This is a genomic window from Actinacidiphila sp. bgisy160, assembly GCF_057707815.1.
In genome coordinates this window covers 1-40,857 of record NZ_JBYIQW010000063.1, presented here as the reverse complement: position 1 = coordinate 40,857, position 40,857 = coordinate 1, and the positions used below count along the sequence as shown (strand labels likewise).

General features: G+C 73.6%; 42 protein-coding genes and 1 pseudogene. 22 read left to right on the top strand and 21 right to left on the bottom strand.

The features are described 5' to 3' along the window. The 3 genes from AC3EUJ_RS32275 to AC3EUJ_RS32265 form a co-directional block, all read right to left on the bottom strand. Nucleotides 1-4,470: FtsK/SpoIIIE domain-containing protein (locus AC3EUJ_RS32275; protein ID WP_431967676.1), on the bottom strand; the 4,470-nt coding region annotated here is incomplete at its 3' end. A gap of 19 nt (nucleotides 4,471-4,489) precedes the next feature. Next, nucleotides 4,490-5,647 carry a hypothetical protein gene (locus AC3EUJ_RS32270; RefSeq protein ID WP_431967674.1) on the bottom strand — a complete coding sequence of 386 codons (1,158 nt, stop codon included), beginning with the start codon at nucleotides 5,645-5,647 and terminating at the stop codon, nucleotides 4,490-4,492. Beyond that, nucleotides 5,644-6,237: a sigma-70 family RNA polymerase sigma factor gene (locus tag AC3EUJ_RS32265; protein ID WP_431967672.1), complete on the bottom strand. Its 594-nt coding sequence runs from the start codon at nucleotides 6,235-6,237 to the stop codon at nucleotides 5,644-5,646. Before AC3EUJ_RS32265 ends, AC3EUJ_RS32270 begins: the two co-directional genes overlap by 4 nt. Nucleotides 6,238-6,409: 172 nt before the next feature. Between AC3EUJ_RS32265 and AC3EUJ_RS32260 the strand changes: the two genes are divergently transcribed. Next, entirely contained in the window at nucleotides 6,410-7,372 is a 963-nt protein-coding gene (locus AC3EUJ_RS32260) for a ricin-type beta-trefoil lectin domain protein (protein ID WP_431967670.1), read from the top strand. 83 nt (nucleotides 7,373-7,455) lie between these two features. Here AC3EUJ_RS32260 and AC3EUJ_RS32255 read toward each other — a convergent pair whose 3' ends face one another. Both AC3EUJ_RS32255 and AC3EUJ_RS32250 read right to left on the bottom strand, forming a co-directional pair. Beyond that, the gene (locus tag AC3EUJ_RS32255) at nucleotides 7,456-8,397 is read right to left on the bottom strand and encodes an SIS domain-containing protein (protein ID WP_431967668.1); all 942 of its coding nucleotides are present in this window, start codon (nucleotides 8,395-8,397) and stop codon (nucleotides 7,456-7,458) included. A 170-nt stretch (nucleotides 8,398-8,567) separates the two neighbouring features. Next, the gene (locus AC3EUJ_RS32250) at nucleotides 8,568-9,356 is read right to left on the bottom strand and encodes a DeoR/GlpR family DNA-binding transcription regulator (protein WP_431967666.1); all 789 of its coding nucleotides are present in this window, start codon (nucleotides 9,354-9,356) and stop codon (nucleotides 8,568-8,570) included. Between the two features lie 129 nt (nucleotides 9,357-9,485). On the opposite strand from AC3EUJ_RS32250, the gene AC3EUJ_RS32245 reads away from it, so the two are divergent. Further along, nucleotides 9,486-10,319, top strand: coding sequence for a class II fructose-bisphosphate aldolase (locus AC3EUJ_RS32245; protein ID WP_431967664.1), 834 nt, complete (start codon nucleotides 9,486-9,488; stop codon nucleotides 10,317-10,319). Between the two features lie 18 nt (nucleotides 10,320-10,337). Here AC3EUJ_RS32245 and AC3EUJ_RS32240 read toward each other — a convergent pair whose 3' ends face one another. Further along, nucleotides 10,338-11,096 (bottom strand): hypothetical protein, encoded by a 759-nt coding sequence (locus tag AC3EUJ_RS32240; protein WP_431967662.1) that lies wholly within the window; start codon nucleotides 11,094-11,096, stop codon nucleotides 10,338-10,340. A 187-nt stretch (nucleotides 11,097-11,283) separates the two neighbouring features. Between AC3EUJ_RS32240 and AC3EUJ_RS32235 the strand changes: the two genes are divergently transcribed. Next, nucleotides 11,284-12,558, top strand: coding sequence for an MFS transporter (locus AC3EUJ_RS32235; RefSeq protein WP_431967660.1), 1,275 nt, complete (start codon nucleotides 11,284-11,286; stop codon nucleotides 12,556-12,558). A gap of 69 nt (nucleotides 12,559-12,627) precedes the next feature. Here the strand turns inward: AC3EUJ_RS32235 and AC3EUJ_RS32230 are convergent. The 4 genes and pseudogenes from AC3EUJ_RS32230 to AC3EUJ_RS32215 form a co-directional block, all read right to left on the bottom strand. Further along, nucleotides 12,628-12,861 (bottom strand): annotated as a pseudogene (locus AC3EUJ_RS32230) (dihydrofolate reductase family protein); the annotation flags it as partial. Nucleotides 12,862-13,003: 142 nt separating this feature from the next. Continuing rightward, a complete protein-coding gene (locus AC3EUJ_RS32225) occupies nucleotides 13,004-14,500 on the bottom strand; it encodes an IMP dehydrogenase (RefSeq protein ID WP_431967658.1) in 1,497 nt (498 codons plus the stop codon). A gap of 389 nt (nucleotides 14,501-14,889) precedes the next feature. Next, nucleotides 14,890-15,603 (bottom strand): SDR family NAD(P)-dependent oxidoreductase, encoded by a 714-nt coding sequence (locus tag AC3EUJ_RS32220; RefSeq protein ID WP_431967656.1) that lies wholly within the window; start codon nucleotides 15,601-15,603, stop codon nucleotides 14,890-14,892. A 100-nt stretch (nucleotides 15,604-15,703) separates the two neighbouring features. Further along, nucleotides 15,704-16,618, bottom strand: coding sequence for a LysR family transcriptional regulator (locus tag AC3EUJ_RS32215; protein WP_431967654.1), 915 nt, complete (start codon nucleotides 16,616-16,618; stop codon nucleotides 15,704-15,706). A 204-nt stretch (nucleotides 16,619-16,822) separates the two neighbouring features. Here AC3EUJ_RS32215 and AC3EUJ_RS32210 point away from each other — a divergent pair, with 204 nt between their 5' ends. Further along, nucleotides 16,823-17,443, top strand: coding sequence for a TetR/AcrR family transcriptional regulator (locus AC3EUJ_RS32210; RefSeq protein ID WP_431967652.1), 621 nt, complete (start codon nucleotides 16,823-16,825; stop codon nucleotides 17,441-17,443). A gap of 78 nt (nucleotides 17,444-17,521) precedes the next feature. On the opposite strand, the gene AC3EUJ_RS32205 is transcribed toward AC3EUJ_RS32210, so the two are convergent. The 4 genes from AC3EUJ_RS32205 to AC3EUJ_RS32190 form a co-directional block, all read right to left on the bottom strand. Continuing rightward, nucleotides 17,522-17,965 carry a VOC family protein gene (locus AC3EUJ_RS32205; RefSeq protein ID WP_431967650.1) on the bottom strand — a complete coding sequence of 148 codons (444 nt, stop codon included), beginning with the start codon at nucleotides 17,963-17,965 and terminating at the stop codon, nucleotides 17,522-17,524. 140 nt (nucleotides 17,966-18,105) lie between these two features. Continuing rightward, nucleotides 18,106-18,891, bottom strand: a complete 786-nt coding sequence (locus AC3EUJ_RS32200; RefSeq protein ID WP_431967648.1) for an alpha/beta fold hydrolase — start codon at nucleotides 18,889-18,891, stop codon at nucleotides 18,106-18,108. A 447-nt stretch (nucleotides 18,892-19,338) separates the two neighbouring features. Then, a complete protein-coding gene (locus AC3EUJ_RS32195; RefSeq protein ID WP_431967646.1) occupies nucleotides 19,339-19,746 on the bottom strand; it encodes a cupin domain-containing protein in 408 nt (135 codons plus the stop codon). 243 nt (nucleotides 19,747-19,989) lie between these two features. Next, nucleotides 19,990-20,208 carry a GNAT family protein gene (locus tag AC3EUJ_RS32190; RefSeq protein ID WP_431967644.1) on the bottom strand — a complete coding sequence of 73 codons (219 nt, stop codon included), beginning with the start codon at nucleotides 20,206-20,208 and terminating at the stop codon, nucleotides 19,990-19,992. A 276-nt stretch (nucleotides 20,209-20,484) separates the two neighbouring features. Here AC3EUJ_RS32190 and AC3EUJ_RS32185 point away from each other — a divergent pair, with 276 nt between their 5' ends. From AC3EUJ_RS32185 to AC3EUJ_RS32170, 4 genes are all read left to right on the top strand, one after another. Then, a complete protein-coding gene (locus tag AC3EUJ_RS32185) occupies nucleotides 20,485-20,886 on the top strand; it encodes a hypothetical protein (protein ID WP_431967642.1) in 402 nt (133 codons plus the stop codon). A gap of 104 nt (nucleotides 20,887-20,990) precedes the next feature. Then, nucleotides 20,991-21,641 (top strand): thioredoxin-like domain-containing protein, encoded by a 651-nt coding sequence (locus AC3EUJ_RS32180; RefSeq protein ID WP_431967640.1) that lies wholly within the window; start codon nucleotides 20,991-20,993, stop codon nucleotides 21,639-21,641. Next, nucleotides 21,638-22,276: a DUF305 domain-containing protein gene (locus tag AC3EUJ_RS32175; protein ID WP_431967638.1), complete on the top strand. Its 639-nt coding sequence runs from the start codon at nucleotides 21,638-21,640 to the stop codon at nucleotides 22,274-22,276. Before AC3EUJ_RS32180 ends, AC3EUJ_RS32175 begins: the two co-directional genes overlap by 4 nt. A 213-nt stretch (nucleotides 22,277-22,489) precedes the next feature. Continuing rightward, a complete protein-coding gene (locus AC3EUJ_RS32170; RefSeq protein WP_431967636.1) occupies nucleotides 22,490-23,512 on the top strand; it encodes a cation diffusion facilitator family transporter in 1,023 nt (340 codons plus the stop codon). 206 nt (nucleotides 23,513-23,718) lie between these two features. Here the strand turns inward: AC3EUJ_RS32170 and AC3EUJ_RS32165 are convergent, their stop codons facing one another. Both AC3EUJ_RS32165 and AC3EUJ_RS32160 read right to left on the bottom strand, forming a co-directional pair. Beyond that, nucleotides 23,719-24,738 carry a helix-turn-helix transcriptional regulator gene (locus AC3EUJ_RS32165; protein WP_431967634.1) on the bottom strand — a complete coding sequence of 340 codons (1,020 nt, stop codon included), beginning with the start codon at nucleotides 24,736-24,738 and terminating at the stop codon, nucleotides 23,719-23,721. A gap of 128 nt (nucleotides 24,739-24,866) precedes the next feature. Next, nucleotides 24,867-27,779, bottom strand: a complete 2,913-nt coding sequence (locus tag AC3EUJ_RS32160; protein WP_431967632.1) for a M4 family metallopeptidase — start codon at nucleotides 27,777-27,779, stop codon at nucleotides 24,867-24,869. 687 nt (nucleotides 27,780-28,466) lie between these two features. Between AC3EUJ_RS32160 and AC3EUJ_RS32155 the strand changes: the two genes are divergently transcribed. From AC3EUJ_RS32155 to AC3EUJ_RS32145, 3 genes are read left to right on the top strand one after another with little or no spacing between them, the layout of a single operon-like run. Next, entirely contained in the window at nucleotides 28,467-30,092 is a 1,626-nt protein-coding gene (locus AC3EUJ_RS32155) for a SulP family inorganic anion transporter (protein ID WP_431967683.1), read from the top strand. Next, nucleotides 30,089-30,535 (top strand): pyridoxamine 5'-phosphate oxidase family protein, encoded by a 447-nt coding sequence (locus tag AC3EUJ_RS32150; RefSeq protein WP_431967630.1) that lies wholly within the window; start codon nucleotides 30,089-30,091, stop codon nucleotides 30,533-30,535. The genes AC3EUJ_RS32155 and AC3EUJ_RS32150 overlap by 4 nt, the downstream gene beginning before the upstream one ends. Before the next feature lie 11 nt (nucleotides 30,536-30,546). Beyond that, nucleotides 30,547-30,957 carry an ATP-binding protein gene (locus tag AC3EUJ_RS32145; RefSeq protein ID WP_431967628.1) on the top strand — a complete coding sequence of 137 codons (411 nt, stop codon included), beginning with the start codon at nucleotides 30,547-30,549 and terminating at the stop codon, nucleotides 30,955-30,957. Between the two features lie 13 nt (nucleotides 30,958-30,970). On the opposite strand, the gene AC3EUJ_RS32140 is transcribed toward AC3EUJ_RS32145, so the two are convergent. Then, nucleotides 30,971-31,126, bottom strand: coding sequence for a DUF6126 family protein (locus tag AC3EUJ_RS32140; RefSeq protein WP_431967626.1), 156 nt, complete (start codon nucleotides 31,124-31,126; stop codon nucleotides 30,971-30,973). Further along, the gene (locus tag AC3EUJ_RS32135; RefSeq protein WP_431967681.1) at nucleotides 31,123-31,497 is read right to left on the bottom strand and encodes an ArsR/SmtB family transcription factor; all 375 of its coding nucleotides are present in this window, start codon (nucleotides 31,495-31,497) and stop codon (nucleotides 31,123-31,125) included. Before AC3EUJ_RS32135 ends, AC3EUJ_RS32140 begins: the two co-directional genes overlap by 4 nt. A 138-nt stretch (nucleotides 31,498-31,635) precedes the next feature. Here AC3EUJ_RS32135 and AC3EUJ_RS32130 point away from each other — a divergent pair, with 138 nt between their 5' ends. The 8 genes from AC3EUJ_RS32130 (at nucleotide 31,636) to AC3EUJ_RS32095 (ending at nucleotide 38,344) form a co-directional block, all read left to right on the top strand. Further along, a complete protein-coding gene (locus tag AC3EUJ_RS32130; protein ID WP_431967624.1) occupies nucleotides 31,636-32,145 on the top strand; it encodes a DinB family protein in 510 nt (169 codons plus the stop codon). A gap of 79 nt (nucleotides 32,146-32,224) precedes the next feature. Continuing rightward, nucleotides 32,225-32,503, top strand: coding sequence for a LysR substrate-binding domain-containing protein (locus AC3EUJ_RS32125; RefSeq protein ID WP_431967622.1), 279 nt, complete (start codon nucleotides 32,225-32,227; stop codon nucleotides 32,501-32,503). A gap of 6 nt (nucleotides 32,504-32,509) precedes the next feature. Further along, nucleotides 32,510-33,292, top strand: a complete 783-nt coding sequence (locus AC3EUJ_RS32120) for a DUF427 domain-containing protein (RefSeq protein ID WP_431967620.1) — start codon at nucleotides 32,510-32,512, stop codon at nucleotides 33,290-33,292. A gap of 70 nt (nucleotides 33,293-33,362) precedes the next feature. Beyond that, nucleotides 33,363-33,875: a molybdenum cofactor biosysynthesis protein gene (locus AC3EUJ_RS32115; protein WP_431967618.1), complete on the top strand. Its 513-nt coding sequence runs from the start codon at nucleotides 33,363-33,365 to the stop codon at nucleotides 33,873-33,875. Between the two features lie 68 nt (nucleotides 33,876-33,943). Continuing rightward, the gene (locus AC3EUJ_RS32110) at nucleotides 33,944-34,930 is read left to right on the top strand and encodes an endonuclease/exonuclease/phosphatase family protein (protein ID WP_431967616.1); all 987 of its coding nucleotides are present in this window, start codon (nucleotides 33,944-33,946) and stop codon (nucleotides 34,928-34,930) included. A 411-nt stretch (nucleotides 34,931-35,341) separates the two neighbouring features. Next, nucleotides 35,342-36,226 (top strand): hypothetical protein, encoded by an 885-nt coding sequence (locus tag AC3EUJ_RS32105; RefSeq protein ID WP_431967614.1) that lies wholly within the window; start codon nucleotides 35,342-35,344, stop codon nucleotides 36,224-36,226. 166 nt (nucleotides 36,227-36,392) lie between these two features. Beyond that, the gene (locus AC3EUJ_RS32100) at nucleotides 36,393-37,982 is read left to right on the top strand and encodes an alpha/beta hydrolase (RefSeq protein ID WP_431967679.1); all 1,590 of its coding nucleotides are present in this window, start codon (nucleotides 36,393-36,395) and stop codon (nucleotides 37,980-37,982) included. A gap of 212 nt (nucleotides 37,983-38,194) precedes the next feature. Continuing rightward, entirely contained in the window at nucleotides 38,195-38,344 is a 150-nt protein-coding gene (locus tag AC3EUJ_RS32095) for a hypothetical protein (RefSeq protein WP_431967612.1), read from the top strand. An 11-nt stretch (nucleotides 38,345-38,355) separates the two neighbouring features. Here the strand turns inward: AC3EUJ_RS32095 and AC3EUJ_RS32090 are convergent, their stop codons facing one another. Both AC3EUJ_RS32090 and AC3EUJ_RS32085 read right to left on the bottom strand, forming a co-directional pair. Continuing rightward, complete coding sequence (locus AC3EUJ_RS32090; RefSeq protein WP_431967610.1) at nucleotides 38,356-38,571, bottom strand: hypothetical protein; 216 nt, start codon at nucleotides 38,569-38,571, stop codon at nucleotides 38,356-38,358. Between the two features lie 167 nt (nucleotides 38,572-38,738). Next, complete coding sequence (locus AC3EUJ_RS32085; RefSeq protein WP_431967608.1) at nucleotides 38,739-38,861, bottom strand: hypothetical protein; 123 nt, start codon at nucleotides 38,859-38,861, stop codon at nucleotides 38,739-38,741. 360 nt (nucleotides 38,862-39,221) lie between these two features. Here AC3EUJ_RS32085 and AC3EUJ_RS32080 point away from each other — a divergent pair, with 360 nt between their 5' ends. Both AC3EUJ_RS32080 and AC3EUJ_RS32075 read left to right on the top strand, forming a co-directional pair. After that, nucleotides 39,222-39,437, top strand: a complete 216-nt coding sequence (locus AC3EUJ_RS32080; protein ID WP_431967607.1) for a hypothetical protein — start codon at nucleotides 39,222-39,224, stop codon at nucleotides 39,435-39,437. 21 nt (nucleotides 39,438-39,458) lie between these two features. Next, the gene (locus AC3EUJ_RS32075; RefSeq protein ID WP_431967605.1) at nucleotides 39,459-39,905 is read left to right on the top strand and encodes a winged helix-turn-helix transcriptional regulator; all 447 of its coding nucleotides are present in this window, start codon (nucleotides 39,459-39,461) and stop codon (nucleotides 39,903-39,905) included. Between the two features lie 261 nt (nucleotides 39,906-40,166). On the opposite strand, the gene AC3EUJ_RS32070 is transcribed toward AC3EUJ_RS32075, so the two are convergent. Further along, on the bottom strand, nucleotides 40,167-40,574 hold the full coding sequence (locus AC3EUJ_RS32070) for a DUF4186 domain-containing protein (protein WP_431967603.1): 408 nt from the start codon (nucleotides 40,572-40,574) through the stop codon (nucleotides 40,167-40,169). Between the two features lie 116 nt (nucleotides 40,575-40,690). On the opposite strand from AC3EUJ_RS32070, the gene AC3EUJ_RS32065 reads away from it, so the two are divergent. Continuing rightward, nucleotides 40,691-40,857 (top strand): hydrophobic protein (locus AC3EUJ_RS32065; RefSeq protein WP_406261659.1); only part of this gene is annotated, 167 nt, incomplete at its 3' end.

The following is a 40,857-nucleotide window of genomic DNA, read 5'->3' as shown; positions in this document are numbered from 1 at the left end:
CACCTGCAGCGCCATCACCTCGCTGCCCGGTCCGGCGGTCCAGCCGCGGCCCGCGTGGGGTGCCACCCGTGTGACGGCGTGCGGGAGCCGTACGCCGATCAGATCGCCCTCGGTGATGCTCTTCGGCCCCAGCAGCAGTCCGCGGCGGGCCTTGCGGGCGCTGGACATCCAGCCGCTCATGCCGCCCTGGACGCCGTCGGCGGTCGCGGCGTAGACGAGGCCGAGACCCTGGTCACGGCCGGACACCGTGATCTCCTTGAGGAGTTTGTCGGCGCCCGACATCGTCAGCAGGTCGGCGTCGTCGACCATGACCACCCGCGGTCCGGGCAGCGCGGCGAGCGCCGAGCGCACCGCCTCCTCGGTCGGTTCGGTGTCGGTGATCACCCGGACCGTCGTGTGCCGGCTGAGTCCGCGCAGCGGGGACTCGCGCGGCGTGAGGACGACCAGTGAGGTGCCGCCGGCAAGCAGCGAGACCGCCAGCGAGGCCAGGGTGTTGCTGCGCCCGGACCCGGTGGGGCCGATGACCCCGAACACCGCGGACGCACCCGCGAGGTCCACGCCGACCGGTTCGCCCTCGTCGCCGCCGATGCCGAGCAGGCCCCACAGGGGCCGCCGCTGCTCGGCGGGCACCTTGTCGTAGACGTCGGCGAACTCCGCCGACCGCGGCAGCGAGGACACCTTGAAGGGCCGCCGTGCCTGCGGCACCCGTGCGTCGCGCTTGAGGGCGGCGGCGCCGATCTTCCGGAGCGCCTCGACCTGCTCGGTGCCGCCGTCCGGGGCGAGCAGCGCGACCTGGGTCTCGGTACCGGTCAGGACGTGCCATCCGCGGCCGGGCGGGATGTCCGCCGGCAGCTTGCCCGGCTTCATGCCGATCGCCTGGACGTCGGAGCGGTCGCCGGGCCGCAGCAGCAGCCGGTGGTCGTTGTGGGCCGCCATGCGGCCGCCCAGCAGCGAGCGTTCGGAGGTGCCGATGAAGTGGATGCCGGCGCCGGCGCCTTCGCGTACCAGGCGGACCATGTCCTGGTACATGTGGCTGTACTCGTGCTCGTCGAGCATGGCCGACAGGGCGTCCCAGCCGTCGACCAGCAGCAGGATGTGCGCGGGGCGTTCGGCCTTCGGGAGCAGCTTGCGCAGTTCGTCGATGCCGGTGGCGTTGTGCTGCTGCGCCAGTTCCTGGCGGTTGACGAGTTCCTGGTTGAGGCGGCGCAGCAGCCGCTCCAGTCGCTCGGTGTCGTGCCGGGGGACGACGGCGCCGCAGTGCGGGAGCGTGGTGAGCGCGGCCAGGCCGCCGCCGGCCGCGTCGATGCCGTAGAAGTGCACGTCGGCGGTGCTCTGGTAGCGGGCGGCGGAGCCGGCCAGGGTGCGCAGCACCTGGGTGCGGCCGGACCGGGGCGCACCGATGACGTACAGGTGGCCGAAGTTGCTGAGGTCCGCGGCGGCCACGTGACGCCGCTGCAGCTGCGGGACGTCCTCCAGGGCGTACGGGATGAGCAGGCGTCCCTCGCGGACGGGGTTCATCGCGTCGAGGTCGTCGAGCAGGATCCGGCGCTCCAGCGCGGGCAGCCAGGGGCTGGGCTGCGGGGTGTAGTCCTGAAGCTGGTCCACGGCCCCGCGGATCTCGTCCACCAGGACCTGCAGGTCGGTGGGGGCGGGCGCCTGGGCGCTCTGGGTGAGGACGACTTCGGACTCGGCCGGCGCCGCGGCCCGCCCGAGTGCGTCCCAGGACAGCTCCGCCGCGACGACGGGCTTACGGGCGCCGCTGTCGGCCTCGGTCTCCTCGGCGGACTTCGGACGCGGCCGCTCGGCGCCCACCCAGGCGGTCTGGAAGGGCTCTGCGGACTTCGGGCCGCGCCGCACCAGGGCGCGGCCGGGAGTGGTGGCGGAGATGTCGACGGCGTCGTTGACGTCGATGACGTCCTGGCTCTCGGACTGGTCGGTGACCCGCAGTGCGATCCGGAGGTTGGTGTTGGCGCGGATGTCGGCGGTCACCACACCGGCCGGGCGCTGGGTGGCCAGGATCAGGTGGATGCCGAGCGACCGTCCGCGCTGGGCGATGCTGATGAGCCCGGGCACGAAGTCGGGCACCTCGCGCACCAGGGTGGCGAACTCGTCGATGACCAGCAGCAGCCGCGGAAGCGGCGCGAGCGTCGGGTCGGCGGCGCGTTTGGCCTGGTACTCGGGGAGGTCTTTGGCGTCCGCGGCGGCCAGGACGTGCTCACGGCGCATCAGCTCGGCGCCCAACGACTCCAGGGCGCGTTCGACCAGGTGGGCGTCGAGGTCGGTGACCATGCCGAGGGTGTGCGGCAGGTTCGCGCACTCCTTGAAGGCGCTACCGCCCTTGTAGTCGACGAGGACGAAGGTCAGTTCGTCCGGCCGGTTGGCGGCGGCCAGGGAGGCGACGAAGGTCTGCAGCAGTTCGGACTTGCCGGAGCCGGTGGTGCCGGCCACCAGTCCGTGCGGGCCGTCCTGGACCAGGTCGAGGGAGAACGGGCCCTCGAAGCCGCTGCCGAGCACGAAGGTGGTGGCGGAGGGCCGGGTCTGCCAGCCCGCCAGGATCTTCTCGGCGCTGGGCGGCTCCTGCTTCAGCAGGTCCAGCAGCTTCACACGCTGCGGCAGTCCCGCGTCGTGCTCGGGACTGACGTCGCGCACCGGTGCCACGGCGCGGGCGACTTGCTCGCACCACTCGGGCGTGACCTGGTCGGCGCGGACCGCCGGCACGTCGGGCGTGCCGGGGCGCTTGACGGTGAGCCGGCCGGCCTCGGCCAGCACCACTCCGGTGCTCTCCTCGGGCAGCAGCCGCTCCTGCTCGTCGAGGCACACGCTGAAGACGCGCGCGGCCGGGCCCTCGGTGAGGACCTGGACCATGCCGGGTACGTCGCGCAGCCGCCGGGCGCCGTCGGCGATCACCAGGACGTCGGGGCCGACGAGAGCGGCGTTGCGGTCGGAGCTCGTGGCGCGCTTGCGCACCTGGATCTGCGCCACCAGTTCCGAGACGCGGGCCGCGGTCGACTCGGGGTCGTTGCCGATCAGGACGAGCGGGCCGCCGGACGCGGCGGGACGCACGTGCGGGAGCCAGCGCACCCAGGCCCATTCGTCGGCGCGCCGGGGATCGGTGAGCAGCACGATCCGCAGGTCGCGGGGGCTGTGCAGCACTGCCGCCTGGACCGCCATCCAACGGGCCAGCGGCTGCACCTCGGCGGCCGGGCCCGCCACGCCCACCACTCCGTGGCCGCTGAGGTCCACGCCGATCGGGGCGTCGGGGATGTTCCAGCGAATGGTGCGGTGGTTCTCGTCGCGGGCGGGGTCCTCGAGTTCGCGCAGCGAGGGCTGGTCGGCGGTGCCCAGTCGCAGCACGAGGTGGTCGGGGTCGTGGCGGCGCCGCTCCCACAGCCGGCTGCCCGGCCCGGTGGCCATCAGCGCGACGGTGGCCGGGTCGGGTCCGGTGACGTGCCGTACCCGGCGCTCCCGGGCGACGGCCTCGCGGACGCCGTCCTCGACCGCGACGCGCCGGCGGTTGTACTGCCGGTCCGCCTCCTCGTAGTCCTTGCGGGCGGTGCGGCGGCCGGTGACCCAGTTGGAGACCATCATCATCGGGCCGAGCGCGATGAAGACGACGAAGTAGTACGACTTGAAGATGGCGACCATGAAGAATCCCATGATCACCGGGGCGATCATCATGGCCGCGGGGAAGGGACGCTTGGCCGGGGGTGAGGGCGGCGAGGGCAGCCGGACCCGCTCGCCGTCCAGGTGCGGGGCGATCCGAGGCGGGCGGTTGTAGTCGATGCCGAACCCGTCCGCGGACTCGGTGACGGCGGCGTCCGCCTCGACCGGCGCGCTCATCCGCAGCAGGACGGAGCCCACGGTCAGGTCCTCGCCGGGCGGCCACGGCACCGGCAGTCCGCGGGCGGCGGTGCGCTCGGTGGTGACCCGTTGCGGGCGGGTACGGCGCAGCGCGGTCACGGCGTCGTCCGGCGGGGGCGCGGCGACCCGGCCGCGCACCTCGTCACCGGGCGTGGTGCGGGTGCGGTGCCAGTGGGCCGAGCCGTCGGCACCGACGGTCACCCACAGGCCGCCCTCGGGGACGCCGTCGCCCTCGAGGCGGATCGCGCACAGCGGTCCGGAGCCGATCTCGTGGCTGCCGAACCCGAGCCGCCAGGTGCGCCCGGCCTGCGGTCCGGAGACCACGTGGATCTCGGCGAGTACCGGTTCCGCGTCGGTCTTCGCGCCCACCCGGACCCGGTCGGGGTCCGTGCCGGGGGCGCCGAGGCCCAGGACGCCGCCTTCGCGCAGTCCGGCGGCGGCGACGGGCGCGTCCGGGTCGAGCCGACGGCCGTCGAGGTAGAGGTCGCGGGCTCGCGCCCCGTCCACGGCCTCCGCGAGGTCCGCGACGGTGCTGCGCGCGGGCAACCCTACGAGGTGGTCGCGGCGCGCACCGTCCGCGCCGTCGACGGTGGTGATGGTGAGGTTCACGGGCTTCCCAGTTCGGGCGTCACGAGGACGAGGAGCGTGCGGTGGCGGCGGAGACACCCGCCGGTCCGAAAGCGGTCGGCTCGGCGAGATCGCCGTCCTCGTCGCCTGAATCGGTGGCGGCGGGGGCGGCGGGGGCCGTGCCGGGCTCGGGGCGGGGGGCGGTCGCGGAGACGGCCATGGCGGTGGGCGACAGCCCGGACTCGACAAGGTCGTCGTCGGGCGAGAGGGTGCCGAGCGACTTCGGCGGGTTGGGGCCGGCGCCTGCGCCGTCCCCGGGAACCGGCGGCAGGTCGCGCACCAGCCGGGAGACGGCGCGGGCCAGGGGCAGCGCGTCGACCGTGAGGGCGGGCGGGCCGCCGTGCAGGCGCAGGTGGCCGTCCCGGTCCGCTTCCAGGATCAGGGTGCTGTGGTGGGCCACACCCAGGGTGAGCAGGCGCACGCCGCCCGGCCGGTTGCGTTCCGGCGCCTCGGCGCTCACCGCGTAGCCGGTGTCGAGGCGTTCGAAGACGTCGGTGGGACCGTGGTGCCGGGGGTGCACCCCGGCGCCGACCACGACGCGTCCGGAGGGCAGGCGGGCGTCGAGCTGGGCCGCGAGGGCCTGGAGGACCGCGCGGGCCGTGCGCCGCTCCCCGGTCACGGAGACCGCCGGCGGAACGGCGGTCAGGTCGAGGAGCACCGCGTCGGTACCGGCCCTGCCGAGGCAGACCACCACGGGGACCTCGCCGCCGTACTCGTTCTCCGGTGCGGAACCGAGGTCGGCGCGGCTGATCCACCACAGGCGTGGTTCGGCCGCGTCTCGGGCCCACGGTTCGGGCAGCGCGCCGTCTCCGTGGCCATGGGCGACGTACACGCCGACGACGTCGGCACCGAGCAGCGCCGCGTACGGCCGGGCGTCGGGCCGCTCGGCGGCGGCGCGGCGCAGCGCGGTCCCCGCGTCCGTCCAGCCGGAGGCGTCGCGGAGCAGGCGGCCGAGCACGCGCAGGCCGCGGCGGTGCCGCAGCGCGGTGCGGACGGGCGTGGCGAAGGCTCGGGCGGCGGTCGTCAGTTCCCGCACGACACGGCGGCGCAGCGCGCCCCAGCCGCCTTTGCGCCGGACGATCCAGTGCGCCACCACGACGACGAGGATCAGCAGGCCGATGAGTCCGATGAGCCGGGTCCAGCCGGCGGGAACGTTCACGCGGCGACTCCGTCCACGCCGCGGCGGGCGAGTTCGGCCCGCAGGGCCCGTACTCCGTGGTGGGTCCGGGACTTGACGGTGCCTCGCGGCACGCCCATCTCGGCGGCGGCGTCGGCCCCGGTCTGGTCCATGACGTGCACTCGGACCACGGCCTCGCGGTGGGCGGGCGGCAGGGCGCTCAGCGCGGCGAGCAGCACGGAACGGTCCTCGACGAGACCGGCGTGGTCGCCGGAGTGCTCGAGCGCGGTGCCCGCGAAGTCCGCGGCGGTGATGCCCACGGGCACGGCGCGGTCGCGCCGCCGGTGGTCCACCACGAGGTTGCGGGCGACCCGGAAGAGCCACATACGGACCGGACGATCGTGCACGTCCAGCCGTCCGGCTCGCTGCAGGGCGCGCAGCAGAGTCTCCTGGAGCACGTCCTCCGCGGCGTGCACGTCACGGCCCATGAGGCCGGTGACGAAGCGCCGCAGGCTGTCCCGCTCGGCGATGATCATGCTGGCGACAGCACTGTGTTCGTCGGCGCCGCCGGTGTCGTGCTCGGCGAGGACATCCGCCCCGCCCTTACGACAGTCGGACTCGTTCACACACATGGCGTAAAGATTAAGCTGCTGAACGAGATGCTCTGACCACAGTGTTGGCGCATATTCGATCATTCGCCGTCACAGTTGGTGAAATCTTAAACTATTGTTCACCTTGCCGAAACCGAGGGGCGGACGCCCGCCCTACGCTTCCGCGCAGACTCCCGAGCCGACAGGAGACCACGTGCCTCCCCATCCCGATCCCCGGGACCCCGAGGTTCTCGACGGGGCGACGCCCCGTTTCGCGGACACTTTCGCCCGACGCCCCTCCCTGCCGCACCGGCGGCTGCTGCCGGACCGGCGGGCGTGGAGCGTCCTGGCCACCACGTCGGCCGTCATCGGCTGCGCGGTGCTGGTCGTGCCCTTGATGGCGCGAATCGACGTGCTGCCCGACGGGGGCGGCAAGGGCGACCCGGTGGCGGCCGTCGCACCCAGTGCCTCGCAGAACGGTGTCCTGCCGGCTTCGCCCGGCGTCAACGGCACCAAGGGCTCCCCCGCCTCGGGCGGCAACCTCCCGCCGGCCTCCGGGTCCCAGGGGCGGGCGAACGGCGGCGGTTCCGCGGGCGGCACCGGCGGCGGCCTGCCGGCCGTGGGCGGCGCCCCCGGCAGCGCCGGTGGCAGCGGCACAGGTGGCAGCAGCGGTGGTGGCAGCAGCAGCGGCGGTTCGGCCACCGGCGGATCCGGCGGTTCGTCGGGCTCGACCTCGGGTTCGTCGGCCGGCCAGCCGACGCCCACCAAGACGCAGCAGACGGTCACCGTGCCCGGCGTGCGCATCCGCAGCGTGCAGAGCGGCCGCTGCATCGCGGTAAGCGGCGCGCAGAACAGCACCGGCCGCGACGGCGCCCGGCTGCAGATCCAGGACTGCGACGGCGGCGCCTGGCAGAAGTGGGACTTCCGCTCCGACGGGACCATCCGCGCCTTCGGCATGTGCATGGACCTGGCCAACGCCTCGTTCACCGACGGTGCGGGCATACAACTGGCCCGCTGCAACGGCGGCTGGGCCCAGCAGTTCAGGCTCAACGCCTCGAACGACCTGACCAACAGGAACAAGTGCGTCGACGTGGTCGACAAGGGCACATCCAGCGGCACGCCGCTCCAGCTGTGGACGTGCTACGGAACGTCGAACCAGAAGTGGGTCAAGGCCTGACGGTCCTCGCCTGATGCCGTCCCCGCCCCGCCTCGGGGAGGGGACGGCCTTCACGTTCCGGCGTGCGGGCGCCGGCCCGGCCCTCAGCCCCGGCCGTCCGGGAGGACCACCGAGCGCGTGAGGTGGCGGGGCGCGTCCGGGTCGAGGCCGCGCGCCGCGCCGAGCGCGGCGGCCAGCCGCTGGACGACGACCAGGTCGGCGAGCGGGTCGCGCCCGAGGGCCACCAGGCGTCCGCCGGTGCGCGCGATCTCCCCCGCCAGCCCCGCCGGGAGGTCCGCGGGGTCGCCGAACCACCACGCCACCCGGCCGGGCCCGGTGACGCTGATCGGGCCGTGCCGGTACTCCATGACCGGGTACGCCTCCGTCCAGACGCCGGCCGCCTCCCGCATCTTCAGCGCGGCCTCCTGCGCGACGCCGTAGGCCCAGCCACGCCCGAGGAAGGTGAACTGCCCGGTCTCCAGCAGCCCGTCGGGCAGCGGCGCGGCGAGCGCGGCCTCCGCCTGGGCGGGCAGACCGGCCAGATCCTCCCCGAGCAGGGCGCGCAACAGGACGAGTTCCGTGGTGGCGAAGCGGGTCTGGACGACCGAGGTCTCGTCGGCGAAGTCCAGGACCACCGCTGCGTCGGCCAGTTCCATGACGGGAGTGGCGGGATCAGCGGTGACGGCCACGGTGGGGGTGCCGCCGCGCAGCGTGGCCAGCAGCTCCAGCACCTCGGTGGTCGTGCCCGACCGGGTGAGGGCGACGACCCGGTCGTAGGCCCGGCCGGCCGGCATCTCCGAGGCGGCGAAGGCGTCCGTCTCGCCCTGCCCGGCGGTCTCGCGGAGCACGGCGTAGGCATGGGCCATGAACCACGAGGTGCCGCAGCCCACGACCGCCACCCGCTCGCCGGCCCGGGGCATCGCGGCCCGCCAGGGCGCCACGCCGTCACCGGCGAGCGCGACGGCGCGGCGCCAGCAGTCCGGCTGGGTCGCTATCTCGGCCTCTGTCCTGCTCCGGCTCGCGTTCCGGGTCTCGCTCTGGCTCATGGATGGACTCCGTCCCCGTCCGGCGGCCCTTGACACCGAGCACGCCCGTTCGAGCATCATGTGTGAAGTTGCTCGACTCTAGCAATTTTCCTGCAGAAAATTGCATGCTGCTTCATGAGGTGGCGGGACAACGCAAGGGGGGTGGGTGGCCCGTGCGACGGCAGGTCCGGTCAGGCGCGGACGACCTCCACGCCGGCCGCAGCGAAAGGCTCGGTGACCGCGGCCGGGGCGCTCCCGTCCGTCACCAGGACGTCGACCTCCTCCACCGGGCAGATCCGGGCGAAGGCCCGCTTCCCCAGCTTGGACGCGTCGGCGACCACCACGACCCGCTCGGCGCGCCGAGCGAGTGCCCGGTTGATGCTCGCCTCGCCTTCGTGCCGGGCCGCCGCGCCATGGGTGACGTCGATGGCGTCCACGCCGAGGAAGACCAGGTCGAGGGTGAGCTCCGCGAGCAGTTCCGCGGCCAGCGGACCGATCAGCTCGTACGAGGCCGGGCGGGCGACGCCGCCGGTCACCACCAGCTTCACGTGCCGGCGGACGGCCAGCTCACCGGCGATGTTCAGCGCGTTGGTGACGATCGTCAGCGCGGTCTGCGCACCACTGCCGGCGAGGTCGGCGCGCGCGGCGAGGGACCGCGCGACCTCGGTGGTCGTGGTGCCGCCGTTGAGCCCCACCACGGTGCCCGGCTTGACGAGGGCCGCCGCGGCCCGGGCGATGCGCTCCTTCTCCGGGGCGTTGCGGGCGGCTTTGTAGCGCAGCGGCAGGTCGTAGGCGATCGCGTTGATCACCGCGCCGCCGTGGGTGCGGGTGACCATGTTCTGCCGGTTCAGCTCGTCCAGGTCGCGCCGGATCGTCGCGGGGGACACGGCCAGTTCGGCCGCCGCGGACTCGACCTCGATACTCCCGTCCCGGGTCAGCATCTCCAGCAGCGCGCTCCATCGGGCCTGTGGTCCCGCCATCTCCTCGTCCCTGTCGTCGGGTGTGCCGGCCCGAGCCGCGTTCCACGCGTGGCCGCGCACATCTTTGCGCTTTACCAGACTGAACCATCACGTTCACGCAACATCATTCCATCGAGAGGTCGCCGCGTCATGCCGCTGGTCCCCACCGCCGAACTCGTCCGCGCGGCGCACGCCGAACGACGCGGGATCGGCGCCTTCAACGTCATCACCCTGGAGCACGCCGAGGCGGTCGTCGCCGGCGCGGAGGCGGCCGGGCGGCCCGCGGTCTGCCAGATCAGCGAGAACGCGGTCCGTTTCCACGGCGGCTCCCTCGCCCCGATCGCCCGCGCGACCGCCGCGGTCGCCGAGTCGGCCGCGGTCCCCGTGGGACTCCATCTCGACCACGTCACCGACGAGGACCTGCTGCGCCGCGCCGCGGACTGCGGCTTCGGCTCCGTGATGTACGACGCGTCCGCCCTCCCCCACGACCGCAACGTCGCCGCCACCCGCGCCGCCGCGGACTGGGCGCACGACCGAGGCGTATGGCTGGAGGCCGAACTCGGCGCGATAGGAGGCAAGGACGGCGTGCACGCCCCTGGCGCACGCACCGACCCCGCGCAGGCCGCCGCCTTCGTGGCCACCACCGGGATCGACGCCCTCGCGGTCGCCGTCGGCAGCTCGCACGCCATGACGACCCGCACCGCCCGGCTCGACCACGAACTGATCGCGCGGCTGCGAGGTGCGGTGCCCGTCCCGCTCGTCCTGCACGGCTCCACCGGTGTCCCCGACGACGAGCTGCGCCGCGCCGTCGCCGGCGGCATGGCCAAGATCAACATCGGTACGGCACTGAACATCGCCTTCACCGGCGCGGTGCGCGACTTCCTCTCTTCGGACTCCGCCGCCGTCGACCCGCGTCGCTACCTCTCCTCGGCCCGCGGGCAGATGGCCGCGGCGGTCGAGAGCGCCCTGCGCGTCCTCGGCTGACACCGGACGGCGGCCGGCTCAACGCCGGCCCGCCGCCTGGAGCTGACGCAGCGTCCAGCCACGCCCCCGCACGTCGAGCGGCCGGGTGGCGGCGGTGAACAGCTCCGCAGTACGACGGTAGGAGAGCCGCCCGCGGCTGGTGCGGAACAGCGGCCCGTCGACCCGCCCGAGGACGAGCAGCGGCAGCAGCCGGGCCGACCCGTGCCCCCAGCGCAGCGGCACCGCGGTGCGCTCGCGGGTACGGCGCCCGGGCAGGTCGAGGTCGTCGACGTCGAGCGCCAGCAGCCGTTCGATGGGCGCCCCCGTCTCATGGAGCAGATGCCAGAACGCCTGCTCCCGCAGCGGCGCCGGCAGCCGCAGCACCTCGCGCACCTGGTCGGTGCCGAGTCCGGCCTCGGCCTGGCGTGCCTTCGGCACGGGCAGGGCCCGTAGGCCGTCCGTGGGGTCGCCCGACAGCCAGCCCTTCGCGCGCCACCACGTCACGGCGCTGCACAGGACGGACAGTTCACGGTTGGCGGTGCGGGCGCCGACCGCCGCGGACCGTGCCGCGAAGGCGTCGCGGAGCCGCCCCGCGGTGCCCGGCGCGTCGAGCAGTGCCAGCGGGACCGCGGGCGGCTCGGCGTTGCGGCGCCCGCCGCCGACGGGCGGGGGGCGGTCGACGAGCCCCCAGGCCCAGGTGGCCAGCGCGATCCGGTAGACCCGCCGCGAACCCGCGCCGAGCCCGGAGGCGGCCAGGAAGCGGTCGACGGCGACGGCGTACTCCACCGGCTGGCTCATGCGCTGCCCGCCCTTCCCTTGTCACTCCGGTCGGCGATCGGCGTCCCGCAATCCCGCGATCCCGCGATCGACCGCAGTAAATGCCCCTGCGTCGTGAACTGCGGCCATCATAAGTTGACTCGACCAGACTCAATAATTCTTTTCGCGGGCCTGGCGTGTCGCCGCACGCCCACTGCACGCTGCGCCCATGGCACTCGATCTCCGCCCCGCGGTCCTGCGGGAACGCGACTTCCGTCGCTTCTTCATCGGCTACTCCACCTCGCTGTTCGGATCGTCGATGGCGTCCGTCGCACTGGCCTTCGCGGTCCTCGAGACCGGCGGCGGGGGCACCGAACTCGGCGTGGTCCTCGCGGCCCGGATCCTGCCGCTGGTGCTGGTGCTGCTCGCCGGCGGCGTCCTCACCGACCGGTGGGGCAGCCGGCCGGTGATGCTCGCCGCGGACGTCACACGCTGCCTCACCCAGGCCGCCCTCGCCCTGGCCCTGCTCGGCGGCGCGCCCCCCATGGCGACGCTGATCGCGCTTGTCGTCGTCTGGGGCGCGGCCGAGGCGCTGTTCACCCCCGCGCTCGACGCGCTCGTCCCCCGCATCGTGCGAAGTGACGCGCTCTCGGACGGCAACGCGCTGCTCGGCGTGGCCCGGTCGGCGGCCTCGATCGCGGGCCCGGCACTCGCAGGCGTCCTGACGGCGGCCGCGGGCGCCTCCGCCGTCCTCGCCGTCGACGCCGTCAGTTACGCGGTGAGCGTCGTCGCGCTGCTCCTGCTTCCGCGCACCGCCCGGGTCTCCGGGCCCGCCACCTCCTTCGCCGCCGAGTTGCGGGAGGGCTGGACGGAGTTCCGCTCCCGGACCTGGCTCTGGGTCACCTCGGCCCACGTCTGCCTGTTCAACCTCTTCGTGTGGGCGCCCTTCCTCGTCCTCGGGCCCCTGGTCGCGCAGCGGGAGCTCGGCGGGCCGGCCTCCTGGGGCCTGGTCATGGCCCTGTACGGGGCGGGAGCGGTGGCGGGCGGCACGGCGATGCTGGGCCGCCGGCCCCGCCGGCCGCTGTTCGTGGGGACGGCCGCCACCGTGGGCTGGGCCATGCCGTCGGCCGCCCTCGCCACCGGGCTGCCGCTGCCGTGGATCTGCGCCGCCGCGCTGGCGGCCGGTGCCGGCTCGGCCGTCTGCGGCACCCTCTACGCGACGGTCACGCAGAGCCAGGTGCCGCCCGGTGCGCTCGCCCGGGTCAGCGCGTACGGCACCTTCGGCGCCTTCGCGCTCGGACCGGTGGGTCTCGCCGCGGCCGGACCGGTGTCCGTCCTGTTCGGCGTCGCGGGGGTGCTGGGCTTCGGCGCGGTCTGGCAACTCGCGGCGGTGGCCCTGGTCCTGACGCTTCCCGCCGTGCGGGCCGTCCTCCCGCCGCCCGGGAGGACGGCGTCCGCACCCGGCGGGGACCGGGACGCGAGCAGCCCCTCCCCCTCGTCCTGAGCCCCTGCGGCGCCGTCGCACGATGTCGTGGGTCACGTGCGCCGCGGTCGATGCCGGGATCACGCTCCGCTACGGCAGCGGACGCCGCGCTCCCGCGGTGCACGGCGGTGTCCCGGCGCCCGGCAGGACGGATGTCGGGTGCAGGGACAGCGCGTCGACCAGCCCGGCGTCGAGCGCCGGGCCGATCGTGGCGTCGCCGCCCATGAGGACGACGTCGAGGTCCTCGCCGCGGAGCGACGACGCCTCCCGCGCCCGCTCACGCTCGGCGGCGACGGCGTCGGGCAGTCCGGTGGTGACGAACGTCCGGCCGCGCCGTCAAGGTCCCAAGTCCAACGAGCTGTTCGCCGCGATCGGGGCCCGCAGCCGCCAGGACGCCGTCGCGTACGCGGAGCGCGTCCGCCGCGCGCAGTGGCCGGGAGACCGCGGGTCCCGCCCCGGCGGCTCGTCAGGAGGCCGTCGCCGGGGTGTCCCGCAGGGCGACGTTGGCGTGGCTCTCCTGGAAGCTCTGTTCCGAGACGAGGGTGAGCCGGGCCGTGGACTGGAACTCCGGCACGGTGGTGGAGCCGCAGGAGACCATCGTGGTCCTGAGCTTGGCGACGGTCAGGGCGAGCCCCTCGTTGAGGTCGCCCGCGTAGGGGACGTAGCCGTCCACACCTTCCTCGAAGACGAGCCCCTGGCCGCCCTGGCCGTAGCGCTGCCAGTTGCGGGCCCGGTTCGAGCCCTCGCCCCAGTACTCCTTGACGAAGCCGTCGCGGGTGGGCAGTTTCGCGCCGGCCGCCTGGTCGAAGCGCGCGAAGTAGCGCCCCATCATGACGAAGTCGGCGCCCATCGCCAGCGCCAGCGCCACGTGGTAGTCGTGCACCAGCCCGCCGTCGGAGCAGATCGGCACGTACTCGCCGGTGCGTTCGCGGAAGGCGTCCCGGGCCGCCGCGACGTCCAGCACGGCGCTGGCCTGGCCGCGGCCGATACCCTTCTGGTCGCGGGTGATGCAGATGGAGCCGCCGCCCACCCCGACCTTGACGAAGTCCGCCCCCGCCTCGGCGAGGAAGGTGAACGCCTCGCCGTCGACCACGTTGCCGCCGCCGACCGGGATCTCGGGGTGGTGCTTCTTCACCCAGGTCAGGGCCTGCGCCTGCCAGTCGCTGTACCCGTCGGACGAGTCGAAGCACAACACGTCCACGCCCGCCTCCAGCAGGGCCGGCACGCGCTCTCGGTAGTCATGGGTGTTGATGCCGGCGCCCACGCGCAGCCGCTTGGCGGCGTCCACCAGCTGGTTCGGGTAGCGCTTGTTGTCCGCGTAGTCGGAACGGAACACCAGATGCTGCAGGTGACCCTCGGCGTTCAGCACCGGCAGGCAGTCCAGCCGTTCGTCCCACAGGCGCGCGTTGGCCTCGGAGAGCGTGGTGTCGGGTCCGGCGTGGGCCAGGTCGGCGATGGCGGTCATCCGGCCGCTGACCGGTCCGTCCAGGTCATGGCGCTGGGGGTGGAAGTCCCGGGAGGTCACCAGGCCGAGCAGGCGGCCGGTGGCGGTCCCGTCGTGAGTGACCGCGGCGGTGCTGTGGCCGGTGCGGCGCATGACGTCGACCAGGAGGCCCAGGCTGTCGTCGGGGCGGACGTTGGTGTCGCTGGTGACGAATCCGGCCTTGAAGTTCTTCACCTGGCGGACCGCCGCGGCCTGGTCCTGGATCGGCTGGTTGTGGTGCAGGAAGCTGAGACCGCCGTTGCGCGCGAGCGCGATGGCGAGCTCGGGGGTGCTGACGGCCTGCATGATCGCGGACGTGAAGGGGGACTGGAGCTCGATCGCCGGCGCCTCGCCCGCGACGTGCCGGACCAGGGGAGTGCGCAGGTCGACCGCCGCTGCCGAGCAGTCGGTCCGTGTCCGGTTCGGCAAGAGCAGGAACTCGTTGAACGTCCGTGAGACCTCGGCGATGATCTGTGCCACTCGTTCCTCCTGGCGCGTCGGCCGGGGCGCGACTGCCCCGCCGTGGGGATCGCCCCCGTGTCGCGGGGCCCGGGCAGGCAGGAACCGGCACGGCAGCCGTGGAGGTGCCACGACTGCGGCAGAGCCCTGACCGGCCCGTGGATCGAACGGGGTACGGTCGTGACCCGGCACCTTATCGATCGACCCGGCCGTCGCACGAATCGTGCCGCTCACCGGCGGTCATCGCCGCCGGACGGTCCCTCGGGTGCTCGGCGCGGGTGGCGTCAGGCGAACCGCGGCAGGCCTCACGGCCGGGCCCCAACGGTGCGCCCGGGAACCGCGCGCACGCCACGACCGGTGTCCGCCGTGGTGAAAGGCCCTGCCTCCCCCACGGCGGAGGTCACGGCATGTCAGCGGCCGGCGGTCTGGCCGCCGTCCACGGGGAGGGTCACACCGGTCACGAACGGGGCCCTCTCCAGGTAGAGCACCGCCTCGACGACGTCGGCGATCTCACCCATCCGGCCCACCGGGTGCAGCGCCGCCAGCGCCTCATGGGTCTCCACCGGGTGCATCGGCGTCTTGATCGTGCCCAGCGCCACCGCGTTCGCGCGGATCCCCCGCGTCGCGTACTCGATGGCCAGCGCCCGGGTCGCCGCCTGCAGGCCGCCCTTCGTCAGCGACGCCAGCACCGAGGTCACCTTCGCGTCCGCCTGGTCACCGAGGCTGCTGGACATCTGGACGACATGTCCCCCGCCCTGCTCCAGCATCCGCTCCACCGCCCGCTGCGTGATCCGGAAGAACCCGTCCAGGTTCACGCCGAGCACGGCTCGGTAGTCCTCCTCGGTGTACTCCGTGAACGGCTTCGCGACGAAGATCCCCGCGTTGTTGACCAGCGTGTCCACCCGGCCGAACCGCTCCACGGCCGTCGCGATCACCCGCTCCGCGGTCTCCCGGTCGGCGACGTCCCCCCGGACCGTCACCACCTCCGGGTCCGCCGACTCGCCGATGTTCCGCGAGGTGGCCACGACTGCGTACCCCAGCTTCCGGTACCCCTCGACCAGCCCGGCACCGATGCCCTGCGACGCACCCGTGACGACCGCGACCTTCCGATCCTGAACGCTCATGACCTGCTCCCGATGGATGGGGGACTGCGCCGGTGAGGTAGCCGACCGTTCACCTACAAGCGCGACGACCAGGCGACAATTCCGGCGGAACGCCGGAAATCTACCCTTTGTAGGGGTCTCCATCGGGGAGCCAGGCGTCCGGGCCGTGGACGCCGAGATCGCCCACGCCGTCGGTGAGGACGTCCACCACGGCCAGCACCGCGTCGCGGACCTCGTCGGCGCGCCAGACCAGCGACCAGGTCCAGTAGACCTCGGGGGCGAGCACCGGCCGCTTGACCAGGTCCGGCGGCAGCGGGGCGGTCTGGCCCTTGGGGCAGTTGACGACCGGCCCGCGGCAGCGGCGGACGTGGTCGAAGAACCCGCTGCCGGTGACCCCGCCGTCGGAGATGCGGACCGCCCGCGCCCCCGTGTCGGCGGCGAGCCGCTCCGCGTACAGGTTCCACGACAGCCAGGAGGTGGTGTCGTCGTCGAGGAGGACGGCGGTGTCCTCGGCGCGCACGGCGCTGGTGTCGTCGCCGGTGGAGACCGCGTAGAGCTGATCCGCGCCCAGCAGCCGGGACCGCAGGCCGTACCGCCTCAGGTCCTCCGTACGCACCCAGCAGACCGCGAGGTCCAGGCTGCCGTCGGCGACCCGGGAGGCCTGGGTGTGGGAGGGCGCGATCCACGCGTCCACGTGCAGCCGCGCCACGGCGGACGCGCGGGCCGTCAGGTCAGCGGGGAGCCAGTTGACGTAGCCGAGCCGGACCGCCTCCGAGCCGGCCAGTTGCCTGGCGCGGCGCCCCACGTCGTCGGCGCGCTCCAGCAGCGCCCGGACGTGCGGCAGCAGCGACGAGCCCGCCGGGGTGAGCGACACCGACCGGCGGTCGCGGTCGAAGAGCCTGACCCCCAGGTCGCGTTCGAGTGCCTTGATCTGCTGGGACAGGGAGGGTCCGGCGATCAGGAGCCGTTCGGCCGCCCTCCCGAAGTTCAGCTCCTCGGCGACGGCGACGAAGTACCGGAGTTGACGCAGCTCCACGCCGCCATGCTAGGGCCTGGCCCGGTGGATCCTCGCATCGTCGGCCTGTGGAAGCCACCGCCTCCCAGGAGGGAGGAAACCGGTCCTGGCCCGCGCCGCGCCGCCGGGCCCAGGATGGGGGCCCGGCCGCCTTCCCGGCCGGGGGAAGCGGCGGGATCCAGCCGGTCGACGAGGAAATAGTCGATCGGTCGTATACTGGTGCCCATGGGACGCACAAGTGATGCCAGGGAGAAGATCATCACTGCCGCGCAGACGCTCATCGAGCAGCGTGGCTACTCGGCGCTGGGCGTGGCCGAGATCTGCAAGGCGGCCGGGGTGCCCAAGGGGAGCTTCTACTATTTCTTCGAGTCCAAGGAAGCCCTCGCCCTGACCGTGATCGACGAGCACTGGGCGGCGCAGAAGCGCGACTGGACCCGCATCCTGGGCGCCGACGCGGCCCCCCTGGAGCGGCTGCGCCGGCTCTTCGAGGCGACCGAGGAGAGCCAGCACGCGGGCCAGCAGTCCTGCGGAACGGTCTCGGGCTGCATGTTCGGCAACCTGACGCTGGAGATGAGCAACCAGACCGATTCCATCCGCGGCCGGCTGCAGGAGATCTTCGACACGCAGGTCGGCATGATCGACGAGATCGTCACCGAGGCCCGTGAACGCGGGGAGGCCACCGTCGCCGACACCCACGCTGTCGCGGCGTCGATCGTCGCCCAGCTCGAGGGGCAGGTGCTCTTCGCCAAGCTCTACAACGACACCGGGCGCCTCAGCGCGCTGTGGACGAACTGCCTCGCCATCCTGGGCGCGACCGAGCCGCGGGAGGCCGTGGCCGCGGTGTGACGGTGTCTGCCGTGTGACGGCTCGGTACCACGGGCGCGGCGCCCGCGGTACCGAGCCCCACCGCGTCGAGGCCGAGGATCAGCGGCCCGGCAGCCTCTCGGTGATCTCCTGGAGCACCCACTCGTTGCCGTCGGGGTCACCGAACGACGCGAAGGAGCAGTAGCTGCGCCGCTCCGCGTCGGGGCCGGGCACGCGTCCCTCCGTCCCGGCGCGGTGAAACAGACCTCCGGCGTCGTGGAACACCTCGCTCGTCTCGACGCCGCGTCCCACGAGTTCCTCACGGGCCGCGACGACGTCCTCCACGATCAAGTGGAGTCCCCGGACCGAGCCCGGCGCGGCCGAGCTGACCCCGGTACCGAAGATGACCGAGCAGAGCGAGCCGGGCGGGGTCACCTGGACCACCCGGAAGTCGTCGCCGGCGGTGACGTCCGCGTCCAGCCGCCATCCGAGCCCCACGTAGAAGTCCTTGGCCCGGTCGACGTCGGCGACGGGCACCACCACGACCTCGAGTTTCATGTCCACAGGGGTTGCTCCTCTCCCTTGCCCCGTCCGCTGTGCGGGGGCGCTCCGCACGCCGCGGTCCGCGGGGGTGATGCGTACCCCCGCGCCCCGGCGGGCGGACGGTACGGGCGGGAGGGCCACCGAGTTGGCGGTGCGCGCCCCTATCGGGCGAGGAACGGCAGCAGGGCCGCCGTCACCTCCGCGGGGGCGTCCAGGGCCACGAGGTGGGCCGCCGCCGGGAACTCGACCAGGGTGGCGCCGGGGATCGCGGCGGCGTAGCGGCGGGCGATGTCCTGGAAGTCCGGCACGTCGAGAAGGCCCACGCCGACCAGGGTGGGCACGCGGAGGGTGGCGACGTCCCCGGCCTCGCGGCCCTTCGAGTGCGCATCGACCGTGCCCTGGTGGGTCAGCGCGGTCCGCAGCGGCCCGCGCAGCCGGTCGGCCGATCCGGCGGGTACCTCGTCCTGTCCCCGCGCGGGGCCGCGCAGCCACATGTCGAGGTTCACGCGGACGGCGGCGTCGAGGTCCCCAGCGGCGAGCGCCTCGGTCTCGGCCGCGTCGTAGGCGATCATCCGCGACGACCAGTCGTATCCCGGCCACGGCGGGGCGAACACCGCCAGGGAGTGGACGCGACCGGGGTGGGCGAGCGCGAAGTCGAGCGCCACGCGACCGCCGAAGGACGCGCCGACGACGCGGGCGCGGTCGTGCCCGAAGTGGTCCAGGACACGGCGCAGGTCGTCGTGCTCGCTGAACGGGCCGGTCGGCGGTGGCGACTGGCCGAAGCCGCGCATGTCGTAGCGGATGACCGTGTGGTGCTCCGCGAGGCCGGGCACGACCTCGTCCCACATCCGGTGGTCGGCGACGCCGGCGTGCACGAGGACGACAGGCGGCCCGTCCCCCGTGACCGTGCAGGCGAGACGGCCGAGTTCGTCGGTGAGTGTCAGCATCCGCAGATGATCACATGTCCCCGGCGCCCCCGCCCGCGGATTTTCCCACGGGTGGCACCGCGCCGCGGCGGGAGCACACGCACTGGTCACCGGTCAGAGAGCTGTGCTCCGGGCGGGGTGGCGATGGGGAGGTCCGCCGCCACTTCCGGATCGAGGTGCTCGGGCTTCCGGCAATGCCGATCGTCCGGAGACGATCAGCCAGGTGCCTCCGTCGCTTTGCTCGTCAGACAGCAGGCCTGCCTGACCGTGATGCGTGCTCAGTTCCAGGCGGAGGGGGTGGCGGCGAGCGGCCGGCCCGCTTCGCATTGCTCCGGCGCCTCGAAGACGCTCGACCCGGGCCCGGGACGGGCGAGCGTGTGAAGCCCCGGGCGGACAGGCCGCGCTTGGTCGGCGGCCCGTCCGCCCGGGGCTTCGCTTCCCCGCCCGCGGGCGGGGGGTCGAGCTACGTCACCCGGTGACGCGCAGGTGCCGTCGTTCGGCCAGCTCCTCCGCGCCGACCACGGTCAGCACCGGGCTTCCGGGCGGCGCGAACATCATCACCACCATTTGCGACTGCGCGTCCGGAAGGTTGTTGGCGCCCAGGTAGTGGATCACGTCGCCGCCGGGCTCGAACAGGGCGTCACCGGCCTTGATCACCCGGGGCGGCTGCCCCTCCAGCTCGAAGAGGACCTCGCCCTGGGTCACGTACCCGAAGATCGGTCCGGGGTGCCGGTGCGGCGGCGCGCCCGGGTCGCCGGGCTGCAGGGTGACCCGGATGGTCCTCGCCTCGGCGCCGGCGGGAATCCGGCCCGCGGCTTCCGGCAGGGTCGCGATCACCTCGACGCCTGGGGGCAGGTGTGCGTGCTCAGCGCTCATGAGTTCCTCCAAACAGGGACTGTCCGAAGAAAGACAGGACGGCCTCCCCGTTTGTGACGCCCACGCACGGCTGGGCCGGGACGCCCCGGCGGGCGCGGGCTCGCGGAGCCGGCCACGGCCGGCTCCGCGCGGAACGACCCGACGGCGTCGTGGAGGCGCTGTGGGACCTTCCGGGCTCCGCCGGGACGGCCTCGGCCCCGGCCGGGTGACGCCCCCGGGCGCGCCGCGCCCTCCCTGCATTGCTCAGAGTTCGAGGCGCCAGTCGTTGCCGCGCAGCATCGTCCCGCTGCCCCTCGGGTCACTCGAACTCGCGGGTGCCGCGCAGGGTGAACCCCAGGCGGCGGCGATGCCCCTGCCCTGGTACGGCGGCAGGACGTTCCAGCCGGTCTCGTAGACCGGTTCGCCCTGCCAGTCACGGCGGTGGTGGGCGATGCCGCCGACGGGCTCGTCGCCGAGGAGCACGGCTTACATGCGGCCCAGCCCGGCTTCGGCAGGGCCAGGTGGCGCTCGTGCCGGGCGAGCAGCCGTTCCTCGGACTCCGCGCCCCTGACGTGCCGCCGCATCCCGGGGGTGTCGATCAGCCGGAAGGGAGCGAAAGTGCTGCCTCCGACCAGGGCTCCAGGCGAAGGTCCGTGCGGAGCAGCCTGACAGAGCCCTCCGGCGGCAGGCACCTCCGTTTCCCGCCGGGGGTGCACCCGGCGCGGGCACGGGGCGCGCCGACGGGTACGATCTGCCGCGATGCGCAGTGACGGAGGAGCCGGCCGAGGCGGTGCGACACCCGCCCGCCTGGGCGGTGTTGTCCTCGTCCTGTGCGGGCTGATCGCCGCCCTCGGGGTCTGCGGTCACGCCGGGGCGCCGGACGCCGCGTCCGGCCCGGTCCGGACCCTTGTCTCCGCCCACGTCGCGTACGTCAGCGACGAGGTGTGCACGGACGCACACGACCCCGGCAGGCCCGGCAACGGCTGCTCCCCCGCGGAGCACACGCCGGTGACCCTGGGCTCCGCGCCCATGCCGCACCTCGCCGGCACCGCACTGCCGTCGGTGTGGCCCCCCGCGGTCGCCGCGTCCGGGCTGAGCGCGCCGTCCCCCGGCACCGTGCGCCCCTTCGACCTGCACATGCTCCAGATCCAGCGGATGTAGGAGGGCCGGTCGCACCGGCGGTGACCGCCGGTGCGCGCCGTACGTCATCCGACCCTTCACGAGCACCGCCGTGTCGCCGACGCGGCGGGGAATCAGGACATGCCATGGGTTCCCCCAATTCCAAGGCCAGGACCGCCGACCGCCGCGCGCGCGTCGAGGAGATACGCCGCCAGGAGCAGGCCCGCGAACGCCGCAACCGGATCATCACCATCACCGCCTGCACGGCCGTCCTCGCCGGACTGGTCGGCGGCGGCCTCTACCTCGTCAACTCCGCCGACGACAACGGCGGCAGCGACGGGAAAGCCGCGGCCGCCGGCTCCATCAGCGGGGAGAAGACGTGGTCCGGCCTCACGCAGAACCACGTCAGCAAGACCGTCGACTACCCGATGAGCCCGCCCGCGGGCGGCGACCACAACCCGGTCTGGCAGAACTGCAACGGCGACGTCTACGACAAGCCCCTCACCAATGAGAACGCCGTGCACTCCCTGGAGCACGGCGCGGTGTGGGTCACGTACACGGACAAGGCGACGGACGCCGACGTCAAGACGCTCGCCACCCGCGTCTCGAAGACCCCGTACTCCCTGATGAGCCCCTACGCGGACCAGGCCTCGCCGATCACGCTCACGGCGTGGGGCCACCAGTTGGGCGTCACCGAGGCGGACGACCCGCGCGTCGCCGAGTTCTTCGACACCTATGTGCAGGGGGACCAGACCCCCGAGCCCGGCGCGCCCTGCACCGGGGGCAAGGCCTCGTGACCGCCGCCCGGGGCGCGAGCAGGCCGCTGCTCGCTCTCGCCGGCGCCATGGTGCTGGTCGTGCTCGCGGTCCTGGCCTTCGCTCTGCTCACGGCACGCCCCGGCAGCGGGGGCACCCCGGGCACGGACTCGCCCGACGCCGGCTTCGCGCGCGACATGGCGATCCACCACCAGCAGGCGGTGGAGATGTCCCTGATCGTCCGCGACCGCACGGACGACGAGGACGTGCGCAGGCTGGCCTACGACGTCATCAACACCCAGGCCAACCAGCGCGGCATGCTGCTGGGCTGGCTGGACGTCTGGGAGCTGCCCAAGTCGTCCTCGACGCCGCCCATGACGTGGATGGGACACGACATGGCCTACACGCCGCACGACGGGTCGCTGATGCCGGGCATGGCCACGAACGCGGAGCTGCGACGGCTCGACGCGGCCCATGGCAAGGCCGCCGCGGTCCTCTACCTCCAGTTGCTCACCGCACATCACAAGGGCGGCGTGGAGATGGCGGCCGCGGCCGCCGACCTCGCGCGGACCGACCGGGTGCGACGCCTGGCGGCGGGCATGGTCCAGGGCCAGGAGGCGGAGATACGCCTGATGGCCGACATGCTCGCGGCCCGCGGCGCGAGCCCCAACCGCTGACCTCACTGGGGTGCCGGGAGGCCGCCCGCCTCCGGGCACCCCCGGGTGGGCTTGCCGGAGTGACTCCCGACGCCTCTTGATCCGCCCGGCATCGGCACAGGTCACCGCCGTCCTATCGAAGTTGACAACGGTCACCGGTGCAGTCTTTGGCGATCGGCGTGCCCATGTGTTTCCCTGCGGGTGTCGCAACCGGAACGGGGAGGTCGCCGCACCATGAACGCGCACGATCACGGGCACGGGCACGGGCACGCACACGGGGTGGCCGAAAACGCCGACCGGCGCTGGCTGGCGCTCGCGCTCGGGCTGATCGCCGGCTTCATGGCCGTCGAGGTCGTCGTCGGGTTGCTGGTGGGGTCCCTGGCGCTGCTCTCCGACGCCGCGCACATGCTCACCGACGCCGCCTCGATCGTGCTGGCGCTCGTGGCGATGCGGCTGGCGGCGCGCCCGGCGCGCGGCGGTTTCACGTACGGACTCAAGCGGGCCGAGATCCTCTCGGCGCAGGCGAACGGCATCACCTTGCTGCTCCTCGCCACGTGGCTGGCCTACGAGGCGGTGCGGCGGCTCGTCTCGCCGCCGGAGGTGGCGGGCGGCCCGGTCCTGGTCACCGCGCTGGCCGGAGTGGTCGTCAACATCGGCGCGGCGTGGTGCCTGTCGCGGGCGAACCGGACGTCGCTGAACGTGGAGGGCGCGTTCCAGCACGTGCTGAACGACCTGTACGCGTTCGTCGGCACGGCCGTGGCGGGCCTGGTCGTCCTCCTGACCGGCTTCGTCCGCGCCGACGCCATCGCGACGCTCGTGGTGGTCGGCCTCATGCTCAAGGCGGGGTGCACGCTGGTGCGCGAGTCGGGGCGGATCTTCCTGGAGGCGGCCCCCGCCGGCCTGGCCCCGGACGAGGTGGGCGACCGCCTGGCCGCCCACGAGGCGGTCACCGAGGTGCACGACCTGCACATCTGGACCATCACCTCCGGGCAGCCCGCGCTGTCGGCGCACGTCCTCGTCGAGCCGGGCGGGGACTGCCACGCCGTCCGCCGTGACCTGGAGCACCTGCTCGGCTCGGACTACGGGCTCACCCACACCACCCTGCAGGTCGACCACGCGCCCGCCGAGCTGCTCACCGTGGGCGGTGCCCCGGTGGGCCGGCCCGATGCGACGGGAAGGCACTGTGGCGAGGCGCACGGCCCGGTGCACCACTCAGGGCCGCACGGACACGGCGAGCCGGACACCGGCGGAGCGTAACCACCCGGGCCGAAGCGCCGCCGGCGGGAACAGGACGGGATTGCGCACCATACGGCGGGCACCGAGCTTGCGCGGCGACGACGGCGATGCCGACGGCGGCCACCGCCGGGTCGTCGAGGCGCAGCGATAGTGTGATTGAACGTTTTACATCAGCGAACACGGCGTACAGCGCAGGCCAAGCGTCGGCTCGGCCGTGGACGGCCGGCTCAGCCGTCCAGCCAGCCGCGTTCGTGGGCGAGGAGCGCGATCTGGAACCGCGTCCGGGCGCCCAGGGCGGTGCCCGCCTCGCTGACGTGCTTCTGCACCGTCCGGCGGCTGACGCCGAGCACCCTGGCGATGGCGTCGTCCTTCATCCCCGTGGCCATGAGGTGGAGGATCTCCCGGGTCCGTTCGTCGGTCTCCACCGTCTCCCGTTCCCGCCGCGGGACGGGCCAGTCCTGGCGGCTCTCCAGCGAGACGGGTGTCGCGCGTTCCCAGATGCCCTCGAAGAGCGCGACGCACACCTCGATCAGGGCTGGGGAGTGCACCACCATCGAGCCCGCCGAGGGCCGGTCGCCCTGGAGCGGGAGGAGGGCCGCGGTCCGGTCGAAGAGCGCCAGCTTGACCGGGAGCCGGGTACCGAGGCGGAACTCACCGCCCACCGCGGTGCCGCGCAGCGCGGTCTCCAGGGACACCTCGTCGGTGAAGCCGTCGGCCTCGTACACCGACCGCAGCCGCACTCCGGGGGCGACCGCGGTGCGGTCCGGGTCCCGGTGCCCCGAGTCGTCCGAGGTCCCGGTCACGTAGGGCGGCTTGGCCAGGTGCAGCACCTCGCTCCTGCTGCCCTTCAGCAGGTGGGCGTAGCGGGCGGCGACCTCGTCGCCGTGCTCCAGGACCTCCACCAGGTTCGGCGCGCCGGGGTGCGCGACGGAGCGGTAGAGCTCGTCGAGCCGCTCCATGAGCAGCTCCGTACGGGCCAGTTCGCCCCGCCTGCGGGCGAGCAGGGAACCCAGGGAGGAGCGCGGCGGTCCGGCCTTCCAGCGCGGGGACCCGCCGGGGATGCGGATGACCAGGAGTTCCTCCTCCAGGTCCCGCAGCGCCCGCTCGGCCTCGCCGGCGGATGTGCCGACCGCCTCGGCCACCGCGGCGGCGTCCGCCGAGGGACGTCCCACCAGGTACTCGAGGACCCGGCTGCCCAGGGGGTCCAGACCCGTGCCCGCCCAAGGACCGCCCGACGAGACATCCATGCAGCCTGCCACCCCTGTACGTACGCGCACCGGCTGATGATCGTACGCCTCGCGGGACGGCCGGCGGGGGCCCGGTCCGGCGTGCGCCGGTCCGGGCCCCCGTCGGGGTGGTGCGGTGTCGCGGCCGCTCAGCCGCAGGTTCCCGCGGGGCGGGCCCGGGTCACCAGGTCGGTGTCCGTGGTGGTGGTGTCCATCCACAGGACGCGGCTGCCGGTGCCGGCGGCGGCGTTCGACTGCTGGCCCTTACTGCAGGAGACCCGGCCCAGCGGGGTGCCCTGCGGGGTGAACTGGTAGAGCTTGGCCAAGGAGTCGTTGTAGTCGTCGAAGACCTGCGACCACGAGGAGAACACCGTCAGCGTCACCGCCGTGTCCGAGGCCGTGAGGCCGAACGCCCGGACGGGGCGCGGGCCCTTCTCCGCGATGACGTCGGTGACGGTGGAGCCGTCCACGGACGCCCGGCGCAGGGTGGTGAAGTCGTCGTCGGTGTAGTCGGTGTCGATCAGCCAGTAGACACCCGCCGCGGTGATCACCGGCGCGCTGATCCATTCCGGCTGCGAGGGCGCGCCGAGGGTGGCGGTCTTCCCGGTCCTGGTGTCGAAGACCTCCACGACGACCCCGTAGGTGCCGTCGAACATGCCGTCGTGGATGTAGGCGATGCGCCCGTCCTTGACGGCGGGCTCGACCGCCTGGTTGTAGTCCCGGCCGAGCGGCACCTGACGCGGCGTGGTGTCGCCGCCCTTCAGGTACAGGACCCGCTGCAGCGAGGTCGCGTCGTCGCGGCGGGACCAGGCGACCGTGTCGCCGTCCACGCTCAGGCCGCTGATCTCCGAGGTGGTGCTGTACAGCGTCTTGACGGGGCCGCCGCCCACGGGCGCCGACAGGATGTCGTAGGTGTGGGCCCAGGGGTCGTCGCCGGGGACGTCGCCGACCGCCACCCACACCACGCGCTTGCCGTCGGTGACCGGGCTCAGGTGCGAGCGCCCGTCGACCGGGGAGACCCGGCGGGGCTTGCCCTTGCCGTCGGTGCGGCCGGTCCACACGGCGTACGGCTCGGTGCCGTCGGCGCTGGACTTGGGGGCGGCCCACCAGTCGCCGCCCGCGCTGGGGCTGTTGCCGGTGCCGACGTACGACATCAGGGTGCCGAGCCGGCCCATCAGCACGTCGCTGTCCAGCCCGAGGTTCCGCTCCCAGCCGGGGACGATGCCGTGGGCGTCGAAGGCCTTCTTCACCTTCGCCATGCGGTCGCCCTTGACGTGCAGGGACCTGGCGGCGGCGATGACCGCGTCACGTCCCTCGTCGAAGCCGTCGAGGGGGGTGATGTACGAGGTGAGCGCCTTGTAGACGATCTTGTCTGCGAGTTCGCCGCCCAGACTCTCGCGGATGTCCCACAGCGCGCCGCTGAAGATCGTGGAGTTGACGTGCACGCCGCCGTTGTCGTAGGCGGAGCCGAGCGGCAGCCCGAGGAAGCCCTTCGTGGTGGCGCCGTCGTTGAGGTCGCGGAAGGCGCAGTCCTTCGGCGCCCGGGTCCGGCAGAGGTCGCCGCCGATCAGGCCCGCCTCGGGGTCGGTCATGGGCGTGCGGTTGACGGTGACGTCGATGACATTGCCGAAGTAGTCGGCGATCGCCTCGTTCATGGCGCCGGACTGACCGGCGTAGACGAGGTCGGCGGTGTGTTCGACGACGCCGTGGGTCATCTCGTGGCCGACGACGTCCAGGTCGGAGGCGAGCGAGCGGTACTCGTCGTCACCGGTGCCGTAGACCATCTTGGTGTGGTCCCAGAAGGCGTTGACGAACGGCGAGCCGAAGTCCGTGACGCCGACGAGGGAGTTGATGGCCATGCCCTTGCCGTCGAGGCTGTCGCGCCGGAAGGTGCCGCGGTAGAAGTCGTACACCTTGCCCGCCGCCCAGTGGGCGTCGACCGCGCCGCTGTCGGTCATCTCCTGCGGCGCCGTCGTGGTCGGCATCGCGAACGGCACGACGCTCTCGGGCCACTGACCCGACACGTCCTGGTACCAGACGCTGGAGGCGTCCCAGGTCTGGATGACGTTGTGGCTCCTGCTGTCGGCCATGTGCGCGGTGTCGCGCAGCAGGTACTGGCCGGTGGCCGCGTCCTCGGAGAGGTTCAGCGGCACGGTCGTGCCGCTCAGGAGGACCCCGCTGCCGATGACGCCCGTCGCTCCGGCCGCGGGAGCGGCGGGCGCGCCGCCCCGCGTCGAGGCGCCGTCGCGCATGGACGTGCCACTGCGGTGCGCGGCGGGGCCGGCGGAGGCGGTCGGGGCGAAGGTGGGCAGGCCGCCGTACTCGAAGACCGCGATGCCGGTGGCGGCGTCGACGTAGACCTCCTGGACCACGGGCGCGCCGGTGGCCGGGTCGGTGCCGCGCACGGTGACGTGGCGGGCGAGCACGCCCTTGCCGGTGGGCAGCACGGTCAGCCCGCGGTCGGTGCCGGTCAGGCCGTCCTTGGCGCTCCTGGCGTGGGCCGGGCGGTATCCGCCCTTCGCCAGCTCCGCCCGCACCTGCCGCACGGCGCGCTGTACGGCTGTGGAGGCGGGGAGGGTGGGGCGGGTGGTGTCGACGTCGAGGGCGGTGAAGTAGGAGCCGGAGGTGCCGGTCACCGTCCGCTTGCCGTTCTTGTGGGTCATGCGGACGACGTACTGGGCGCCCAGGACGGGGATGCCGCGGTACTTCTGGCCCAGGCGGACGGTCTCGGTGCCGTCGGCGTCGGTGGTGACGGCGTCGGTGACCAGGTCGCGGTCGGGGGCGGGGATGCGGTAGCGGTCCTGGTGGCCGGCCAGGTGGGTGCGGGCCGCGGTGGCGGCGGGCACGGAGGCGTCGGCGGGGTCGGTGAGGCCGTCGACCAGGGCGGGGGTGGCGGTGGACGGCTGCGGCGCGGGCGCCGCTCCGGTGCCGGTGCCGGGGTCGGCGGCGTGGGCGGGGGCGGTCAGGCCGGTGACGCCCAGGGCGACGGCGGCGGCGAGCAGGACGGACAGACCGGTACGCCCGGATCGGTGAACCGGTCTGGGCCGTATGCGTGTTGACATGAACGAATGCCTCCGGCAGCCCGGGGGTGACCCGGGCTCGGTAGTGGGACATCGGATGCACGGCGCACCATCGCGCCCGCGGCTCGCCCTGCACCCTCGTCGTGATCACCCCCGGGTGACAAGAAGAAATCCGGGGGGAGTACGCGCAGTTGCACACATGCGAAGCCGAAGGACGGGCAGCGGGCGCCGAAGTACCCGATGTGGTCCCGGTTCCGGCGGAACGGCGGGTTCGTACGGTCCTGACGCACTCGTCGCGTACGCCCCGAGGACTCCCCCGCGACTCCGCACCCCGTGCGCCCCTCCCGCCATGCGGCGCCGGCCGGGCCGCCGGGTACTGCTCACGAGCGACGCTGGAGGCCGGACACGGGGCGTTTCGCCGGGAGGAGCGCGGGGATCCCCGGCCTGGCCCCCGGCCCGAGCGGAGCCGCCGGCTGCCGGGTCGCCCATGCCTGGCCGCCGGCGGGCCCGGCGACCCATCAGATCCACAAATTGCAAAATTCTTCAATTCGCTACATGATGATCCCGCTGTGTCGTCATGGGAGACCCGGGCACGGCAACGAACCGTCCCAGGCAACCGGCCGGGACGACGGACGACAGGGCCGGTGTCTTAGCACGGTGACTTGGCTGGCAGGGCGGGTGTGGGACCCGGTACGCGCGTTGCTGCCCGCGCGGGACGATCTGGCGGCGATGCGGCGGCAGCCCCGTCAGGACCTGCTCGCCGGGCTGACCGTCGCGGTGGTGGCCCTGCCGCTCGCGCTGGCGTTCGGGGTCTCCTCGGGACTCGGGGCGGAGGCCGGGCTCGCCACTGCGGTGGTGGCGGGGGCCGTGGCGGCCCTGTTCGGTGGATCGAATGTGCAGGTCTCCGGGCCGACCGGCGCGATGACGGTCGTGCTGGTGCCCATCGTCGCCCGGTACGGACCCGGCGGGGTGCTGACCGTGGGGCTGATGGCCGGTGCGCTGCTGATCGGGCTGGCCCTGCTGCGCGCCGGCCGGTACATGCGCTACGTGCCCGCTCCCGTCGTGGAGGGCTTCACCCTCGGCATCGCTTGCGTGATCGGGCTGCAGCAGGTGCCCGCGGCGCTGGGGGTACCCACGCCGGACGGCGACAAGATCGCAGTTGTGGCCCTGCGGGCCGTAGGGGAGTTCCTGACCCACCCCCACTGGGCGCCCCTCGCGATCTCGGCCGCGGTGGCCGGGCTCATCCTGGCGGGTGCGCGGTGGCGCCCCCGGGTGCCGTTCTCGTTGCCGGCCGTCGCGGCGGCCACGATCGCCGCCGAGGCCGCGGACCTTCCGGTGGCGCGCATCGGGCACCTGCCGTCCGGACTGCCCACGCCCTCCCTGGGGTTCCTCGACCCGGCCGCCCTCCCTTCGCTGCTGGCGCCGGCCGTGGCGGTGGCGGCCCTGGCCGCGCTGGAGTCACTGCTGTCGGCGACCGTCGCGGACGGGATGGCGCGCGGACAGCGCCACGACCCGGACCGGGAACTGTTCGGCCAGGGCCTGGCCAACCTGGTCGTCCCGCTGTTCGGTGGGGTTCCGGCCACCGCGGCGATCGCCCGCACCGCCGTCAACGTGCGTACGGGCGCGGGCTCGCGGCTGGCCGCGCTGGCCCACGCCGCCGTCCTCGCGTTGATCGTCTTCGTCGCGGCTCCCCTGGTCGGGAGGATCCCGCTGGCGGCGCTCGCGGGGGTGCTGCTCGCCACCGCGATCCGGATGGTCGAGGTCGCCTCGCTGCGGGCGATGGCCCAGGCGACCCGCGCCGACGGCGCGGTGCTGCTGCTGACCGCAGCCGCCACGCTGGCCCTTGACCTGGTGTACGCGGTCGTCATCGGGCTGGTGGTGGCCGGGGCCCTGGCGTTGCGCGCGGTGGCGCGGCAGGTCCGGCTCGATCAGGTGCCGCTGCACGAGGGTCCGCCGGACGGGCACGGCGCCGGGGAACACGCCCTGCTCTCCGAGCACATCGTCGCGTACCGCCTCGACGGGCCGCTGTTCTTCGCCGCCGCACACCGTTCCCTGCTCGAACTCACCGAGGTCGCCGACGTGTCGGTGGTCATCCTGCGGCTCTCCGGTGTCACCCACATCGACGCCACCGGCGCCCTGGTCCTGAAGGACGCGATCGACCGGCTGCACCGCCGCGGCATCACGGTGCTGGCGTCCGGGGTCCGGCCCGGGCAGCGGCACGCATTGGACGCGCTGGGCGTGCTGGACGGGTTGCGGGACGCGGACCTGGTGCACGCCACGGCCCCGGAAGCCGTCCGCGCGGCCCGCGCCCGGTTGCACCGGGCCGGAGTGCTGCAGGGGGAGGCCGCCGGATGAGCCCCGCGTACCGCATGACCGACCTGACCGGGGCGGAGGCGCTGTGGCTGCTGGAAGGGGCACGCAGCGGCCGCCTGGTCTATGTGCTGCGCGGCAGGGTGCTCGTCCGTCCCGCCGCCCACGTCCTGGAGTACGGCGCGCTCGTCGTCCGTGCCCCCGTCCCGCTCACCGCGGTCACGCAAGGAGGCGGCGTGACGTACCACTGCGAACGGTTCCACGGCGCCGCGGGCACCGGCTGGTCGGTCGCGGCCACCGGGCCCGCCCAGGACCTCACCGACGCGCACGAGGCCGCCCACTACCGGCGCACGCTCACCGGATGGGTCCACGGTCCGCACGACACCCTGCTGCGGATCCACCCCCTCACGATCCAGGGGCACCGGCTCAGCGGCGCCGCCGGCGCTGGTGCCCGCACCGCTGACGACGGCCGGCCCGGCCCCCGGTGAATGCGCGTGCCATGCTGCAGCGCCGCCATGTGCTGACCCTGCCGACGGCACCCCTGTCCGTGGCCGTGGCCCGCAGGACGGGCGAGTACGTCTACACCCGCTGGGGCCTCGCACCGGGCGACGCCGTGCTGGACCGGGCCCTGCTGATCCTCAGCGAGCTGGTCGCCAACAGTGTCCGCCACGCCGCTGCGGTCTCCCCCAGCCTGGACGTCGTCTACGCGACGGGCGGCGGGGTACTCGCCTTCGCCGTGTACGACCGGCATCCCCACCGGCCGGACCTGCTCCGATCCGCCGCGGCCGGCGGCGGGCTGGCCATGGTCGCCGAGGTCACCGCCGAGTGCGGGGGCACCGCAGCGGTGCACCCCGACCTTGGTACCGGAGGCAAGGGCATCTGGGTCACCCTGCCGCTGGACCCCGCCTGAACCGGTGGCCCGTTCACTTGGGGGCGTGCTGCCCCAGGTAGAACAGCAGAGTGATGAAACCGGCGATGAAGTGGGTGACGAAGACGTAGACGAGGACACGCAGCAGCACCGCCCGCTGCTTGTACCTCTCGCCGCCCGTGTCCTTGCGCGCGCCCGCCCCGGAGCTCACGCGGCGCCGCCCGTCGTGCCGGCCGCGCGGACGACGGAGGCTTCCTCGGTCTGCTTCAGCTCGGCCAGCAGGTCCTGCTGCCCGGTCAGCAGCTCCGTGAGGATCCTGCGGGCCGCCCGGAGCAGTTCCGCCACGTCGCCGCCCGCCAGCTCGTACACCACGGTGGAGCCGGTGCGCGTGGCGGTCACGATGCCGGAGCGGCGCAGTACGGCGAGCTGCTGGGAGAGGCTGGAGGGCTCGATCTCCACCGCGTTGAGGAGGTCCCGCACCGGCTTCGGGCCGTCCTGCAGGAGTTCCAGGACGCGGATGCGCACGGGGTGCCCCAGCATGCGGAAGAACTCCGCCTTGGCCTGGTAGAGCGGAACCTGCACTCGGACCACCCGCACCCTCTGAGGAGATTCGTCAATTGAAGAACTCTTCAATCCTAGCCCACCGTAATTCCCGGGCCTGACAGGCGGCAGGGGTGAAAGGCTGGCCCCCGCAGTAGGAACGGAGAAAGTGAGCATCCAGTGACCGACGACGACCGCGTGGGCCCGCCGCTGCTCGGCGGGGAGCGCGAGACGCTCCGGGCGTTCCTCGACTACCACCGCGCCACGCTGGCCATGAAGTGCCGCGGGCTCTCGGACGAGGAACTGCGGCTGCGGTCCATGCCTCCGTCCACCCTGTCGCTGCTCGGGCTCGTCCGGCACATGGCGGAGGTGGAACGCGCCTGGTTCCGCCGGGTGTTCGAGGACAACGACGCGCCCATGGTGTGGTCCGACAGGATCGACTTCCAGGCGGCCTACGACGCGAGCGGGTCCACCCGCGCCGAGGCCTTCGCGGCCTGGGAGGCCGAGGTCGAGAACTCCCGGCGGATCGAGGAGGCGGCCGAGTCCCTGGACCTGGCCGGGCACCAGCCGCGCTGGGGGGAGGACGTCTCCCTGCGGATGGTCATGGTGCACGTGCTCCTGGAGTACGGCCGCCACAACGGACACGCGGACTTCCTCCGCGAGGGCGTCGACGGCACCGTGGGGGCCTGAGCGCGCCCTCACGCGGCGGGGCTCCGGCTCGGCCGGAGGCCGCCTCCGGACTGGGAGTCGTCCTCCCCCGCCCTCGCCGGTGGCCCGCGGGCCGCGGGTGTCCCTCGTCGATCTGTCCGGCCAGGACCTCGTGGTCTTCCCCCGCGCGGAAGCTCCCGGCTGGTCCGACCGGCTGCTCGAGACCTGCCGCGCGGCGGGCTTCGTCCCGGGTGGCGTCCGGCACGCGTCCAGCCCCGAGTTCCCGCTCGTCCTGGTCGCGGCGGGCGGCGGTGTTGCGCCGCGGGGGCGGCCGGGGTGGCCGATTGCGCGGGCTCCGGACAAGCTGGGCGTACGGAAGCCCGTGAACGGACCGAGGTGATCACCGATGGCGGACGAGAGCGTGAACCATCCGGGTCTGATCGTCCCGGTCGGGCACGTCGAACCCGTCCCGCGGCGTATCCGGGCGCTGGTCGGGGGCCGTACCGTCCTCGACACCCGGCGTGCCCTGTACGTGTGGGAGTGGCCCGGATACCCGCAGTACAGCATCCCGGTGAAGGACCTCGCCGAGGGGGTGCTCACCGACGACGGCCGGACCGGCAGGCTGGGCCCCGGCCCGGCGCGCCGCCACTCGCTGCACGTCGGCTCCGAGGTCCGCCAGGGCGCGGCCTGGGTCTGGGACGAGGGCGCCCCGGACCGGCTCCTGGGCACCGCGCGCTTCCGCTGGGAGGCCCTCGACGCCTGGTACGAGGAGGACGAGCAGGTCTTCGTCCACCCGCGGAGCCCCTACACGCGGGTCGACGCCCTGCGCTCGTCCAGCAGCGTCCGCGTGGAGATCGACGGCACCGTCCTCGCCGACGCGCCGCACGCGGTGACCCTGTTCGAGACCGGCCTGCCGACCCGCTACTACGTCGAACGCGTGCACGTCGACTGGACCCGGCTGCGCCCTTCGGACACGGTCACGCGCTGCCCGTACAAGGGCACGACCAGCGGCTACTGGTCGTTCGAAGCCGGCACCACCGTCCACGAGGACGTCGCCTGGGCGTACGACTTCCCCATGGTGGCGTGCGCCCCCGTCGCGGGCATGGTCGCCTTCTACAACGAGCGCGTCGACCTCTACGTCGACGGTGCGCCACTCCCCCGCCCCACCGCGACGTCCTGGGACGTGTGAGACCGGCGGCGCGGGGGCGGCCCTGAGACGCCCGCGCCGGGCAGAGCCGGCGGCGTTCTAGGCTTGCCGCATGTCTCAGCAGGTCGAAGTCGTGCAATTGCTGGTCTCTCCGCTGCACCGCTACATGGGGCGGCCGTCTCAGGGGCCGTCGGCGGCGCCGGACGGGGAGCTGGTGCGCAGCGCCGAGGTGCGCGGCGGGCTCGGACTCGTGGGTGATCGCTACTACGCGCGGCCGGCCCATCGCGACGCCGCCGTCACCCTCATGGCGGCGGAGAACCTGCCGCTGGACATCGACCCGGAGACGGACCTGCGGCACACCCGCCGCAACGTGCTGCTCCGCGGCGTCGACATCGACGCCTACGTGGGCACGACCGTGGCACTGGACACCGGGGCGGGGCCCGTCCTGTTCGCGGTACGGCGCCCTGCCCGGCCCTGTTCCTGGATGGACACCGTCATCGGCCCGGGGGCGCAGCGCGCGCTGCGCGGCAAGGGCGGAGTGCGGTGCACGCCGCTCAGCGACGGCGTGCTCACGCTGGGGCCGGCGGAGTTCCGGGTCGTGGCGGACGTGCGGGAGCCGTCGTAGCGGAGGCGTGTGGGCCCCGTCACGGAGTGGTACGGGAACCGGATCACGCGGACCGGCGTCGTTGGTGCGTGCGATCACGGAGACGGACGGATCACGAGCGGGCCGCCGGGACGGGCGACGGCCGCGGATGGCGCGGCCCGCGACGCTGGGACGGGGTCGTACTGGCGCTCCCGCTGCTGCTGGCGCTGCTGCTCGTCTGCCACTGCGCGGTGCCCGACGGCCCCGGCCGCTGGGGGAGCCTGCTGGAGACGTTCCTGCCGTGGCTGGGCCTGGGCGTCCCGGCGCTGCTGTGCGTGGCCCTGCTGCGTCGCTCGGGAGTCGCCCTGTGCGCGCTCCTGGTGCCGCTGGCGGCCTGGTTCGCGGTCTTCGGGGATCTGCCGCTCCCGCACGGCGGCCGCGCGTACGACCTCGTCGCGGTGCAGCACAACGTGAGTGACGAGAACGCGGATCCCACCGGTACGGCCGAGCAGCTCATCGCAGCAGATGGCGACTTGGTCGCCCTTCAGGAGCTGACGCCGTCCCTGCTGCGGGACTTCGGCGGCGTCCTGGACGAGACGTATCCCCATCACGTGTCCTTCGGCACGGTCGGGCTGTGGTCGAGGTATCCCCTGGTGGACGAGCGCAGGATCGACATCCGGCCGACGGGCGTCGGCGCGGACTGGGACCGCGGTTTGCGGGCGACCGCCCGAATGCCGCAGGGGGACGTCGCCGTGTACGTGGCCCACCTGCCGTCGCTGCGCCTCGGCTTGGGCGGGTTCGGCTCCGCCAGGCGGGACGAGAGCGCGGCTCTGCTCGGCGCCGCGATCTCGGCCGAGCCACTGGACCGGGTGATCCTGCTCGGGGACCTCAACGGCACGGTCGACGACCGTGGACTGGCCCCGCTCACCTCGCGGCTGGGCGCCCCGAAGTCGGGGTTCGCGTTCAGCTGGCCGCGAGGGTTCCCGCTGGCCCGGATCGACCAGGTCCTGGCGCGGTCCGCGACGGTCTCGGACGTACGGACCCTGCCGCCGACCGGCAGCGACCACCTGCCCGTCGCGGCCCGCATCCGGTTCTGATGCGGGATCGGCGAACGCTCGTGCCTCACATAGTTCCTGACGTGCCGTCGGTAAGCGCAACATGCCCGTCGCGGCCCACGCTGGTGCACGACGAAGCCCGCTGACGGTCAGTCAGTCGTTGGCAATCGAATGGGCCGAGCCCGCGCCCTTTCACTGACGCAACATTAGCTGATGATCCATCACCCAGTTGGACATCTCTTCACATTTTTCTTATCCGGCCCCCTGTACCGCCCCTCACCTGCGGAAACGTTCCGGGTGGCGCCACGGCCCCACCCCATTCGGCCGTACACCTCTGACGGTCTCGGGGTGCGGAGCGGCTGCGGATGATCGCCATATAGGTCTCGAGGACGCGCTGGCAGTCGTGCCGGGGGCCACATCCCGCCTGCCCCGTCCACAAGGAGGTTCAGCTCCATGCGTGGTGCTCGCATCCTGGCGATGGCGACCATGACCGCTGCGGCGGTCGTCCTTCCGAACTCGCAGGCCTTCGCCGTGGTCGACGTCAACGTCGCCCAGAACGGACGCTCCGTCACCGTCACCGCCAGTTCGGAGGTTTGCCAGGCACCCGGCGCGATGGTGAACGCCAACGCCTTCCCGTCCGGCCTGCTGCGCAACGCCCTGACCCTGAGCGCGGCGACCCCGGGCGGTCCGCTGAGCGGAACGTTCACGATCCCCGACGACGCGCCGGCCAACACGTACACCATCACCGTCAGCTGCATGGTCGGCCCGAAGTCCGACCAGGGCAGCGTCGGCACCCTCACCGTTCCCGCCACGACCAGCACGACCGGTGACCGCGACGGCGGAACCGTCACGACCGACCCCGGCACCGTGCCGGACGACAACTACGACAACGGCGACGACGAGTACGGGGACGACTACGAGGACGACTACGGCAACTACGGCCGCGGTCACCGCCGCGACAAGTGCTCGTACGGCCGGGGCGGCCACGGCCGCGGCGACGACCGCGGTGGCTACGGCGACCGCGGCGACCAAGGTGACGACGGCAACGGCCGCGGCGGCTACGGCGACCGCGGCGGTCGTGACCGCGACCACGACCGCAAGTGCTACAAGCGCCACTACGGCCACGGCGGGCACGGCGGCTACGGTGGCCGCGATTACGACCGTGACAACGACCGCGACAACGACAACAACAAGGGGGGCGCGCCCGACACCGGCTTCGGCGGCTCGACCGGCATGAACACCGCCGAGAGCCTCACCGGCGCCTCCCTCCTCGCCGTCGCGGCGGCGGGCGGCGTGTTCCTCCTGCGCCGTCGCCGTACCCAGGGCGGCGAGGCCTGAGGCCCGCAGTTCCCCGCACGGCACTCCGCCCCGGGCCCGTACACGGGCCCGGGGCGGGCCGGTGTCCGCCCGCCGCGACCACCCCACCGGCCTACGCGAACGCCCCCGCCGCGGACGGTGCGTGGTGCACTGATCACGCTCCGGAAGGTGAAGGAGAGGCGTGGCGATGAAGGCAGGCCGGACCACCGGACCCATATCCCGCGGACCCGGGCGCGGGCTCCATCACGCGGCGCTCACCGTGCTCTGCGCCTGCGCACTCCTGCTGAGCGGCTGCACGGCCGGCCCGCCGGGGCAGAGCGCGGGGCACGGCCCCGCCGGGCCGGCGCGCCTCGCCGCCGCGACGGCCGTTCCTCCCGCACTGGCCGGCTACTACCGGCAGAAGCTCGACTGGAAGCCCTGCGCGGAGCAGCCGGCGTTCCAGTGCACGACCCTGCGGGCCCCACTGGACTACGCCCGTCCAGAAGCTGGCGACGTCCGACTGGCCGCGACCCGCAAAAAAGCCACCGGGACCGGCGCCCAGCGCATCGGCTCGCTGCTGTTCAACCCGGGCGGGCCCGGCCAACCCGCGATCACCTCGCTGTGGCCGTTCGCGGGGGCCTTCTCACCGGCGGTGCGCGCCGCTTACGACCTGGTCGCGGTCGACCCGCGCGGGGTCGGCTCCAGCACTCCGGTGGACTGCGGTACCGACACGGCCGGCACCCTACTGGGGGTACGGTGGCTCCCCGGCGCGGACGAACCGGACGCGGACCAGCCTGACCTCGCGGGGGCCGACGAGGCGGCCCGCGACACCGCCGCCGCGTGCGAGCGGGGCGCGGGGCGGCTGCTGCCCCACGTCGGCACGCTCGACTCGGCCCGGGACATGGAACTCATGCGCGTCCTCCTCGACGACGAGCGGCTGCACTACCTCGGCTTCTCCTACGGCTCCTACCTCGGCGCGAGCTACGCCGGCCTCTTCCCGTCCCATGTGGGCCGCATGGTGCTGGACGGCGGCGTCGATCCCACGCTCGACGGCGTCCGCAGCGTGCTGGCCCAGGCCCGGGGCTACCAGATCGCCTGGGACTCCTTCGCGGCCGACTGCGCCGCCCGGCCGGCCTGCTCCGTGGGTCACTCCGTCGCCGAGGCGGGCCGAGCCCTGGACGCGCTGGTCGAGGCCCTCGACCGCGCTCCGTTGCGACAGGGCAAGGACGTCGTCCTCGACGGCGACGGCCTCATCAGCGCGGTCACCACGGGGCTCATGGCGCCCGCGTGGGAGAAGCTGCGGGCCGCGCTCGCCGAGGTCCGCTCCGGCGGCACCACGGCGGTGCAGGAACTCAGCGGCGCCTTCGACCACTCCGGTTTCAGCGGTGCCGCCTACCTCGCGATCAGCTGCCTCAGCGGCACCCTGGGAGCACGCGCCACCCCCGCGCAGGCACGCGAGGCGCTGCCCGCGTTCGTCAGCGCCTCGCCCCGCTTCGGCAGGTACTTCGCGGAGCAGCTGTCGGCCTGCGCCCACTGGCCGGTCCCAGCGGACCAGCCGGCCCGTGCCATCACCGCGCGGGGCGCCGCGCCGATCCTGGTCGTCGGTACCACGCGCGATCCGGCGACCCCGTACTCCGAGGCACGGACCCTGTCCCGGCTGCTCTCCTCGGGCCGTCTCCTCACCTACGACGGCGACGGGCACACCGCCTACCTCAGGTCGGTCGGCTGCGTCGACGACGCCGTCGACCGCTACTTGACCGGCGGCCAGTTGCCGCCCGCGGGCACGGTCTGCACCTGACATCCCCGACAAGGGTGCCGGGGCCCCGGGGTGGCCCCGCGGGAGGAGCCCCATGCCCGTTCCGAGGGCGCCCGCGCGGCCGTGCGCACACCGGGCGGGTCCCGATGGGGCGGCCTGTCGAGGCGGGCGGGCGCATACGGATCCGGGTGGACGACCGGGGTTCGCCGGCGCCCGGGACCCGCAGTACGGCGGGGGCGCGGGGTGCGGGCCTGGTGCTGGGCATCACGTGCTTGCTGCTGTGGTCGGCCGCGGCCTGGGGCGTCCACCACGCGCCGGCCCCCCTCGCGCTGAGCGGGCGGCTGCGGACGTGGGAGCGGGAGTGGGCGCGCGTCGAGCCGGTGTGGTCCGGCCGGGCGCCCTGACCTGACCGGCGTCAGAGGAAGAGCCGCAGTACCCGCAGGCCTCGTACATGGTTTTCGCCAGGGCCCGCCTTGAGCTCTGCCGGGGGTCTCCAGTCGGCGTGCAGGGCCGCCCAGAAGTCCGTCCACGCCTGGGTCTCCGTCGGCCCGCGTCCGACCGCGTCGGTCCCCGGGCAGGTGACCACATAACCGTCGCCGTCCTGCCGGATCGTCACAGCTGGCTCGACCATGGCCCACCTCGCGTCCCGGTGCACCCGAATCACGTCAAGGGTCACCCGGTCGGCGCCGACGCGCAACAGCGCTCCGCGTGGGCCGTTCGGGGGCGCGGCGCGGCCGACCGGGCACTCCCGGCCGCGGGGCGTCTCCCCGGGCGGGTGGTCTCGACCGACCGGCGCCGTCACCTGGCCAGGGCCGCACGACGGAAGCCCTCGACGAAGTAGCGCAGCCGCCTCATCACGTAGGCGAAGACCGGGCGGAAGGCCGGGATGGTGCTCCCGGGCCGGTGGATCGTGTCGCTCATCTCGGGCGACCCTTCTGGACGTGCACGGTGTGCGTCGGTGACGGGCGTCAGTACGGGAGGGGCTTTCCGGACGGTGTCCGCAGGTCGATCGGAGGGCGGGACGGCGCCGGCTTCTTCGGTCGCTGGACGCGGATGCGGCGCATGGTCATCACTCCTTCGGAGACGCGGCCCGTGCCGGGCGAACCCTTCCAGTCCTACGCCGTGGGCCCTCGGGCCCGTGTCAGGGAACGTCCCTGAAGCCACCCCTATGCCCGGCTCCTCCCTCCTCCCTTGGAGTGAGGCGCGCGTCGGGGTACGTCCTCGCTGCTCAGGGGCACCGGGGACGAAACGGGAACGTCCCCAGGCCGGCGTCTCGCCGTCGTGCGCGCGCAGGGGACTCGCAGGCTCTACGCCGTCCAGGCCGCGCCGCTGCGCGCAGCCGCGCGTGGGGCACGGCGTACGCCCGCCGCCGGCGCCCCGCAGGAGACCACGGAGCCGGCCGCCGCGGTCACCGCCACCACCGGCTTCTACGTCCCGGCCCGGGTGGATCCGCGCTACCCCGGCACGGCGTTTGCCCTGCCCGGCCTTTCGGTTTAATGTCGAAACCGGGAGAGGGAGATGCAGAAGAAGGACTTCAGTGACGGACCGTGCCCGGTCGCGCGGACCCTGGGCGTCGTCGGCGACTGGTGGTCGCTGCTGATCGTCAGGGACGCGCTCGACGGGGTGCGCCGGTTCAACGACTTCCACCGCGGCCTGGGCTGCGCCAAGAACATCCTGAGCAGTCGGCTCACCAAACTGGTGGAGCACGGGGTGCTGCGCACGGTGCCCGCCGCGGACGGGAGCCCCTACCGGGAGTACGAACTCACCGAGGAGGGCAAGGGCCTGCGGCTCGTGCTGCTCGCCCTGCGCCAGTGGGGCGAGGCCAACCTCTTCGAGCCCGGGGAGGAGCGGACCACCGTCGTGGACCGGGCGACCGGCCGCCCGGTGGCCCCACTGCGGATGCGCGACGCGGACGGCCGGCCGCTCGGGCCCGACGACATCGAGTTGCGGACGCCGGCGCGCTGACGGCCGGCGGGGGGCCGGACCACGACGGGGGAATCGCGGTCCGGCACCCGCACCGCACGTCCGACCCGCGATGGCGCCGTTCATGCGCACCGGGCAGGGCCAGTGCGCGGTTGCCCTGCCCCACGCTCGGTGGGGCCGGTCCGCCGGCTCCAGGACGAGCCGGGATCTCGCGCCTCCCGCCCCGTCCTCCCCTGAGCGCCGCCGAATTGCGGCATGCCCCCGCCCGCGGGCACGCGCCCCGGGGGATCAGGCCGCGGGGCCCTACGGGGCGGACAGCTCGCGTTCGATCCAGCGGCAGATGACCTCCACGACGTAGGCGCGTTCCCGGCGGCTCAGCTCACGCCCCTTGGGGATGCCGTGCCACCGCTCCAGACACGTGCGGCAGCAGGTGGCGGTCGCGTGCTGCGCGACGAACACGGGATGGCCACGGTAGGGGGTCTGCTTGCCGTCCTTGTACGGCGCGGCCGGGGCCAGGCGCTTGGCGACGAGGTCGTGGGCGTGCCACCGGATCGTGGACGGGCCGTTCAGCCCGGCGGTGACGCGGTCGCGACCGCGCAGGTGGAACCTGGCGCGGAAGGGATGCCGCGCGACGGCGTCGAGCCGCCGGTCGACGGCGTCGGGCTGCGGGCCACGGGCCTGGCAGGGCTGGTCGGACGTCGGGTCGGGCATCGCGGGTTCCAGAGGAAGGGGCCGAGCCCTTTCGATCCTACGGCGCACCGGCCCTGGAAAGGGTCACGCATGGTGACGCCAAGGCGGGGCACACGCGGAGTCAGGAGGTTGACGACATGGTTCCCTTGCTGCTTGTCCTGCTGCTGGCCCTGATCCTCTTCGGGGCGGGCTTCGCCCTCAAGGCCCTGTGGTGGATCGCGCTGATCGTGCTGGTGGTGTGGCTGCTCGGCTTCGTGTTCCGGGCCGCGGAGGGCGGCGGACGCCGCCGCTGGTACCGATGGTG

Excerpts from the sequence above, each read along its gene's own strand:
- AC3EUJ_RS32235 (WP_431967660.1), top strand. The coding sequence starts at position 11,284 with ATGGCACTCGATCTCCGCCCCGCGGTCCTGCGGGAACGCGACTTCCGT.
- AC3EUJ_RS32200 (WP_431967648.1), bottom strand. The coding sequence starts at position 18,891 with ATGCTGACACTCACCGACGAACTCGGCCGTCTCGCCTGCACGGTCACG.
- AC3EUJ_RS32105 (WP_431967614.1), top strand. The coding sequence starts at position 35,342 with ATGCGTGGTGCTCGCATCCTGGCGATGGCGACCATGACCGCTGCGGCG.
- AC3EUJ_RS32090 (WP_431967610.1), bottom strand. The coding sequence starts at position 38,571 with ATGGTCGAGCCAGCTGTGACGATCCGGCAGGACGGCGACGGTTATGTG.
- AC3EUJ_RS32165 (WP_431967634.1), bottom strand. The coding sequence starts at position 24,738 with ATGGATGTCTCGTCGGGCGGTCCTTGGGCGGGCACGGGTCTGGACCCC.
- AC3EUJ_RS32160 (WP_431967632.1), bottom strand. The coding sequence starts at position 27,779 with ATGTCAACACGCATACGGCCCAGACCGGTTCACCGATCCGGGCGTACC.
- AC3EUJ_RS32245 (WP_431967664.1), top strand. The coding sequence starts at position 9,486 with ATGCCGCTGGTCCCCACCGCCGAACTCGTCCGCGCGGCGCACGCCGAA.
- AC3EUJ_RS32250 (WP_431967666.1), bottom strand. The coding sequence starts at position 9,356 with ATGGCGGGACCACAGGCCCGATGGAGCGCGCTGCTGGAGATGCTGACC.
- AC3EUJ_RS32255 (WP_431967668.1), bottom strand. The coding sequence starts at position 8,397 with ATGAGCCAGAGCGAGACCCGGAACGCGAGCCGGAGCAGGACAGAGGCC.
- AC3EUJ_RS32210 (WP_431967652.1), top strand. The coding sequence starts at position 16,823 with ATGGGACGCACAAGTGATGCCAGGGAGAAGATCATCACTGCCGCGCAG.
- AC3EUJ_RS32100 (WP_431967679.1), top strand. The coding sequence starts at position 36,393 with ATGAAGGCAGGCCGGACCACCGGACCCATATCCCGCGGACCCGGGCGC.
- AC3EUJ_RS32170 (WP_431967636.1), top strand. The coding sequence starts at position 22,490 with ATGAACGCGCACGATCACGGGCACGGGCACGGGCACGCACACGGGGTG.
- AC3EUJ_RS32150 (WP_431967630.1), top strand. The coding sequence starts at position 30,089 with ATGAGCCCCGCGTACCGCATGACCGACCTGACCGGGGCGGAGGCGCTG.
- AC3EUJ_RS32220 (WP_431967656.1), bottom strand. The coding sequence starts at position 15,603 with ATGAGCGTTCAGGATCGGAAGGTCGCGGTCGTCACGGGTGCGTCGCAG.
- AC3EUJ_RS32115 (WP_431967618.1), top strand. The coding sequence starts at position 33,363 with ATGTCTCAGCAGGTCGAAGTCGTGCAATTGCTGGTCTCTCCGCTGCAC.
- AC3EUJ_RS32085 (WP_431967608.1), bottom strand. The coding sequence starts at position 38,861 with ATGAGCGACACGATCCACCGGCCCGGGAGCACCATCCCGGCCTTCCGC.
- AC3EUJ_RS32145 (WP_431967628.1), top strand. The coding sequence starts at position 30,547 with ATGCTGCAGCGCCGCCATGTGCTGACCCTGCCGACGGCACCCCTGTCC.
- AC3EUJ_RS32120 (WP_431967620.1), top strand. The coding sequence starts at position 32,510 with ATGGCGGACGAGAGCGTGAACCATCCGGGTCTGATCGTCCCGGTCGGG.
- AC3EUJ_RS32265 (WP_431967672.1), bottom strand. The coding sequence starts at position 6,237 with ATGTGTGTGAACGAGTCCGACTGTCGTAAGGGCGGGGCGGATGTCCTC.
- AC3EUJ_RS32240 (WP_431967662.1), bottom strand. The coding sequence starts at position 11,096 with ATGAGCCAGCCGGTGGAGTACGCCGTCGCCGTCGACCGCTTCCTGGCC.
- AC3EUJ_RS32180 (WP_431967640.1), top strand. The coding sequence starts at position 20,991 with ATGGGTTCCCCCAATTCCAAGGCCAGGACCGCCGACCGCCGCGCGCGC.
- AC3EUJ_RS32075 (WP_431967605.1), top strand. The coding sequence starts at position 39,459 with ATGCAGAAGAAGGACTTCAGTGACGGACCGTGCCCGGTCGCGCGGACC.
- AC3EUJ_RS32195 (WP_431967646.1), bottom strand. The coding sequence starts at position 19,746 with ATGAGCGCTGAGCACGCACACCTGCCCCCAGGCGTCGAGGTGATCGCG.
- AC3EUJ_RS32155 (WP_431967683.1), top strand. The coding sequence starts at position 28,467 with ATGCGGCGGCAGCCCCGTCAGGACCTGCTCGCCGGGCTGACCGTCGCG.
- AC3EUJ_RS32070 (WP_431967603.1), bottom strand. The coding sequence starts at position 40,574 with ATGCCCGACCCGACGTCCGACCAGCCCTGCCAGGCCCGTGGCCCGCAG.
- AC3EUJ_RS32185 (WP_431967642.1), top strand. The coding sequence starts at position 20,485 with ATGCGCAGTGACGGAGGAGCCGGCCGAGGCGGTGCGACACCCGCCCGC.